The following is a 55,995-nucleotide window of genomic DNA, read 5'->3' on the forward strand; positions in this document are numbered from 1 at the left end:
CCGAGATTTCCGCATAGACGCTCTGCGCGGCGGTATAGGCGGCCTCGAGGATCTCCTGGCTGAAGGGGCGCAGCACCGTGCCTTCGCCGACGAGCTGCTTGACCGCCAGCGGGTTCTTCATGTCGTATTTCGCCATCATGCTGGTATTGGCGAAGGCGCAGGCATCGGAGAGCACGCCCTGATAGGCCTTGGGCAGGCCATTCCATTTTTCCAGGTTGACGAAGGTATGGATGACCGGACCGCCTTCCCAGAAGGCCGGGTAATAATAATACTTGGCGACCTTGTTGAAGCCGAGCTTGTGGTCGTCATAAGGGCCGACCCATTCGGCGGCGTCGATGGTGCCCTTTTCCAGCGCCGGATAGATGTCGCCGCCGGCGATCTGCTGCGGGATGACGCCAAGCTTTTCCACCACCTTGCCGGCGAGGCCGGCGATGCGCATCTTCAAGCCTTTGAGATCGTCGAGCGTGTTGATCTCCTTGCGGAACCAGCCGCCCATCTGCGCGCCGGTATTGCCGGAAATCATGCCATAGAGATTGTGGGTGGCGTAAAATTCGTTGAGCAGCTTGTTGCCGTTGCCTTCGTAGAACCAGGAATTGGTCAGGCGGGCATTGAGGCCGAAGGGGATCGCCGTGCCGATGGCGAAGGTCGGATCCTTGCCGACGTAATAATAGGAGCAGGTGTGGCACATCTCGACCGAGCCTTCGCCGACCGCATCCGCCGCCTGCAGGCCCGGGACGATTTCGCCGGCGGCGAAGACCTGGATGTCGAAATTGCCGTCGGTGGCGTCGGAGACATGCTTGGCCAGATCCACGGCGCCGCCATAGATCGTATCGAGGCTCTTGGGAAATGACGACGTCAGTCGCCAGGTGATCTTCGGGGCCTGCTGCGCGATCGCGGGTGCGGCAAGCACTGCCGCGCCTGCTGCGCCGACACTGGCCACGCCCGCTTTCTTGATGAATGAACGACGATCCATGACTTACCTCCCAGTTGCGCGCCCTCGTCCCTCGCGCTGGCCCGTGGGGCGAGCTAAACACGTTGCCCGCCCGGTTTCAAGCGTTGAAACCATTATTGTTTTTGCCCAAAATTCGAGCATGCGGCAGGCTGCGTCGATCCCGTTTCCCCACCGCCGCCAGCGGCGCCCCGCACGCTTTGCAAAAACGGGCAGTTGACTTGGGCAGCGATCTGGCATCACAACGAACCGGCAATTCGAAAGACCTGCGGAGCAGACATGTCGAGACCCTTCGTGGCCATCCCGGCCGATATTCGCGAATTCGATGCAACGACCTGGCATTCCGTCCAGACCCAGTATGTCAAGGCGGTGGTCAAGGTGGCGGACGTCTCCACCTTCCTCATTCCGGCCCTGGAAACCGGCAACGACACCGACGCGATCCTCGACCGCGTCGACGGCCTGCTGGTCTCGGGCTCGGCGACCAACGTGCATCCGAGCCTCTATGGCGCCGAGGCCCGCGACAGCGACGGCCCTTTCGATCCCGCCCGTGACGCCACCGCCCTGCCGCTGATCCGCCGGGCGCTGGAGCGCGGCATGCCCCTGCTCGCCATCTGCCGCGGTCTGCAGGAACTGAACGTGGCGCTGGGCGGGACGCTGGAAACCGAAATCCAGGACATGCCTGGCCGTTGGGATCATCGCAGGCCGGAAGGCGTTTCGCGCGAAGAAGCCTATGGCATCCGCCAGGGCGTGCGCATCGCCGAGGGTTCCTGCATCGCCCGCTATCTCGGCGCCGGCGAAATCCAGGTGAATTCGCTGCATCGCCAGGCGATCTCGGCCTCCGCCCCGCGCCTGCAGGTCGAGGCAGTCGCCGAGGACGGCACCGTCGAGGCCGTCTCGGTGATCGACGCGAAGGGCTTTGCGCTTGGCGTGCAATGGCATCCGGAATACTGGGCCGAAACCGATACGCCCTCGCGCAAGCTGTTCGAAGCCTTCGGCGACGCCGTGCGCGCCTATGCGGCGGCAAAGGCCATCAAGTCGTAAAAATAAAGCGCCGGGAAGCCGGCGCCATCCATTCCTTATTGAACGGCGCGCAGCATCACCGATGCGCCCTGCGGCTCCATGGTTTCATAGCCCGGGCCGTCGCCCTCGACGATCGTCAGCACCGCCTCGCCGCTGGAATCAGCGAGGATGACGGTGCCGTCCTCGTTCTCCGTCCAGGTTTTTGCCTCGGCCAGTCCCGGCCAGACCGTGTCGCATTCCGCCGTCGCGCTGAACTGGCGGCTGCGATGCGAGACCGGCTGGCCGCGCATGACGCGGCAGGAGGCATTGCCGTTGAGGTTGGTGGCGGTATAGGCCGAGGCGATCGGCGCAATCGAGCCGGACACGAGGGGATCGACAGCCTGAGACCCCTGGTGCAGCAGCACTGCGCCGACACCGCCCAGCATGACGACAGCGGCTGCGAGGACAAAGGCTTTCATCGGCTATTCTCCTGGAATCGATACATGGCCCCACCATGCGCCGGAAAAATTGCCAGAGGGTTAAGAAAGCGTTGCCGATCTAGGTTAACGCATATCAGCCGGAAATGGGCTGCGGCGTCTCCGGAACAGGCGTTCGGGCGCGGCCGATCGAAAACCAGTCGATGATATTGTCGGCGACGAGATCGGCCATGGCGTTGCGGGTCGGCACGCTGGCCGAGGCGACATGCGGCAGCAGGCTGACCTGCTCGAAGCCGAGCAATGCCTCCGGCACACGCGGCTCGTCATAATAGACATCGAGGCCGGCGCCGGCGATGGTGCCGCTTTCCAGCGCCGCGATCAGCGCCGCTTCATCGACGCTCCAGCCGCGCCCGACATTGATCAGCACGCCCTGCGGCCCCAACGCTCCAAGGATATCGGCATCGATGGCCTTGTGCGTCTCCGGCGTCTTCGGCACGATGCAGAGCAGGATATCGACGTCCCCAGCCATCTCCCGCAGCGAGCCGAAATAACGATAGGGCACGTCGGCGCGCGGATTGCGGGTATGGTAGCCGATCTCCAGCTTGAGCGCTTCGAGGCGATGGGCGATTTCCAGCCCGATGCGCCCGAGGCCGTACAGCCCGACCCTGCGCCCGCGCAGCGAAAGCGGCGACAAGGGAAAGCTTTCTCCCCTGCCCCAGCGCCCGGCACGTAAGAACGCCTCCGCCTGCGGCAGGCGGCGCACGGTGTTGATGACCAGTGCCACGGCTGTATCGGCCACCTCGTCATTGAGCACGTCGGGCGTATTGCTGACGACGATGTTTCGCGCTGCGGCACGCGACACGTCCACCCCATCGTAACCGACGCCGAAGCTGGCGATGATTTCGAGATTGGGCAGCGCATCGATCGCCGCCGCCGGGAAGCTGCCGGAGACCGCGACGCCACGAATGCCGGCAAGCGTCGCCGCATCCAGCGTCGCCACATCGGCCCGCACGAGTGTGAACCGGCCTTCGAGCCGCTCGATAACGCGGGTATGGATACGGCCCGGAACGAGCACGGAGATATCGGTCATGAGCTTACCGCCTGTTGATCGGGCCGGTGGACTGGCGGATGCGCATTTCCGGCTTGATGAGATGGATGCCATCCGGCTCGTGACTGCCGAGCAGACGGTCGAGCAGGGCGCGGGCGGCGAGCCGGCCGACTTCGGCCTGCCCGTTCCACACCGTCGTCAGCGCCGGTGTGGCGATCGCCGCTTCCTCCAGGTCGTCATAGCCGGTGACCGAGATGTCGACGCCCGGCACCAGCCCGGCGCGGGCGATGCCGTTCATCAGGCCGATGGCGACGAGGTCGTTCCAGCAGACGGCCGCCGTCGGCTTCTGCGGCAGCGACAGAAAATGCACCGCCGCCTCGAAACCGCCCTGCTTGGAGCGGGGGCCGGGAATGCGCAGGTCCGGATCGACCTCGATGCCGGCCTTGCGCAGCGCATTGACGTAGCCCTGGTAGCGGTCGCGGCCGGTCGAGGTCTGGTCGGTGCCGCCGATCATGGCGATAGTGCGGTGGCCGAGACCGATCAGGTGGTTGGTCGCCAGCGAAATACCATAACTGTCGTCGCCGCGATAGGTGGGCAGGTCGACGCCCTCCATCGAGCGGGCGACGAGGATGGCCGGCATACCGTTCTGCTCGGCAAGCTTGATGTCCTCCATCGGCGTGCCGATGGCCGGCGACATGATGACGCCGTCGCCGCCGAGTTGCAGCAGCGTCTCGATGAAATTGCGCTGCTTCTCGACCGAATCGTAATGGTTGGAAAGAATGAAGGTGTGCTGGCTGCGATCCAGCTCGCTTTCGATGGCTTTCAGGATTTCGCCATAGAACGGGTTCATGATGTCATGCACCACGACGCCGATGATGCCGGAGCGCGAGGTGCGCAGACTGGCGGCGCGGCGATTGTAGATGTAGCCCAGCGCCCTGGCCTGCTCCTTGATCTTGTCGCGTGTGGCCGACGCCACCAGCGGGCTGTCACGTAAGGCAAGGGAGACGGTCGCCGTTGAAATGCCAAGCGTTTCGGCGATCGTCGAGAGCTTTATCTTTTGAGCCACAAAAGTCCTCCGCTTCAGCCCAACGAACAGCCGTCGATTCTCGATCTGTAATTAAATTGTTTAATTAAACGATTTTAGCCTGCTTCGGCAATCGTAAAAATTGCGTTCCGGCGAATGAGCCGTCGGCCTTGCCTATTCCTCCTCGGCGGCGGGCGGCTCGATGCCCTGCAGGTTGAGGTCGACAGCGCGCAGCAGGCGGATCAGCACCCGCCTTTCCTTGTCGGAAAAACCCTTCAGCGCCAGTTCGTCGCAGGCGGCGGCGGCGCGGGAAATCAGTTCGACGCTGCCCTGGCCGGCCTCGGTCAGATGCACCTTCGTCTGGCGCTGGTCCTGCGCATCGGCGTGACGGCGAACGAAGCCCTGCGCCTCCATGCGGCCGATAGTGCGGGTCATGGTGGGGGCCTTGACGCCGAGCCGCTGGGCAAGTGCGCCGGGCGTCATGCCGTCGGCCTCGAAAAGCGCCATGATGACGCTGTCCTGCCCCGCATAGAGCCCGCCGTCGAGCAGGCTTCGCGACAACGCCGTGCGCACCGAACGTGCCGCCTGCGTCACCGCCTGGGCGAAATCCAGCGTCACTTCCTCCCGGTTCTTCTTGCGGGCGCTCTTGTTCTTCTTGCCTTCCTTCTTTTTCCCCATGACGCTTTCTTTTCGTGGCTGGACGAAGGCGGTATGTATGCCTGCCCAATCCTTAACCAATGCGGAAGGCAATCGCCAGATGCCAATACCCCCGGTCCCACCGAAGCCGCGCTTCCAGGACAACGATCCCGCCCTTTCCCCCGAGGCGCGGCGCGACTGGATCGCGGTGCTGCCGCTCGGTGCATACGAGCAGCACGGTCCGCACCTTCCCTTCGAGACCGACAGCCTGATCGCCGCCGGCATCGTGAAGGAAACCATCGCCCGCCTGCCGGAGAACCTGCCGGTCGCCTTCCTGCCGGTCGAGGATACCGGCTATTCCGTCGAGCATATGGATGTGCGCGGCACCCGCACGCTTGCCTATGACGAGGCGATCTCTCGCTGGCTGGCCATCGCCGAGGGGCTGAACCGTCTCGGCATCCGCAAATTCGTGATGCTCAATGCCCATGGCGGCAATGCGCCGCTGATGACCATCGTCGCCACCGAAGCCCGCATGCGCTTCGACATGCTGGCGGTCGCCACCAGTTGGACGCGCTTCGGCCAGCCGGAGGGCTGGATCGACCCGGCCGAGAAGGCAATCGACATCCATGGCGGCGAGATCGAGACGGCGGTCATGCTGGCGCTCTATCCCGACAGGGTGGACATGGCGAAAGCGGAGAGATTTTCCTCGCGCCAGAGCGAGTTTGCGCAGCGTTTCCGGCATCTGCGCGCCTATGGTCCGCATGCCTTCGGCTGGAAGATGTCCGACCTCAATGCGAAAGGTGTCGCCGGCGATGCGAAGAAGGCAACGGCGGAGAAGGGACGCGCCCTGATCGATCATGCCGTGACCGGCATTCTCGAATTGCTGGCCGATGTCGCCGCCTTCGATGTGGACGAGTTTGCGCCGCGACCGCATTCCCGCGCATAAAGGCTTTGAACTGCCCCGATTGCCTCCTTATATGGAGGGCAACGCGTTTCCTTCGAGCGTCAGGCTCCAGACGAGGCTTCCCATGACCGAAACATCCGCTGCCAAGCCCATTCCCGTGACCGTCCTCACCGGCTATCTCGGCGCCGGCAAGACGACGCTGCTCAACCGCATCCTGACCGAAGCTCACGGCAAGAAATATGCCGTCATCGTCAACGAGTTCGGCGAGATCGGCATCGACAACGACCTCATCGTCGAATCCGACGAAGAGATCTACGAAATGAACAATGGCTGCGTCTGCTGCACGGTGCGCGGCGACCTGATCCGCGTCGTCGAGGGCCTGATGCGCCGCCCCGGCCGCTTCGACGGCATCATCGTCGAGACAACCGGCCTGGCCGACCCCGTCCCCGTCGCCCAGACCTTCTTCATGGATGACGACGTGCGCGCCAAGACCGAGCTCGACGCCGTCGTCGCCCTCGTCGACGCCAAGCACCTGCCGCTGCGCCTGAAGGACAGCCGCGAGGCCGAGGACCAGATCGCCTTCGCCGACGTCGTCGTCATCAACAAGACCGATCTCGTCTCGCCAGAGGACGTCGCCCGCATCGAGGATGTCGTGCGCGCCATCAACCCGTCCGCCCGCATCTACAAGACGACCCGCTCCGGCGTCGATCTCGCCCGCGTGCTGGACCAGGGCGCCTTCAACCTCGAACGTGCGCTGGAAAACGATCCGCACTTCCTCGACCATGACGAGCATGACCACGATCATGTCTGCGGCCCGGATTGCGACCACGATCACCACCATCATCATCACGATCATGACCACCATCACGATCACGATCATGCCTGCGGGCCGGACTGCAATCACGAGCATCATCACCACCATGACCACGCGCCCTCGCCGATCCATGACGTGACGGTCAAGTCGGTGTCGTTGCGTGGCGGCGAGATGAACCCGGACCGCTTCTTCCCCTGGATCCAGAAGGTGACGCAGACCGATGGCCCGAACATCCTGCGCCTCAAGGGCATCATCGCCTTCAAGGGCGACGAGGAGCGTTATGTCGTCCAAGGCGTCCACATGATCATCGAGGGCGATCATCAGCGCCCGTGGAAGGAAAACGAACCGCGCGAGACGCGTCTCGTCTTCATCGGCCGCGACCTCGACCGCGAGAAGCTGGAACGCAGCTTCAAGGCCTGTGAGGCGACGGCCGGCTGAATGGCCCGGCTGAAGGACACCGCAGGCGGAGCGCTGTGCATCGGCGACATCCTCCGCCTGCCGGAAAACTACGATCTCGGCCCCGGCTCCGCCCCGGTGGACCTGATGGTCTACGAACCGCAGGACGAGGACTGCGGGCTGGGCCTGCTGGTGATCTCCGGCTATAAGGCAGGGCTGGTCTATGCGCTTTTGCCACGCGAGTCCCTCAAGGACGGCATGCGGGCGCTGGACACCGACTGGCTGACGGAAAACTGGAACCGCTGGTTCTGCTATGAACATGGGGATGGAATGCGCGTGATCGATATAGACGGAGTCAGGGTTCTCGGCTGGGACAAACGGGTCATCGAGGCGCTCGCCTGATGCCGACCGTCGCCCCCCTCGACATATCGGGCCACGTGCTCGCCACCGCCTTCCTCGGTGACATCCCCTTCTTTGCCGCGGCCAGCGGCACGATCCACCGTCTCGATGGCGGCGAAAAGGTCGTCGAGGCCCATTCCGGCCTGCTGACCGCCGTCCGCGATCCGTGGTCGGCCTCGCTGCTGACCGGTGGCGAAGACGGCAAGGTGATGCGCATCGCCGCCGATGGCGCCACCACGCTGCTGGCAGAAGCGCCGCGCAAATGGATTGCGCAGGTCGCCGGCGGCCCGCAAGGCGCGGTCGCCTATGCCCATGGCAAGACCAGCTTCGTGCGGCTTGCCGACGGCACGACGCGCGAATTCCCGGAGACGCGCACCGTCGAAGGCCTCGCCTTCGCGCCGAAAGGTCTGCGCATCGCCGCCGCGCGCTACAATGGCGTGTCGCTGCATTGGGTGGCGACGCCGGGCCAGCCGCTGGATCTGGAATGGAAGGGCGCCCATACCGGCGTCACCTTCTCCCCCGACAACCGCTTCGTCGTCACCACCATGCAGGAAAACGCGCTGCATGGCTGGAAGCTCGACGTCAAGCCGGGCACCGAGGCGCGCCACATGCGCATGTCCGGCTATCCGTCCAAGGTCAAATCGGTCTCTTGGTCGCCGAAGGGAAAGTGGCTCGCCTCCTCCGGTGCCCCGGCGGCGATCGTCTGGCCGTTTTCCGGCAAGGACGGCCCGATGGGCAAGGCGCCCCTGGAACTCGGCACCCGCGCCAACATCATGGTCACCAACGTCACCTTCCATCCCGCCGAAGAGGTGCTGGCCATCGGCTTCGTCGACGGCATGGTTCTCGGCGTGCGGATCGCCGATGGCAAGGAGGCGCTGCTGCGCCGCCCTGGCAAGGGCGCCATCACCTCCATGGCCTGGAGCGGCAACGGCCGCCTTCTCGCCTTCGCCTCCGAAGCCGGCGATTGCGGCGTCATCGACATCAGCGCCTGATTGTTCAGAGCTTCCCGACGCGCTTCAGGGTGCGCCGGATCGCCGCCATCAGCACTTCGGCGTCATAGGGTTTGCGCACCACCGGCACGGTCTCCATGCTCGGCGGCAGGATCGAGGTTTCGCCATAGCCGGTGGCGAACAGGAACGGGATGCCGCGCCGCGCCAGTTCCTCGGCGACCGGCAGCGAGGTTGTCGCGCCAAGATTGAGGTCGAGCACGGCGATATCGGGCATCAGCACGTCGAGGCGATGCAAGGCGTCCATGGCCGATCCCGTCGTCGTCACCCGGCTGATGCCGTGGTCGGCCAGCATGCTTTCGACGTCGAGCGCGATCAGCATCTGGTCCTCGACCAGCAGAAGCTGGATATCGGCAAGCGATTCCGCGTCTCCCGCCGTCACCGCCATCGCCGGCCTGTCGGCGGCCGGAAGGGCGTCGCTTTCGGCGATTTCCGAGACATGGCGGCGCGGCAGCAGGAAATGCGCCCGCAACCCGTCGCGGGCATAGGCGACATCGCTCTCGCCGCCGAGATCGTAGGGTACGCTGCGATCGATCAGCACGGTGCCGAACCCGTGGCGCTTTGGCGGCTCGACCGGCGGGCCGCCGCTTTCGCGCCATTCCAGCCGGCAATCCTTCTCCGCCGTCAGCGCCCAGGCGACGTCGAGCCGCCCGCCGGAGATCGACAGCGCCCCATATTTGGCGGCATTGGTGGAGAGTTCGTGCAGCACCAGCGCCATCACCGAAAAGGCGCGACTGTCGAGCCAGACCGGCGGGCCGCTGAAGGTGATCGCCGCCGACTGATTGCGATAGGGCGTCAGTTCCGCATTGAGCAGGTCGGCGAGCAGTCCGCCGCCGTCGCTGCGCACAACCTGGTCATGGGCAAAGGACAGGGCTTGGATGCGCCCCTTCAGCGACGTGACGTAATCGCTAAGCGCCCGCTGCTCGCTGACGGGATGGCCGACCAGCGACTTGATGACCGAAAGAATGTTCTTGACCCGGTGGTTCAGTTCCTCGTTGAGCATCCGCTGGCGCACGTCGGCCTTGCGGCGCTCGTCGGCGATCATCTCGTTGTGGCGCAGCACGATCTCGACCAGCGCACCGCGGATCGCCTCGGCGATCTCGCGGTCGGCATCCGTCCAGGGCTCGGCGCGCATATGCACCTCCTCCTTCCAGATGGCGAAGCTCTTGCGTGGCGTCAGCCGGTCGCCGAGCGGACCGGTCTCATAGGTCTTGCTGGGATTTCCGGCCCAGTCCAGCGTCTGCACCACCTCGCGGCGGAAGAAGAACAGGTAGTCGCGCGCCATCTGCGACAGCGGCACGATCAGCACGCCGGAGACGTCCTTGTAGTAATCCTCGGCCTGCGAAAGTCGTTGCGACAGGGCGTGCGTTCCCCAGATGCGCCCTTCGGTCACCTCGCCGGCGAAGCGCGCAAGCGCGGGAACCGCCGCCGACGGCGGGGTGACGCCGATGCCGCTCCAGATGCCGTTCATCCACAGCCCGGCGCCGTCGCACGGCACAAGCGCGGCGATATCGGCGATGCGCTCGCGCAGAAGTTCGTCGACCTCGCCGTAATGCGAGGCGAACTGCACGAAACGGTCGAGCGACATCCGCGCCTGCCGAGCGTTTTCCAGCTTGCGCTGCTGCTGCAGGGCATTGAGATGCAGCGAGAAGAATTCGCCGAACATTTCCGCCGCCACCCGCTCGGCCATCGGCAGCACATGCGGCGTATAATGATGGCAGGCGATCAGGCCCCAGAGCGCCCCGTCGATGATGATCGAGATCGACATCGAGGCGGAGACGCCCATGTTGCGCAGATATTCGAGATGGATCGGCGAGACGCTGCGCAGATGCGCATAGGAGAGGTCGAGCGGCTCGCCGGCGCTGTCTTCCTGCGGCTCGATGCGCACCGCCGCCCCCGCGGCATTGGAAATGATGCGGATGGTGTTGCGCAGGTAAAGCGCCCGCGCCTGGCGTGGAATGTCGCTGGCCGGAAAATACTGGCCGAGAAAGCTTTCGAGATCGCCGCGCTTGGCCTCGCTGACCACCTGCCCCGCCCCGTCATGGCCGAAGCGGTAGACCATGACGCGGTCATAGCCGAGCAGCCCGCGCACGAGGCGGGCGCCATCGCGCAGCATGGCGGGTATGTCGGAGGCCCGCGTCAGGCGCCCGATCATCTCGCGCATCAGCGCCAGCGGCTGGCGCGCTTCCGAACCGGCCGGCTCGAACTCGAAGATGACCGTGGAGCGGAAACGATGGGCCGCGACATCGAAATGCGCGCCGTTGGCGAGCGCCAGATTGAACAGCAGCGCGGGACGCTCCGGCACGGAGGCGGTCGCCAGCGCGTTGCGCAAATCATGCGCCGCCTTGTCGCCGATCAGGTCGGACAGCGCCGCCCCATTGATCGCGCCGCCGAGGCCGAGCATGGCCGCGGCATTGAGCGAATGGCGCACGACGGTGCCGCCGCGGTCGTCGCAGGCCAGCATGCAGCCATGCGTCTGGATGCTGCCGGGAATGTGGATGGGTTCGCGATCGCAATTGCTGAGATCGATGGTGCGGTCATGCAGCATGGCGGGCGCCGTCTTCGAAGGCGTGGGCGGCGTGGCGAAAGACATCGCCCGCTGCATCCACCGCGCCGTCCAGGTCGAAATCCGCCATGCCATCGAGAACCGCCAGAAAGCCGCGCCAGTTCTCGAGCCCGTTCGCCTGCCGCGCCAGGTGCCGGGCGCCGAATGTTTCCGACAGCCCGAGCCCCTGCGCCCGCGCGTAGAGCACGCGCGCGCCGAGCGAGGAGCCTTCGAGCACATACAGCGCACCCGCCAGCCGCGAACGATCGGCGAGGTCGAAAACGACGGAAAAGCCGGAGCGCTGGTTGAGGTGCAGGTCATCGAGATCGGCCGCCGCCAGCGACGCGACCGCTTGCGGGCGCCAGCCGCCGAACGTCGATGGCCATGCCATGCCCGTCAGTCCAACCTCCACATCCGCCCGGAAACGGTGAATGCCGCAGAGATAGCGGCCGTAATCCTGTGTCGTCTCGAAGGATCCGACCGCCGCATCGACGGCGGCATGAAGATGGGATGTGCGTTCCCGAAGAGAGAAGCGCCGTTTTGAAACCTGCATGAAAACTCTTGGGCGTTACCGGAACAAGGCCGTGTCACAGGACACGGCCCGACGCATAACACACGAGCTCGCAAAAAGGTTCCCGCCGATCGCAGGTTTTTTTCCATAGGCCACCCGGAGCGGGGTGCGGAGCCGATCAGGCCCGCGCCCCGCTGGCGACGATCACGCCGGCCGCGTCGTCCAGCCAGCCTTCGGTCAGTTCGAGGCCGAGGAAACGGCGGCGCTCGAAGGGGCCGGGCATGACCAGATGCCGCGCCTTGTCCGCGAAGAAGCCGAAACGCTCGTAATATTCGGGATCGCCGACGAGCAGGATCGCGCCATGGCCGCGCTGCTTGGCTTCAGCGATCGCCGCGCGCATCAAGGCGGCGCCGATACCCTGGCCCTCGCGGGCGGAATCGACCGCAAGCGGCCCAAGCAGCAGCGCTGCCACCGGCTGGCCGAGGCGATCGACGCCGGCCTCGACATGCCACAGCCGCACGGTTGCGACGACCTCGCCCCCGACATCGCGGGCGACGAGTGACAGGCCTTCGGCGGCAAGCCGCCCCTTGCGCAACTTTTCCGACGACTTGCGCCGGCGGTTCGGCCCCATGGCCCGGTCGAGCAGGGCTTCCCGCGCCGCGACGTCGTCATGTGTCTCGCGGTCGATCAGATAAGCGGACGGCGCGGACACCGCGCGCACGGAATTGAAAACAGCGGCCATGTCGGCCTCCTGCACCAAGACTGCCGCCACAAGCGGTCATCGGAACTGTCGGGTGGAAAAACCCCGAAAACGAGGCAGCATCGGCATCGCCACCCGTGGGAGGGCGATGCCGGAATGGCCAGAAGCCAGGCCTGTCAGATAACGTAGGCCTTGAGCGGCTCGAAGCCATTGAACGCCACGGCCGAGTAGGTCGTGGTGTAGGCGCCGGTGCCTTCGATCAGGATCTCGTCACCGATGCTGAGCGAGAGCGGCAGCGGGTAGAGGTTCTTTTCGTAGAGCACGTCGGCCGAATCGCAGGTCGGGCCGGCGATGACGCAAGGCTCCATTTCGTCGCCGTCGCGCTTGGTGCGGATCGGGTAACGGATGGCTTCGTCCATGGTTTCGGCGAGGCCGCCGAACTTGCCGATGTCAAGGAAGACCCAGCGCGCGTCGTCGTTGTCGGACTTGCGCGAGATCAGCACGACTTCCGCCTTGATGACGCCGGCATTGCCGACCATGCCGCGGCCCGGCTCGATGATGGTCTTCGGGATGTTGTTGCCGAAGTGCTTGCGCAGCGCAGCGAAGATCGCCTTGCCATAGGCTTCCGCCGCCGGCACGTCACGCAGGTACTTGGTCGGGAAACCGCCGCCCATGTTGACCATCTTCAGGTGGATGCCCTGCTTGGCAAGCTGTGCGAAGACGCGCTTGGCATCGGCGAGCGCCGAATCCCAGGCTTCGACGCGCAGCATCTGCGAACCGACATGGAACGACACACCGTAGGACTCCAGGCCGAGCTGGTGAGCATAGACGAGCACGTCGACGGCCATCTGCGGAACGCAGCCGAACTTGCGCGACAGCGGCCATTCCGCGCCTTCGCCATCGGTCAGGACGCGGCAGAACACGCGCGCACCCGGAGCAGCACGGGAAATCTTCTCGACTTCCTCATGGCTGTCGACGGCGAACAGGTCGACGCCGAGCGCATGCGCACGCGCGACGTCGCGCTCCTTCTTGATGGTGTTGCCGAAGGAGATGCGGTCGGCGGTGGCGCCGGCGTCGAGCGCCATCTGGATTTCGGCGACCGAAGCGCAATCGAAGCTCGAGCCCATGGAGGCGAGCAGCGACAGGATTTCCGGAGCCGGGTTGGCCTTGACGGCATAATAGATGGCGCTGTCCGGCATCGAGTGACGGAAAGCCTGGTAATTGTCGCGCACGACATCCAGATCGACCACGAGGCAGGGGCCTTCCGGACGGCGGGTGTTGATGAAGTCGAGGATGCGGGCGGTGGTCATGGTCTTGATTCCCCAAACGGTTCGAAGCTCCGGAAACCGGAGGACAAAGTGCCGTCAACGCCTCGCGCGGACCCGGCCGATGGAGACCCCGGAATCCTTGCGAGCGCATGAACAGCGCGATGATGAACCAACGCCACACAAGCAGCATGGTTCGGCTTTGTCTGCCATGGATTGGAGGGGATATCCCAACCGCACGTCCGGCAATGAAGGTGTGCCTCTTCAGTAACCCCGGCTGATGGAAAGCCGGCAGACACCAGAAAGGCCCGCACCGTCGTTGCTTCAAGGTGTCCTCGCATTTCCCGGTTGGCCGGAATAGCGACTGGAGCGGTTAGTTCCAGGTACCTTACCGATTTCCTCACCACATCGAGGGTCGGCGGACACCCACAGGCACGTGCGACTTTGGGCAAGCGCGGATGTAAGAATATTCGACGTCATAATCAAGCGGTTTTTTAACCGGATGCGGGAATTTTTTATTGAACGACGCGAGCGGTTTGTTCACTATTCCTTAACCATAGAGGAGAACGACTTTTGGACACGCTGACGCGCATTCGCGCCTTTATCGACGTCGTCGAGGCGGAGGGTTTTTCCGCAGCGGCGCGCAAGGTCGGCCGCTCCAAGGCGCTGCTGTCGAAATATGTGCGCGAGCTGGAGGACGAGCTCGGCGCCCTGCTGCTCAACCGCACCACGCGGCAATTCTCGCTGACCGAGGCCGGCCATACCTATTACCGCACCGCCTCGGATATCCTCAAGGAAATCGACAACCTCGCCGACCTGGTGCGCGAGAACAACACCGACCTCAAGGGCAAGCTGCGTATCTCGGCGCCGCGCACCTATGTCGATGCCGAGATCGGCCAGTCGCTGATCGATTTCGCCATCGCCCACCCGGATCTGTCCCTGGAAATCCTCTCCGAGGACAGATTCGTCGACCTGATCGAGGAGGGTTTCGACGTCGCCATCCGTATCACCCGGCTGGAGGATTCCGGCATGATCGCGCGCAAGCTGTCCGATTTCCGGGTGTTCATCTGCGCCACGGCGGAGTTCGTCGCCGCCCATCCCGGGCTCGATCATCCGGGCGGCCTGGCCGGCGTGCCCTTCATCATCGACACCAACACCCGCTCGCACAACAATATCCGCTTCGCCGAGAAGGACGGAACGATCTTCTCGGTGCCGGTCTCCGGGCCGATCGAGGTCAACAGCCCGCAGGCGACGCTGCGCGCCGCCCGCGCCGGCCTCGGCGTCGCCGCCGTGCCGGATTTCATCGCCAAGCCGCTCATCGACAGCGGCGAGATGGTGTCGCTGTTTGCCGATTACCTGCCGACCGATCGCGGCATCTATGCCGTTTATCCGCACCGGCGTTATCTGCCGGCTAAGGTTCGCACCTTCGTGGATTTCCTCTCGAACTGGTTCCGCAAGCGGGCCTGACGCAATTCCGTCCAAGTCTCGCCCGAGAAAAGGCGACCGATTCTCAAGGCTTCCTCGATGTCGAAACGTTTGGTCCTTCTCGCGCTTCCTATCGCCTTCGGCGCGTCGCAGGCACTCGCACATCCGCATATCTTCGCCGAGGCGCGGCTGGAAGTCGTGGCCGGCGACGACGGCACGATCACCGAGCTGCGCAATGTCTGGCGCTTCGACGAGGTGTTTTCCTCCAGCGTGCTGATGGATTTCGACAAGAACACCAACCTGAAGCTCGACCCCCCGGAACAGGATGCGGTCGGCACGACGGTTCGCGATTCGCTGGCCGACTTCAATTACTACATGTCGATCACCGTCGACGGCAAAACCGTGCCGGTCCAGAAACCCGACATCATCCATGTCGATTACAAGGACGGGCAGTTGCTGATGTTCTTCGCAGTCAAGCCGGCGCAACCGATCCCGCTGAAAGGCAGGCTCGCCTTCGGCGTCTACGACCCGACCTTCTACACCTCGATCGATTTTCCCCATGACGAGGACATGGCGACCATCGGCGATGCGCTGAAAGCCTGCAAGCGCGCCGTCATCCGCCCCGATCCCGATCAGGTGCTGGCCCAGAACCAGACGACCCTGACAGACGCCTTCTTCAACGACCCCACCGGCACCAACATGTCGAAACTCTTCGCCACGAGACTGGAGCTGTCATGCTGAATTCTTCGCGCGACCGCCGCATCGCTGTCCTGCTCGCCCTGGCCGGCCTGGTGCTGATCGCCGGCATCGACCTGGCGCAGGCGCAATCGCCGCTCGGCATCGGCGCGGCCGAACCCGGCATCCAGATCGGCGGTCCCTTTGCCGGCCTGTTCCTCTGGGTCAACCAGCACCAGCAGGCCTTCTACCGGGCGCTGACCGGGGCGCTGAAGGCGATGCGCGAAAACCCCTGGGCGCTGACATCGCTGATCGGTCTCTCTTTCGCCTACGGCATCTTTCACGCCGCCGGCCCCGGCCACGGCAAGGCGGTGATTTCCTCCTACATGATCGCCAACGAGATCCAGCTGCGCCGCGGCGTGCTGATCGCCTTCCTGTCGTCCTTCATGCAAGGCATCGTCGCCATCCTGCTTGTCGCCGCCGCCTATCTGGTGTTGCGCGGCACGACGATTTCGATGACACAGGCGACACAGGCGCTGGAAACCGCGAGCTTCGCCATGATCGCCCTGTTCGGCGCCTGGCTGATCTACAAGAAGCTGCGTTCGCTGCGCCTGACCCTGCCCGAGCCCGCCCCGGCCGAGCTGGCCGCGGCCGGCGTCACCGGCCACCTGTTTTCCGATACCGAGGCGGGTTCGAGCCACGCCTTTTCCGCCGGCAGCCAGACCGCGCGCCACAATCACCATGCCGGCTGCGGCCACGACCATCATGGGGCCGGTCTCGTCTGCGAGACATGCGGCCATGCGCATGCGCCCGACCCGGGCCTGCTGAATGCCGAGCGCTTCGACCTGCGCGAAGCCTGGTCGGCGATCATTGCCGTGGGCCTGCGCCCCTGCTCCGGCGCGCTGCTGGTCATGACCTTTTCGCTGCTGAACGGGCTTTATCTCGGCGGCGCGCTGTCGGTGCTGGCCATGTCCTTCGGCACGGCGATCACCGTCTCGGCGTTGGCGACGCTGGCCGTCACCGCCAAGGGCATGGCGCTGCGCTTTGCCGGAAACGGCGCTGGCGCGGCCTGGATCGGCCACGGCATCGAGCTGCTGGGCGCCGTCTTCGTGTTGTTGATGGGCTTGCTGTTGCTGGGCGCGTCGCTGCAGGGCGGCGGCTTTGCCTAAAGCATTTCCAATCGCCTCGGCGTTGGACAATGCGGCAAAAAGCTATTTGTTGCGCTGGTAGCGGGCGCGCAGCCAGAAGATCAGGAAGAAGGCGAGCACGGCGAGCGTGCCGAACACGGCCGCAAGCCAGGGCGAATAGTCTCCCAGCCACAGCATGATCTTCGGCATCAGGAAAAACAGCAGACCGACCGAGAGCATGATGATGCCGGCGGCCAAGGCCGGCGAGCGGGGCTTCTGCTGGTCGGCACTCATAGATGCTTCTCCCTGATCCATGGTCCGCCGCTGTAAAGCGGCGGACGCGGAAAGGCAAGGTCTCAGCTTGCCGCAGGCCTCAGACCTTGACGCCCGAAACCGTTGCCTCGATATGGTCGACCAGTGTATCCGGCAGGCCGAGGCGGCCGGCAAGCAGATCGAGATAACCCCGCTCGGCGCGGGTATCCGGCTCGATGGCGAGACGCGAGGCGGTGTAGAGCTCGACCTTCTGCTCGTCCGTTTGTGCTGCGGCGACGAGCGCATCGAGATCGGTCGGTGCGGCCAGTTCCTTTTCGAGGAAGGCTTCCGCCTCCGCATCGAGGCCGGAAATCCTCACCTTGTCCATGATGCGGCCGCGCTCCTCGTCGTCGATATGACCGTCGGCCTTGGCGGCGGCGATCATGGCGCGCACCAGCACCAGCACGAAATCGTTGCGCATCACCGAAGGTTCGGTGCTGAAGCCGGAATCGGCCGGCGGCGGCAGAATTTCGATCTGCTGCGGATCAACCGGCGCGGTTTGCGGCTGCGGCGTCGCGCCGTCGCGGTAATTCCTGTAGGCTTGGTAGCCGAGACCGGCGATGGCGGCCAGCCCGCCGATGGTCAGCGCATTGCCGGCGACGTCGCGCCCGGTCTTGGTGCCGAGCAGAACGGCCGCCAGCGCCCCGGTCTTAAGCGGGTTGTCCCTGCCGTATTGGACGGCCTGCTCGGCGCGGTCGCGCACCGTGCCGCCGACCCCGGGGATCTGCGATCCGAGGAATTGATCCAGAAGCTTTCGCGCATCGAACATGTCTGCCGTCTCCCTGTTGGTCATAGCCGCCCAGAGATAGGAAGGCCGGCGCGGTTTCGAAAGGGCTCAGGCGCGGCGTTCATGCCGCCACGCCTCGAAAACATGCCCTCAGCCGCGTAGCGCCGCCGCTTCCGCCGCAAGCCTGGTGATGCCGGCCCAGTCGCCGGCCTGCACCAGCTCTTTCGGCGCAACCCAGGAGCCGCCGACGCAGACCACGTTCGGCAGGCCGAGATAGTCCTTCGCGTTCTTCAGCGAGACGCCGCCGGTCGGGCAGAACAGCGTGCCGGCGAGCGGCGAGCCGAGCGCCTTGAGATAGGCGGCGCCGCCAGCCTGTTCGGCGGGGAAGAACTTCATCACCTGATAGCCTTCCTCGCGCAACGCCATGACCTCGCTGACGGTCGCAGCGCCCGGCAGCAGCGGCACGGCGGAGCCACGCGCGGCGTCCAGCAACTCCTGCGTCGCGCCAGGGCTGACGATGAAGGTCGAGCCGGCCGCGACGGCGGCCTCGAAATGGGCGGGGTTGAGGATCGTGCCGGCGCCGACATGGGCGCCCTCGACCTCCGCCGCCACGGCGCGCACCGCATCGAGAGCGGCGGGCGTGCGCATGGTGATCTCGATCGCCTTCAGGCCGCCGGCAACCAGCGCCCGGGCGAGCGGCACGGCGGATGCCGCATCCTCGACGATCAGCACCGGTACGACCGGCTGCAGTTTCAGGATCGAGAGAAGCTTTTCGGTTTTTTCGCCCATGGCCGAACAGTCCTTAAAACGATTAGAATTGCTTTTCGAATACCCCGCCCCTATGACGATGTCGAGACAAATAAGCCGGAAAATTCCGTCCGCGGCTTTACGCGGGCCTGCCTTATCCGCTAGCCTCTCGCCCTGGCAAGGGCTCTCGCACGGATAACCTATGGCAAAAGAGATCGAGCGCAAGTTTCTGGTTCTCGACGAGCGCTGGCGGGAGACCGCCCGAAACCACACCTCGATGCGACAGGCCTATATCGCCTCGATGGAGGACCGGTCGCTCCGGGTGCGCATTCTCGACGGCATATCCGCCAAGCTGACGATCAAGATCGGCCGCAGCGCCATGACCCGCGACGAGTTCGAATACGACATCCCCCTCGATGACGCCGAGGAAATGCTCGGCAACGCCATCGGCATCGTCCTCGACAAGACCCGCCACGAGGTCGCACATGACGGTTATGTCTGGGAGGTCGACGTCTATCACGGCGCCTATAACGGACTGGTGGTCGCCGAAGTCGAACTCGATTCGGAACACCAGAACCCGCCGCTGCCCGACTGGCTGGGACCGGAGGTCACCGGCGACTCGCGCTATTCCAACCAGTCGCTGGCGACCGAGGATCTGCGCGGCGAAATGGGGTTGCCGCTTCCGACTGCGTCCTGACGCCAGATGCCGCAGGGGGCTACCGTTGCGTGCGCGGCCCGAAAGCGGTATTTCCGGACCATGACCGATCATCTTTTCGACCAAACGAATGCGGACGGCGCGTTTCTCGTCGCCGCGCTCTATCATTTCGTGGCGCTGCCGCGCTTCGAGGCGCTGCGCGCGCCCCTTCAGCGGGTATGCGAGGACAATGGCGTCAAGGGCACGCTGCTTCTGGCGCATGAGGGCATCAACGGCACGATCGCCGGCCCGCCGGACGGCATCGGGGCGGTGCTCGCCTTCCTGCGCGCCCAGCCGGAACTCAAGGGGCTGGAGCACAAGGAAAGTCATGCCTCGGCCATGCCTTTCTTGCGCATGAAGGTGCGGCTGAAGAAGGAAATCGTCACCATGGGCGTCGAGAATATCGACCCAAACCGCGTCGTCGGCACCTATGTCGAGCCGAAGGACTGGAACGCGCTGATTTCCGATCCCGACACCATCGTCATCGATACCCGCAACGATTACGAAACCGCCATCGGCATCTTCCGCGGCGCCGTCGACCCGAAGACCAAGACATTCCGAGAGTTCCCCGGCTGGGTGCGCGACCATCCCGGCCTGCACAACAAGCCGAAGATCGCCATGTATTGCACCGGCGGCATCCGCTGCGAGAAGGCCACCGCCTTCATGAAGGAACAGGGTTTCGACGAGGTCTACCACCTCAAGGGCGGCATCCTGAAATATCTCGAACAGGTGCCGGAGGAGGACAGCCTCTGGGAAGGCGCCTGCTTCGTCTTCGATGACCGCGTCTCCGTCACCCATGGCCTGAAGGAGGGCGAGCATATCCTCTGTCGCGCCTGCCGCCAGCCGCTGACGGCTGAGGACGTCGCCTCGCCGCTCTACGAGGAAGGCGTCACCTGCCCGCATTGCGCCGAGACCCAGAGCGAGACCGACCGCCAGCGTTTTCGCGAACGCCAGCGCCAGATCGCGCTTGCAAAGAAGCGCGGCCAAAAGCACCTCGGAAGTTAGAAGGTTCTCCTCTGGCGCAATTGCCGACGCAGAACCGCTCTACACTTTTGCTGGAATAGCCTACGCCGCGATGACCCGCCCGCCGCGTTCGGAAAGCAGCGCGGCGATCTCGGCGGCCGGGGCGGGCCGGCCGAAATGAAAACCCTGCATCTCGTCGCAGCCGCAGGAGCGCAGTGCGAGCGCCTGACGCTCTTCCTCGATGCCTTCGGCGGTGACGGGAATATCCAGCGCCCGCGCCATGGCGACGGTCGCCTGCAGCAGGTCGCGGGCCTTGACGCTGTCATGCACGGCAGCAACGAGCGAGCGGTCGATCTTCATCCGGTCGAAACCGAACTGCCGCAGGTAACCGACGCTGGAGAAACCGGCGCCGAAATCGTCGAGCGCGATCTTGACGCCGATCGCCTTCAGCCGGTCGATGGTCCACCGGGCACGCGCCGGGTTCTGGATGAAATAACCCTCCGTGACCTCCAGCGTGATCCTTTCGGGATCGACGCCGGTCTGGCGGATGACATCGGCGACATTCACGGTAAAAGCCGGGTTGCGGAATTGCCCGGGCGAAATGTTGATGGCCACATGCAGATCGGGCCATTCGAGGATCTGCAGACAGGCGGTGCGCAGCACGAACATGCCGAGCGCATCGATCAGTCCCGTGGTTTCGGCCACCGGAATGAAACTGTCGGGCGGCACCGGCCCGTGCCCGGCCCGCGTCCAGCGCACCAGCGCCTCGACGCCGACGATGGCGCAGTCGATGGCGCGCACCACCGGCTGGTAGGCCACCGTCAGCTCGCCATTCTCGATGGCGCGGCGCAGGTCGATCTCTATCCGGTTCTTCTCCTCGCGATCGGCATCCATGTCGGGATCGTAGGCGAAGATGCGGCCGCGGCCGTTTTCCTTGGCCTTGTACATGGCGAGGTCGGCGCGGCGCAGCGCCTCGTCGCAATCGACGAGGCCGAGCGGCGACGCGGCAATGCCGATGCTGGCGCCGACGGTCGCGACCCGCTCGCCGATGACCAGCGGCTCGGCGAAGAAGGACAGCACCGCCTCTCCCAGCTTGCGCGCCACCTCCTCCGACTGGCGTGTGGCGATGGCGACGGCGAATTCGTCGCCGCCGATGCGCGCCAGCATGGCGTCGGGCGGCACCAGCACCTGCAAACCCGCGGAGACGCCGCGGATGAGCTGGTCGCCGGTGCCATGTCCATAGGCGTCGTTGACCTCCTTGAAGCCGTCGAGATCGAGATAGAGCAGGAAGACGCTGCATTTCTCGTCGCGGGCGGTGCGGATCAGCTTTTCCAGGCCGGCATAGAAGCCGGAGCGATTGAGCAACCCGCTGAGCCGGTCCTCCATGGCAAGCTTCTGTGCCCTGGTCTCGTCTTCCTTGAGGCGACGCATGGCGACGACGCCGAGCAGCAACAGGCCGAGGAAGAAGCAGCCGACGATGCCGACCGCCACCAGCACCAGCGGCCGCGCCTGCTCGAAGCTGGCATCGCCCGGCACCCGCGAGGTCCATACCAGCTTGGCGAGCAGTTTTCCCGTCGCATCGATGATCGGCGCGAAATAGGGGCTCATCACCTCCGGGCCGACCAGTCGCAGGCCGGGAATGACATAGGTGTCGGAGAGCTTGCGGACCTTGTCCTCGTTCAGGTGACGGGCATAGACGAGATAACGCTGGTCCTTGACCGGCACCGACAGCTCGCCGCTCTTCATGCGCACCAGCGACACGCCTGCCGCCGCGATTCCGTCGCGGGTTTCGACGAATCCGGCCGCCTCCGGCGCGGCGCGCGACTGCGGCGCGCTGGCATTGATGAACAGCGTGGCGATCGCCGGGCTGAAATAGCTGTCCAGCGTCTCCTCCAGTGGCTTGCCATGGCGATAGGCCATGTAGACCTTGCGATCGAGACCGACGACGAAAGCGGTGTCGAACAGGTCGCTGTTGACGGTCATGTCGCCGATATTGCTGATCACCCAGTCCTGCTGGTCGGGCGCATAGACATATTGAGCGGCGTCGTCCCAGGCGGCGTAGTCGTTGAGCGTCGCCTTCAATTGCCAGACGAAGGTCTGCAGGGCGCCATTGGTGGTTTCCTGCGAGCGGCCGTCATCGAGGTCGTTGGCATGGCGCGCGACCTGGCCGATGGCGGCCAGCACGATGGAGGTCACGATGACGACAACCATCGCGAATGCCACCAGAACGGCAAGCACGGCAAGCTGCCGGCGTCCCTCGCTCGTTTCTGGAATAAGCCGCGACAAAAGCTGCATCCCTTGACTCCATACAATCGATACAGCTTAGGGAAAAACCTTCAGAATAGGTTAAACGCGGCGGCGAATACCTGCCTTTGCGCGTGTAGCCGCGATTCGCCTCTGAGGTGTAGTGCTAGCCTGCCTTGTGATTCCCGTGCGGAAACCGGCCGGCGAGAGCGCCATACCATAGGCCGCTCTTCTTGATCGTGCGCACCTGCGTCTCGTAATCCACATGCACGAGGCCGAAGCGCATCCGGTAACCCTCGGCCCATTCGAAGTTGTCCATCAGACTCCAGGCAAAATAGCCGCGCAGCGGATAACCTTCGCCGACCAGATCGGCGCAGACCGAAAGATGCCGCGCATAATAATCGAGGCGCGGCTGGTCGTCGACCGCGCCGTCCTCGATGCCCATGTTGTAGGCCGCGCCGTTTTCGGTGATGTAGAGGTCGGGCAGGTCGTAGCGGGCATAAAGCTCCTCGACCAGCGAGCGCAGCGCCGAGGGACAGATTTCCCAGCCGATGTCGGTCCTGCTCTCCTCGACCGGCGGCGCGGCGACGGTCGCGGGGAAGACCGCACCCTCGGAGGGATCGTCTGCGACGCGCATCGGCGTGTAATAATTCAGGCCCCACCAGTCGAGCGGCCGGTTGATGGTCGCAAGATCGCCCTCGGCGATCTCAGGCATCTGCGTGCCGAGCGCCTCCATAAAGGCCGGCGGGTAATGGCCCTTGAAGACCGGATCGAAGAACACGCCATTGTGGAAATCGAAGGCGCGCAGCATCGCGGCGCGATCCGCGGGCCCATCGCTGCCGGGGAAGATCGAATGGGCATTCAGCACCAGGCCGACCGGAACCGAGGGAGCCGCGTCGCGGATCGCCTCGACGCCGAGGCCATGGGCGAGATTGGTGTGGTGCAAAGCGGCGAGCGCCGCTTCCATGTTGCGCTCACCCGGCGCGTGAATGCCATAGAGATGGCTGAGCCAGACCGAGCACCAGGGCTCGTTGAAGGTCGCGACGCTGTCGAGGCGGTCGCCCAGCCGCTCCATGACGATGCGGGCATAGCGCTGGAAGGCGTAGGCCGTCGAGCGCGCCGTCCAGCCGCCGTCGCCCATCAGCGTCAGCGGCAGATCCCAATGGTATAGCGTCGCAAACGTCTGGATACCGCGCGCCTTGCAGCCGTCGACGAGACGATCGTAGAAATCCAGCCCCTTCTCGTTGATCGGGCCGGTGCCATCGGGCAGGATGCGCGGCCAGGCGATGGAGAAGCGATAGGCTTTCACGCCCATGGACTGGATGAGGTCGAGATCGGCCTCCAGCCGGTTGTAGTGATCGCAGGCGATATCGCCGTTGTCGCGATTATGGACCCGACCGGGCATGTTGGAGAAGGCATCCCAGATCGACGGCTTGCGCCCATCCGCCTTCGACGCCCCTTCGATCTGGAACGCCGCGGTGGCGACGCCGAACAGGAAATCACCGGGAAAGCGCGCGGACAGGTCTTTCGGATCGATCATCTCAAACCGCCTTGTGGATCGGATGTGGGCCGGAGGTGACTAAGGCATTTCCGGCCGAAGCGAGATCGCTTCGGCGCCGGACAATGCGATAAAAACAAAAAGATAGAGCATTTCCGGTGATTTCTTGTTCACCGGAAATGCTCTAATCGAACAGGAGAGTTTTGTACAGTCCGCCCTGCAACGTTGCAGGCTGCTTTCGGGAATTGGGGCTGCACGGCCGCGATGGCGGCGGCAGCCCTGGCCGATATCAGTTTTCCTGTACCGAGATCCCGTTTTCCCCGACCTTGATCTCGACGCCCGAGGGCTTGGTCTCCTGACGATAGACATAGATGCCGAGGCCGACGACCACCACCACGAGCGCCCCGACCAGTGCGTAAAGCCCATTGCGATTCATGCTGCATTCACCCCTTACCGTTGCTTACGGATTGCGTGAGATAGGAGGTGACAGGCAAATGGCAAGGCCGATGTCGCACCCATGCGGGAATCAGGCGCGACATCCAGCCGTCAGTGCCCGCCGCCGCCGCCGGTCGGCGCGGCCTGCGGCTTCTTGATCAGCATGGCAAGCACGATCAGCATCGAGAACAGCGCCGTCAGGATCAGGAACACGTCGATGAAGGACATGATCATCGCCTGCTGCGTCACCATGCCGGAGAGCTTGCGGATGGCGATGGCGGTGCCGTCGAGCCCGTAGGAGCTGTAGTTGCCGGCAATGTTGCGCAGCTTCTCCATCGCCTCCGGATTGCCCCATTGAACATGCTCGGCAAGGCGTGCGTAATGCTCCTGCTCGCGCTGGGTCAGGATGGTGTTGATCGCCGCCAGCCCCACCGCGCCGCCGAGGTTTCGCGTCAGGTTGAACACGCCGGACGCACCGCGGATCTTGGCCGGCGGCAGCGTGCCGAGCGCGACGTTGTTGATCGGCACCATGCACAGCATCAGCCCGACGCCGCGCAGGATCTGCGGCACCAGCAGCTCGTAGAAATCCCAGTCCGCCGTCATCGAGCTCATGATCCAGGTGCCGGAGGCGAAGCTGGCGAAACCGATCATCATCATGACGCGCGGGTCCATCTTGACCGACAACCGCCCGGCGACCGGGGCGGTGAAGAACATCGCCAGGCCCGAGACGAACATGGTCTCGCCGATCATCAGGCTGTCATACCCCCTGATGCGGCCGAGATAGAGCGGATAGAGATAGGTCAGGCCATAAAGCCCGATGCCCATGACGAAGGAGAACAGCGAACCGAAGGCAAAGTTTCGGTTGGTGAAGGCGCGCAGATCGACGACCGGAAAATCCACCGTGAAGGCGCGGTAAAAGAACACCACCGCGCCGATTGCGGAGGCGACCGCGCCGTAGCGGATCAATTCGTCGCTGAACCAGTCGTTGGCGTTACCCTCTTCCAGGACATATTCGAGCGCGCCCAGGAACACCGCCATCGAAATCAGCCCCCACCAGTCGAACTTGCGGAACAGATGCCATTCCGGCTTGTCGAAATCGATGAGGTTCCAGGTGACGACGGTGACGATGATGCCCGGAATGACGTTGATCAGGAACAGCCAATGCCAGGAGAAGGCGTGGCTGAGATAGCCGCCGATGGTCGGGCCGATGGTCGGCGCCAGCGTGGCCACGAGGCCGATCATCGGCGAAACGACGCTACGCTTTGAGGGCGGGAAGATGGTAAAGGCGGCCGCGAAGACCGACGGGATCATGCCGCCGCCGATGAACCCCTGCAGGGCGCGGTAGATGATCATCTGGTCGATGTTCGTGGCGGTGGCCGCCAGCATGCTCGCCAGCGTGAAGCCGGCGGCGGAAACGGAAAACAGGATGCGCGTCGAGACGATGCGCGCAAGCGTCCCCGAGAGCGGGATCATCACCACCTCGGCGATGAGATAGGCCGTCTGCACCCAGGCGACCTCGTCCGAGCCGGCGCTCAGGCCCGCCTGGATTTCCGCAAGCGAGGCGGAGACGATCTGGATGTCGAGGATCGACATGAACATGCCGAAGACCATGGCGAAGAAGGCGATCATCCGCTTCGTATCGACATGGTCCGCGGCCGGCGCCTGGGGCGCCGTCCCGTTCATCGTTGCAGTCGCCATGGCCGTCGGCCTCCGCGCTTTCTTTTTTAGCTATCGCTCTTGTTACTTCTGTTCGGCCGCAATCGCGCCGCCCTGCGGGGCGGTACGGGTGTCGACGTCGACGACGACGCTGAGGCCGGCGCGCAGGTGGCCGCTGTCGAGGGCGTCCTGCGGCAGCGCGATGCGCACCGGCACGCGCTGGATCACCTTGGTGAAGTTGCCGGTGGCATTTTCCGGCGGCAGCATCGAGAAGACCGAGCCGGAGGCCGGCGCGATCGACTGCACCGTGCCGATGACCGGCTTGTCGTCAAAGGCATCGACATGGACGCGCACCTTCTCGCCGGTCTTCAGCTGCGAGATCTGCGTTTCCTTGAAGTTGGCCTCGATATAAAGCTCCTTCACCGGAACCAGCGCGGCAAGCCGCGTGCCGGGCGAGACGAGGTCGCCGACCTGCACCGAGACATTGCCGATGATGCCGTCATAGGGGGCGCGCAGGATCGTGAAGCCGAGGTCGCGGGTCGCCTTGTCGCGGGTCAGCTCCAGCGAGCGCACGGTGCTTTCGGCTTCCTTGCGCTGCGCCTGCAGGAGTGTGATGTTGGAGCCGGCGGCGGTGACGCTCGCCTGTCCGGCAGCGAGATTGGCCTGGGCCTGTTGCAGCGCGATTTCGGCATTGTCGAGCGAGGCGACGGTGCCGACGGACTTTTGCTGCAGTTCGGCGGCGCGTTTGCGATTGATTTCTGCACCGCGCAGCGCCGCCTCCAGCGCGCCCTGCTGGGCCTCGGCCTGCTTCAGCGACGATTGCGCCCCGGCGATCTGGGCATCGATGCGATCCAGCGACAGCTTCTGGGTGGCGATCTGCGCCTTGGCCTGGTCGACGGCGATGGTGTAGTCGCCATCGTCGAGCGTCACCAGGGGATCGCCGGCCTTGACCGTCTGGTTGGCGATCACATGCACCTTGGCCACGTAACCGCTGACCTTGGGGGAAATGGTGGCGATATCGCCATGGATATAGGCATCGTCCGTGGAGACCAGGAAACGCCCGTCGATCCACCAGTTGTAGCCATACCAGCCGCCGGCGCCGAGCGCGGCCAGAACGAAGAGCGGCAGCAGCAGGCTGCGGCGCTTCTTCTTGGGCGCTTCCGGCGCCTTGGTTTCGACCGGCGCGGCGGCGGCGGGCGCCTCGGCCTTGTCGCGCATCTCGGCGGAGACGGCCTCGTTCTCTGCCGCTTCCCCTTCCGAAACGCTCACGACGCGAGCGACATTTGTTTTCTTCGAGCCAGCCATGGCAACACCATCCGCGAAATCTTAAATCGAACCGAACGGTTCAGTTCGATTTGACATAGAGGCTTTTTAAGTGCATATCAAGATCAAATCGAACCGCGCGGTTCAATTAAGTTAACAATTCAGGCATGGCGATGACCGACACCCGAAAGCAGGCGACCGAGGCGGCCGCACCGACGCCACCGATCACCGGCCGTCACGCGGCCGGCGAGGATCCGGCCAAGCGCGAACAGATCCTCGACGGGGCCAAACGCATCTTCATGGGAAAGGGTTTCGATGCGGCGAGCATGAATGACGTCGCCCGCGAGGCCGGCGTCTCCAAGGGCACGATCTACGTTTATTTCCAGAACAAGGAAGACCTGTTCGCCGACCTGATCGAGCGCGAGCGCACCCGCTTCGCGCTGTCGACGCGCGATGCGCTGGAAAAACCCGCCGGCGTCGAGGACGCGCTCTTTCATTTCGGCATGACCTTCTGTCAACACATGATGAACGACGACGTCATCTGTTCGATGCGCAGCGTCATCGGCGTCATCGACCGGATGCCGGGGCTGGCGCGGCGCTTCTTTTCCTCCGAATCCGTCAACGTGCGCAGCGTTCTTCGCGACTATCTCGAAATGCAGCGCATGCAGGGAAAGCTCGCGATCGACGACACCGATCTCGCCGCCCGCCAGCTCATCGACATGTGCAGCGGCAGCTATTTCAAACTCCGCCTGTTTGGCGAAATGAAGAAGCCACCGCCGCGCGAGGAGCTCGACCGCGTGATCGGCAGCGCGGTGCGCGTCTTCATGGCCGCCTACCGCCGCGCCGCCTGACGGGCCTTTCCTCAAGCGCAAGCCCGCCTGTTTACCGATAATCGCCCGCCCGGCGACGAGCGGCGGACTTGCGTCGCCCCGCTTTCGGCCTAGATGCAGGCGTGCTATGCCCTATCGGCAGGCTTCCCCACACAAAAGAGGATCGAATGCAGGAAATCGTCACGCTGGCGCAGGACCCCGCCGCCTGGATCGCGCTGGTTACGCTCGTTGTCATGGAGGTCGTCCTTGGCATCGACAACCTGATTTTCATCTCGATCCTCACCAACAAGCTGCCGGCGGAAAACCGTGAAAAGGCGCGGCGCATCGGCATCGGCCTGGCGCTGATCATGCGCCTCGCCCTGCTCGGCACCATCGCCTGGATCGTGCAGCTCACCCAGCCGGTCTTCGAACTCTTCGGCCACGGCTTCTCCTGGAAGGATCTGATCCTCATCGCCGGCGGCCTGTTCCTGGTCTGGAAAGCGACCAAGGAAATCCACCACAATGTCGATCCGGTCGACCACAAGGAAGACATGGTGGGGGGCGCGGCGATCAACAGCTTCGCCTCCGCCATCGGCCAGATCCTGCTGCTCGACCTCGTCTTCTCCGTCGACAGCATCATCACCGCCGTCGGCATGACGCCGCATCTGCCGGTCATGGTCGTCGCCGTCGTCATCGCCGTCGCCGTCATGCTGCTGGCCGCGACGCCGCTCGCCAATTTCATCGAGCGCAACCCGACCATCGTCATGCTGGCGCTCGCCTTCCTGCTGATGATCGGCACGACGCTGATTGCCGAGGGCATGGGTTTCCATGTGCCGAAAGGCTATGTCTACGCCGCCATGGCCTTCTCCGGCCTTGTCGAGGTTCTGAACATGGTGGCGCGCAACCGCCGCCAACGGTCCGGAAAGCACTGACGCTCCCCATGCAGAAGGCCCGCATCGTCGATGCGGGCCTTTTCCGTAAAGGGCGGGAGCGAGGCGAAGGGTCGGATGGGTTCGAAGCTCGCCTGCCGTTTCGTTGGCCGCGGAAAGAAACCGGAAAAATTTCCGCGTTCTTCCTCTCCATCGCGTCCGGTTGGCACAACCCGTCGCCTCTGGTAATCGAACCGGCCGGCGGGAAAAATGTTCCCCGGAAAATTTCGGCCTGCGTCCGCCTCCGGAACCGCCGGCCCGCCGCAAGCGTTGAAATTGCGCCGTCCGGATGCCTTCATGCAACGTCGGGTCGCGAATCGGCAAGGGGGAACGGGCGCTGCATGACCACTGATCAAATTCTCGCCTTCGCCATGATCGCCGCCATGATGGCCGCCTTCATCGTCGATCGCTTCCGCTACGATCTCGTCGCCTGCTGCGCGCTGGTGATGTCCGTGGCGATCGGCGTCGTGCCGGCCAAGGAAGCCTTTTCCGGCTTCAGCAACGATATCGTCATCATCGTCGGCAGCGCGCTGGTGGTCAGCGCCGGCGTCGCTCGCTCCGGCATCGTCGACGTGGCGATCAAGCGCTTCTTTCCCGATCTGCGCGGCGTCGGCACCCAGCTCGCTTTGTTGCTGGTCGTCGTTGCCGTGCTCTCGGCCTTCATCAAGAATATCGGCGCGCTGGCGATCATGATGCCGGTCGCCATGCAGTTCGCCCGCAAGACCGGCGTGCCGGTATCGCGCTACCTGATGCCGATGGCTTTCGCCGCCCTGCTCGGCGGGCTGATGACTCAGATCGGCACCTCGCCCAACATCGTCGTCTCGCAGATCCGCGAGGAAATGACCGGGCAGAGCTTCACCATGTTCGATTTCACCCCCGTCGGCGGGTTGCTGGCGGTGATCGGCTGTCTGTTCCTGATCTTTTTCCACCGCATCCTGCCCGATCGCGTGCGCCAGACATCCGCGCCGCAGGAGGCCATGGACATTGCCTCCTACGCCTGCGAGGCAACCGTGCCGGCCGACTCGCCGCTGCCCGGCAAGCCCCTGAGCGACCTGGTGAAACCCGGTGACGGTGAGGTGGTGGCGACCACGGTGCTGCGCGGCCACAAGCGCATGGCGCCGTTTCCCGACCTGACGCTCAAAACCGGCGACACCGTGCTGATTACCGGCAATCCTGCCGCGCTCGATCGCGTGGTCTCTCAGGGCAAGCTGAAACTGCCGGGTGCCCAGCTTGCCGAGGACGGCAAGTCGACGAGCGGCATCATGTCGATCGAAGCGGTGGTCTCGCGCGATTCGCGGCTGGCCGGCCTCTCCGCCCGCGACCTGGCGCTATCCTACAACCACGCCGTCAACCTGATCGCGCTCAGCCGCCACGGCCAGCGCATCGGCGAGCGGCTGGGCGAACTGCCGCTGGAAACCGGCGACGTCATCGTGCTGCAGGGCCGCGCCCCGGCCTTGGCCGCCATGGTTCAGGATTTCGGCCTGCTGCCGCTGGCCGAACGCGAGGTGCTGCTCGGCACCCATCGTCGCGCCGCCATCCCGCTCGCCATCCTCGCCGCCGCCATGGCCGCCACCGCCTTCGGCCTTGCGCCGGTCTCGGTCTCTTTCTTTACGGCGGCGCTCGCCATGGTGTTGTTCGGAGCCGTGCCCGCCGGCGACGTCTACAAATCCGTCGACGGGCCGATCCTCGTCATGCTCGCCGCCCTCATACCGGTCAGCGACAGTCTGCGCACCACCGGCGCCAGCGATATCGTCGCCGGCTGGCTCGGCACGGTCGCGACCGGGATGTCGCCCTATGGCGCGCTGGCGCTGATCCTGATCACCGCCATGGCGGTCACTCCTTTTCTCAACAATGCCGCAACCGTGCTGGTCATGGGGCCGATCGCCGCCAGTTTCGCCACCACGCTCGACTTCCGGCCGGAGGCTTTCCTGATGGCGGTGGCGATCGGCGCGGGCTGCGATTTCCTCACTCCCATCGGCCACCAGTGCAACACGCTGGTGATGGGGCCGGGCGGCTATCGCTTTTCCGACTATCCGCGCCTCGGCCTGCCGCTCTCCTTTCTGGTCATTCTCGTCTCGGTGCCGGCGCTGATGATGGTCTGGCCGGTCTCTTGAGGCATGGCCGTTGCGGTTTTCCTTGACGTTGACGGGGGATTGTGGCCTTAAGGCCAGCGAACGGATGACACCCGGAGACCCGCCCGTATCGAGCGGACTTCCGCGCCATCCCCGGCCCCGCATCCCTCCGGCAGCGCATCCACGCCGCCGCGCGGGGTGCATTGCGCATTGTCAGCACAGGCAGAGATTATGACCACTTCCGGCGTCCGCGTACGCATTGCCCCCTCCCCGACCGGCGAGCCGCATGTCGGCACCGCCTATATCGCGCTGTTCAACTATCTTTTTGCCAAGAAGCACGGCGGCACCTTCATCCTGCGCATCGAGGATACCGATGCCACCCGCTCGACGCCCGAATTCGAACAGAAGGTGCTCGACGCGCTGAAATGGTGTGGGCTGGACTGGGCCGAAGGCCCGGATATCGGCGGCCCCTACGGCCCCTATCGCCAGAGCGACCGCAAGAACATCTACAAGCCTTACGTCGACAAGATCGTCGAAAACGGCCACGGCTTCCATTGCTTCTGCACGCCCGAGCGCCTGGAGGAGATGCGCGCCGCCCAGCGCGCCGCCGGCAAGGCCCCGAAATATGACGGCCGCTGTCTGAACCTCACCGCCGAGGAAGTCACGACTCGAATCGCCTCCGGCGAGCCCAACGTCGTGCGCATGAAAATCCCGACCGAGGGTTCCTGCAAGTTCGTCGACGGCGTCTATGGCGAAGTCGAGATTCCGTGGGAAGCCGTCGACATGCAGGTACTGCTGAAGGCAGACGGCATGCCGACCTATCACATGGCCAATGTCGTCGACGACCATCTGATGAAGATCACCCATGTGGCGCGCGGCGAGGAATGGCTGGCCTCGGTGCCGAAGCACATCCTGATCTACCAGTATCTCGGCCTCGAACCGCCGGTCTTCATGCACCTGTCGCTGATGCGCAATGCCGACAAGTCGAAGCTGTCGAAGCGCAAGAACCCGACCTCGATCTCCTATTACACCGCGCTCGGCTACCTGCCGGAAGCGCTGATGAACTTCCTCGGCCTGTTCTTCATCCAGATCGCCGAAGGCGAGGAACTGCTGACCATGCAGGAACTGGCCGAAAAATTCGACCCGGAAAACCTCTCCAAGGCCGGCGCCATCTTCGACATCCAGAAGCTCGACTGGCTGAACGGCCGCTGGATCCGCGAAAAACTCTCCGAAGAGGAATTCGCCGCCCGCGTGCTCGCCTGGGCGATGGAAAACGACCGCCTGAAGGACGGGTTGAAGCTGTCGCAGTCGCGCATTTCCAAGCTCGGCGAATTGCCCGACCTCGCCTCCTTCCTGTTGAAGTCGGACCTCCACCTGGAGCCTGCCGCCTTCGCCAAGGTGAAGCTGAGCCCGGAGGAGATCCTGGAGATTCTCCAGACGGTGCAGCCCGATCTCGAAAAGATCTTCGAGTGGAACACCGCCTCCATCGAAGCGGAACTGCGCGCCATCGCCGACCGCATGGGCAAGAAGCTGAAGAACGTCGTCGCGCCGCTGTTCGTCGCCGTCTCCGGCTCGTCGCGCTCGCTGCCGCTGTTCGATTCCATGGCGATCCTCGGCCGCTCGGTCGTGCGCCAGCGCCTCAAGCTCGCCACGCAGGTGGTGGCTTCGATGGTCGGAAGCAAATAAGCATTCGAGGGGGCACCCCCTCATCCGGCCTGCCGGCCACCTTCTCCCCAAGGGGAGAAGGGAGTTGAGGCACCGACCCCAGGCTCCAGTCCCCTCTCCCCTCGGGGAGAGGGCTAGGGTGAGGGGCGACACAAGAAAATTCAGACAATAACGCGGCCGATACCGTGACAGGAAAAGACCGATGACCGACACCAAGCTCGATACCGCCCTCTCCTCCGACGCCACTGAAGTGCGCGCGCAAAAACTGAAGCTGCTGCGCGAAAAGATCGGCGACGTCTATCCGGCCCATTTCCACCGCACGCTGACAAACGGCGAGCTGGCGGAAAAATACGAGGGGCTGGAAGCCGACGTCGAGACAGGCGATGTGGTGACCGTCGCCGGCCGCGTCTATTCCTCGCGCAATTCCGGCATGTTCATGGATATCCATGACGCCTCGGGCAAGATCCAGATCTTTTCCCATAAGGACACGACGCCGGAAGAAGCGCGCGCCCTGCTGCCGATGATCGACATCGGCGACATCATCGGCGTCACCGGCGTCGTGCGCCGCACCAAGCGCGGCGAGCTGACGATCAACGCCCAAAAGATCGAGATGCTGACCAAGTCGCTGCTGCCGATGCCGGAAAAATGGCACGGCGTCTCCGACATCGAGATCCGCTATCGCAAGCGCCACCTCGACATCATGACCAACGAGGAATCGAAGCTACGCTTCCAGCAGCGTTCGAAGATCGTGTCCGGCATTCGCCGCTTCATGGAAAACGACGGCTTCATGGAAGTCGAGACCCCCATGCTGCATTCCGTCTATGGCGGCGCCACGGCCGAGCCCTTCAAGACGCATCACAATACGCTGAAGCAGGACATGTACCTGCGCATCGCGCCGGAACTGTTTTTGAAGCGCACGCTGGTATCGGGCCTCACCGACAAGGTGTTCGAGATCAACCGCAACTTCCGCAACGAGGGTGTGTCGACCAGGCACAATCCCGAATTCACGATGATGGAATGCTATTGGGCCTATGCCGATTACGAGGACATCATGGACCTCGTGGAGCGGCTGTTCGCCGAGCTGGCGGAAAAAATCCACGGCTCGACCGAATTCGCCTATGGCGACAAGCAGCTCTCCTTCAAGGGCCCGTTCAAGCGCGTGCCGATGCCCGACGCCGTCAGGCAAGTCACCGGCATCGACTTCCTCGCCATCAAGACCGACGATGACGCCCGCGCCGCCGCCAGAGCGGCCGGCTTCGAGGTCGAGAAGGACTGGACCTGGGGCGAATGCCTCGCCTTCATCTTCGAGGAGAAGGTCGAGGGCACACTGATCCAGCCGAGCCACGTCACGCATTTCCCCAAGGATATCTCGCCCTTCGCCAAGGAAGTGCCGGGCGAGCCGCGCCTGGTCGAGCGTTTCGAGACCTATTGCAACGCCTGGGAACTGGGCAACGCCTTCTCCGAGCTGAACGACCCGGAAGAACAGCGCGCCCGCATGGTCGAGCAGCTGGCCCAGGCCCATGCGCGCGGCGAGAAGGACAAGGAGCTGGACGACGAATTCCTCGACGCCATCGACCAGGGCATGCCGCCGGCCGGGGGCCTGGGCATCGGCGTCGACCGCCTGATCATGCTGCTCACCAACGCCCCGTCGATCCGCGACGTCATCCTCTTCCCCGCCCGTCGCGGCAAGGCGGATTGATCGGACGTAAGCATCCGACGCCGGCGATGCGAGATTGCCGGCGCTGAGCGCGATAACCTCCCTTTCGTCATGCCCGCGCGTCTGCCGAGCAAGCGGGCATGCGAAATTTCGTATTTTGCAAGGAAGATGCAGGCGAAACCCATATCCCGGACACATCCGGGCATGGTGTCGTGGTCTGCAACGGATACGAAAAGAGCCGGCATCCCCTTGCCGGCTTTTTCCATGCGCGGTCACTCGCTGCCGGAGACGGACGGCTCGTCGTAAAAATCCTCTGCCGGCTCGGCCTTGGCCTGTTCCGGCTCGGCGGCCGGCTTGGCCTTGCCGTGCTTGGGCTTGGCGGCCTGATTCCCGGATTTTTCGGAAACTTCGTGCTTGGCGGGTTCGGCTTTTTCCGTGACCGGCGGCTTGGCTTCCGGCTGGTTTTCGCTGACGGCGGGTGCGGCATGTTCGGCGGCCGGGGCTGCGGCTTTGCCGCCGGCACGGACCGGACCGGGCGCGGAGGTCTGTTCGCCCGAGACGGCCGGGACATCGGCCACGTCTGGCTCGTCCATCGGTCCGGGCTCGACGGCCGGCGCGGCCGCCTCATGCGTGACCGGGGCGGCCTCAGGCGCGACCGCCTCTTGACTGACGGCGGGTTCGGCAGGGGCCGCGGCCTCTTGCGTTGCGGGAACCTCTGCCGGCGCTTCCGCAACCGGGGTTTCGGCAGACGGGGCTTCGCCTTCGGGCGCGGTCGGCTCGGCCTCACCCGCCTCGGCGGCCTTTTCTTCGCCGCCGCCCTGCTCGCCGCCCTTCTTTTTCTCGTTCGCAGCCCCGGCCTCCGGCGCTGCGGGATCGACGCAATCGGCATGATCGGTCAGCATCGCGACCAGACTGTCGATATGTTCGGGCGGAAGCTGGATCTTCTCGCCATAGAACTGGCCGGTCTCATTGGCCTGGCCGTCTATATATTTCGCAGTATAGACCGGCGTGCCCGCGAGGTCGGGAATATTTTCCGGATGCGGCACGTAGACGACGTCGGCGCCGATGGCGCGACCGCGCATGTCGGCGCGCTGCTCCGGTCCGCGCTCGTCGAGCACCACGACCTGCACGAGGTCGGGCTTGTCGGTGGTGTAGACCGCCTCCGCCACGCGCAGCGCGGTCGCGACCCTCACCAGCCCGTCAGCCGGCGCGGTCTTGATGAATTTCCGGACCCAGTAGCGGTCTTTCTTCTTGATTTTGAAGGTCTTGACCGTGGTGCAGGAGAGCGAGGCGACGGTCTTTCCCTCGTCGCCGCCACCGAGAAAATGATCTTTCGTCATGTAAAGCGCGAACGCGCCCGTAGCCCCACCGAGCAGCAGGGCGCCGCCGATGATGAAAACGGTCTTCCGGGGCAACCGGAGTTTACGCAATTTGGCCGTCAAGCGACAGCTCCGTCATGACTTGCAGGGACTAGAATACCGGCACAGACGTTAGAGGAACGACGTTTCGGAATACTTAAAACGCCGGTTAAACTTCGAACCTTTGCGCGTCTCTCTCCTTGAACGGCAGGGCTTTCCCAGATTTTGCGAATGATTTGCAATAGCGTTTGACAGCCTTCAATTCGTCCTTATATTCAGAATGCAACTCATTTGCATCTGCAACGAGGATGATCGCCCCGCATGTGCCGTATACTGTCTCTCGCAACCGCCCTTTTCGCCCTTGCAGCGCTCGCTGTGCCACAGGCGGCGCTCGCCAAGCCGAAAGTGGTGACGACCTTCACCATCATCGCCGACATGGCCCGCAACGTCGCCGGCGATGCCGCCGACGTCGACAGCATTACCAAGCCGGGCGCGGAAATTCACAATTACCAGCCGACGCCGCGCGACATCCTGAAAGCCCGAAAGGCCGATCTGGTGCTGTGGAACGGGCTGAATCTCGAACGCTGGTTCGAAAAATTCCTCACCAATCTCGCCGGCGTGCCAAGCGTCACCGTCAGCGAGGGCGTCACGCCCCTGTCCATCGGCGGCGGCCCTTACGAAGGCAAGCCCAATCCCCATGCCTGGATGTCGCCCGACAATGCGCTGATCTATGTGGAAAACATCCGCAAGGGCCTGACGCAGGTCGACCCGGCCAATGCCGAGGTTTACGCCGCCAACGCCAAGGCCTACTCGGAAAAAATCAAGGCCGAGATCGCGCCGATGCGCGCCGAATTGGCAAAATTGCCGGAAAACGAGCGCTGGCTGGCGACCAGCGAAGGCGCCTTTTCCTATCTGGCGCGCGATTTCGGCCTGAAGGAACTTTTCCTCTGGCCCGTAAACGCAGACCAGCAGGGGACGCCTCAGCAGGTGCGCCACGTCATCGACGAGGTTCGCGCCAACCATATCAAGGCCGTCTTCAGCGAAAGCACCATTTCCGACAAGCCGGCCCGACAGGTGGCGCAGGAAACGGGCGCGTCCTATGGCGGCGTCCTCTATGTCGATTCGCTCAGCGACGCCGACGGGCCGGTGCCGACCTATCTCGACCTGCTGCGGGTGACTGTCGAGACCATCGTGAAGGGTCTCACACAATGAGGATGAGCAAGAAATCCGGCCAGCCGGGCCTCGAAGTCGAAAACATCACCGTCACCTATCGCAACGGCCACACCGCACTGCGCAACGCCAGCTTTTCCGTGCCGCGCGGCACCATCACCGCGCTGGTCGGCGTCAATGGCAGCGGCAAGTCGACATTGTTCAAGTCGATCATGGGTTTCGTGCCGCTCGCCAGCGGCACGGTGCGCATCCTCGGCGAGCCGGTGAAGACGGCGCTGAAGAAGAACCTCGTCGCCTATGTGCCGCAGGCGGAAGAGGTCGACTGGAACTTCCCGGTGCTGGTCGAGGATGTGGTGATGATGGGCCGCTACGGCCATATGGGTTTCCTGCGCATCCCCTCGCGCCGCGACCGGCAGATGGTCGATGAGGCGCTGGAGCGGGTCAACATGGCCGCTTTCCGCAAGCGCCAGATCGGCGAACTCTCGGGCGGCCAGCGCAAGCGTGTCTTCCTCGCCCGCGCACTCGCGCAGGAAGGCCAGATCATCCTGCTGGACGAACCCTTCACCGGCGTTGACGTCACCACCGAGGAGCAGATCATCACGCTCCTGAAGGCGCTGCGCGCCGAGGGCCGGGTGATGCTGGTCTCGACCCACAATCTCGGCAGCGTTCCGGAATTCTGCGACCGCAGCGTCTTCGTCAAGGGCACGGTGCTGGCCTCCGGTCTGACCTCGGAGGTGTTCAACGAGGAAAACCTGGAGCGCACCTTCGGCGGCGTGCTGCGCCATTTCATCCTCGGCGGCGCCGACCTGCATGACGATGCCGACCCGCGTCATCTCAAGGTGATCAGCGACGACGAGCGGCCCTTCGTCATCTATGGCAATGGTGAGAAAAAGGCGGCTGGCGATGACCACCCTGCTTGAACCCTTCACCTATGACTACATGCTCAACGCCATCTGGGTCAGCGCGCTGGTCGGCGGCGTCTGCGGTTTTCTCTCCTCCTATCTGATGCTGAAAGGCTGGTCGCTGATCGGCGATGCGCTTTCCCATGCCATCGTGCCGGGGGTGGCCGGCGCCTATATGCTCGGCCTGCCCTTTTCCATCGGCGCCTTTCTCTCCGGGATTCTGGCGGCCGGCGGAATGCTGTTCCTCAATCGCCGCACCCGGCTGAAGGAGGATGCGATCATCGGCCTGATCTTCACCTCCTTTTTCGGCCTCGGCCTGTTCATGGTGTCGCTGTCGCCGACCTCGGTGAACATCCAGACTATCGTGCTCGGCAATATTCTGGCGATTTCGCCGGCCGATACGCTGCAGCTGGTGATCATCGGCGGCGTCAGTCTCGCCATCCTCGCCGTCAAATGGAAGGATCTGATGGTGACCTTCTTCGATGAGAGCCATGCGCGCACCATCGGCCTCAACCCCGCCTTCATCAAGGGTCTGTTCTTCACCCTGCTCAGCGCTTCCACGGTCGCGGCCCTGCAGACGGTCGGAGCCTTCCTTGTCGTCGCCATGGTCGTCACCCCCGGCGCGACCGCCTATCTGCTCACCGACCGCTTCGAGCGGGTGATCGGCCTCAGCTTCACCATCGGGGCGCTGACCAGCGGCGTCGGGGCCTATCTCAGCTATTTCCTCGACGGCGCCACCGGCGGCGTCATCGTCGTGTTGCAGACGCTGCTGTTCCTCGCCGCCTTCGTCTTCGCCCCCAAGCACGGGCTCATCGCCAGCCGTCGCCGCGCCCGGCTTGCCACGGAGGACGCAGCATGAACGAGTATCTCGAACTGGCGATCCTGCCTTTCCAGCTTCCCTTCATGCAATATGCTTTCGTCATCTCGGTGATGGTCGCCATTCCCATGGCGCTGCTCTCCTGCCTGCTGGTGCTGAAAGGCTGGTCGCTGATGGGCGATGCGGTCTCCCATGCCGTACTGCCCGGCATCGTCATCGCCTATATCGCCGGCCTGCCGCTGGCGGTCGGGGCGTTCACCGCCGGCATGATCTGCGCGCTGGCGACCGGTTACCTCAAGGAAAACAGCCGCATCAAGGAAGATACGGTGCTCGGAATCGTCTTTTCCGGCATGTTCGGCCTCGGGCTGGTGCTCTATGTAAAGGTGCAGGCCGATGTGCATCTCGACCATATCCTGTTCGGCGACGTGCTCGGCATCGCGCCCTCCGACCTGATCGAGACCGGCATCATCGCCCTCATCGCCACCGCCTTCCTGGTGCTGCTGCGCAAGGACCTGCTGTTGCATGCCTTCGATGCCCAGCACGCCCGCGCCATCGGCCTGCCGGTGCGGCTTTTGCATTACGGCTTGCTGACGGTGCTGTCTCTGACGGTGGTCGGCGCGCTGAAGGCGGTCGGCATCATCCTGTCGGTGTCGCTGCTGGTCGCCCCCGGCGCCATCGCCTTCCTGCTGACCCGCACCTTTCGCGCCATGGCGATCACGGCGGTGGCGATTGCGGTCGGGTCTTCGCTGGCCGGCATCTATGTCAGCTTCTTCCTCGACAGTGCGCCGGCGCCCACCATCGTGCTGATGATGGGCGCCCTGTTCATTCTCGCCTTCATACGCGTGACGCTCGCCGCCCGGCGAACGGCGCGGGCAGCGGGATAACAGTCACTCAGCCGTGCGCGATCATCACATGGCGCACGGCGGTGTAATCCTCCAGCGCATAGATCGACATGTCCTTGCCGTAGCCGGATTGCTTGACGCCGCCATGGGGCATTTCGTTGCAGAGCATGAAATGCGTGTTGATCCAGGTGCAACCATATTGCAGCCGCGCCGCCGTCTTCATCGCCTTTGAAATATCCTTGGTCCAGACGGAAGACGCGAGGCCGTAATCGCTGTCGTTGGCCCAGGTCACCGCCTGTTCCGGCTCGGTGAAGCGGGTGACGGAGACGACCGGGCCGAACACCTCGCGACGGACGATCTCGTCCTCCTGCGTTGCCCCGGCAATCACCGTCGGCTGGAAGAAGAACCCCTTGTCGCCGAGCACGGCGCCGCCGGTGGTCACCTCGATATGCTTGTGCTCGCGTGCCCGGGTGACGAAGCTTTCGACCCGGTCGCGCTGGCGGCGCGAGATCAGCGGGCCGATCTCGTTTTCGGTGTCGTCGGCGCGGTTGAGGCGGATGGTCGAGACGGCGGCGGAGAGATCGGCGACCAGCCGGTCGTAGATCTTCGCATCGGCATAGACGCGGCAGGCGGCGGTGCAATCCTGCCCGGCATTGTAGTAACCGAAGGCGCGGATACCGTCGACCACGGCCGCGATATCGGCGTCGTCATAGACGACGACCGGCGCCTTGCCGCCGAGTTCCAGATGGGTACGCTTCACCGTCTTGGCGGCGGCGGCCAGCACCTTCTTGCCGGTGGCGACGTCACCGGTGATCGACACCATGTTGATCTTCGGATGGTTGATCAGCGCATTGCCGACCGTCTCGCCGCGCCCGAGCACGACATTGACCACGCCTTCCGGCAGGATGTCAGCGAGAATCTTCGCCAGCTTCAGCGCCGTCAGCGGCGTCTGCTCGGAAGGCTTGAAGACGACGGTATTGCCGCCGGCAATCGCCGGCGCCAGCTTCCAGGCCATCATCATCAACGGATAGTTCCACGGCGCGATGGAGCCGACGATGCCGACCGCATCGCGGCGCACCATCGAGGTGTGGCCCGGCAGGTATTCGCCGGCCACCGGCCCCGGCAGCGCCCGGATCGCGCCGGCGAAAAACCGCCAGCAATCGATAACGGCTGGCAGCTCGTCGTTGAGCACGGCATTGATCGGCTTGCCGCAATTCAGCGCTTCCAGCGTCGCGAAGCCTGCGGCCTCGCGCTCGATGGCATCGGCGATCTGCAAGAGATAGGCCGAGCGCTGGCCGGGCGTCGTCTGCGACCAGTCGATAAAGGCCTTTTCGGCTGCCTCGACGGCGGCGTCGATCTGGCCGAGCGAGGCTTCCGGCAGGTCGAGCACCGTCTCGCCGGTCTTGGGGTTCAGGATGGTTTCGTCGGCCTCCGTGCCCGCTTCGAAGCGGGCGCCGATCAGCATCTGCGTGTCCATAACGTTCTCCCTTTATTTCAATAGTTTATTTGCCGCCGCCGGCGATCTGGTCGCCGTCGCGGGTGAGGTAATAGGCGGCCAGGATCGGCAGGAAGGTGACCAGCACCACGACCATGGCGACGACATTGGTGACCGGCCGCTGGCGCGGGCGGATCAGTTCTTCCAGCATCCAGATCGGCAGCGTCGATTGCTGGCCGCCGGTAAACGTGGTGACGATGACTTCATCGAACGAGAGCGCGAAGGCGAGCATGCCGCCGGCCAAGAGTGCGGTGCCGATATTCGGCAGGACTACATGCCGGAACGTCTGGAACCCATCGGCGCCGAGATCCATAGAGGCCTCGATCAACGAGCCGGAGGTGCGCCGGAAGCGCGCCACCGCATTGTTGTAGACCACGACGACGCAGAAGGTGGCGTGGCCGAGCACGATGGTCCAGACCGAGAAGGGAATGTCGAGCAGGCTGAAGGCCGAGCGCAGCGCGATGCCGGTGATAATGCCGGGCAGCGCGATCGGCAGCACGACCAGCAGCGAGATCGCCTCGCGGCCGAAGAAGCGCGTCTGGGAAACGGCAGCCGCACAGAGCGTGCCGAGCGCCAGCGCAATGACCGTGGCGATGCTCGCCACCTTCACCGACAGGCCAAGTGCCGCCCACACATCCGGCCGGTTCCAGGCAATCGCAAACCATTGCGTGGTGAAGCCCGGTGGCGGCCATTGGTAACTCTTCTCCTCCGTCGTGAAGGCATAGACGAAGATCAAGAGGATCGGCAGGTGCAGGAACAGAAGTCCCAGCCCGGCGGCGAGTTTCAGCGAAAAGGATGCGGAGCGATCAGAGCGCATCGAAGGCTCCCTGTCGTTTTGCCAGCCACAGATAGAGGCCCATGATGACGATCGGCACCACCGAGAAGGCGGCGGCGAGCGGAATATTGCCGGCCGTGCCCTGTTGGGTATAGACCGCCTGGCCGATGAACAGCCGCGACGAACCGATGATCTGCGGGATGATGTAATCCCCGAGCGTCAGCGAGAAGGTGAAGATCGAGCCGGCGACGATGCCGGGCAGCGCGAGCGGCAGGATGACCGTTCGGAACGCCTGCGCCGGCGTCGCCCCCAGATCGGAGGAGGCTTCGATGAGATTGCCCGGCACCCGCTCCAGCGCCGCCTGCGTCGGCAGGATCATGTAGGGCAGCCAGATATAGACGAAGACGATGAAGGTGCCGAGATAGCTGACCGACAGCGAATTGCCGCCGACGACCGGCAAAGCGAGGATGCCGTCAAGCAGCCATGTCAGATGCAGTTTCTCGAAGGCCCAGTTCAAAATGCCTTCCTTGGCGAGGATCAGCTTCCAGGCATAGATTTTGACGAGATAGCTGGACCACAGCGGCAGCATGATGCCGAGATAGAACAGCGCCTTCCATTTGCCCTGCGCATAGCGCGCCGCATAGTAGGCGATGGGAAAGGCGACCGCCGCCGAGGCGACGGTCACCGCCGCCGCCATGGTGACGGTGCGCAGGATGATGTCGAAATTCGAGGGGCGCAGCAGTTCGGCATAGGTGGCGAGGGTGAATTCGTAATTCACCATCCCCGAAAATTCGTCGATCGAGAAAAAGCTCTGCAGCAACAGCGCCAGCAGCGAGCCGATATAGATGACGCCGAGCCAGAGCAGCGGCGGCGTCAGCATCAGGAACAAGAGCAGCTTGGGCTTGCGCCAGAAGCTGTCGGAGAGCGCCCCGGCAAAGCCGCCGCGACCGGGCAGGATCGAGGGAGAGGCCGCGACGCTCATGATGCGTCATCCATGTAGTGGATGTCGGATCCGACCCAGCCGAGGCCGATATTCGACCCGATGGCCGGTACCGGCTGATCGGCGGGCAGCATGACATGCAGCCGCGTGCCTTGCGCCTCGACCAGCAGCCGGTTGACGGCGCCGAGGAAGCTGGATTGCTGCACGGTCGCCGCAACGCCTTCGCCGGCCGGGCGCACCCGGATCGCTTCGGGCCGCAGGCTCGCCCAGCGCTTTTCGCCACCGAGACGCGTCATCACGTCGGGCGCGATGACATTCGAGGAGCCGACGAAATCGGCGACGAAACGCTGTTTCGGCCGCTTGTAGATATCCTCCGGCGTGCCTTCCTGAACGATATTGCCGTTGTTGAAGACGGCGACGCGGTCGGCCATCGACAGGGCCTCGCCCTGGTCGTGGGTGACGAAGACGAAGGTGATGCCGAGCGCCCGCTGCAGGCTTTTCAGCTCCTCCTGCATCTGTTCGCGCAATTTCAGGTCGAGCGCGCCGAGCGGCTCGTCGAGCAGCAGCACTTTCGGCTTGTTGACGAGGGCGCGGGCGAGCGCCACGCGCTGGCGCTGGCCGCCGGAAAGCTGGCCGGGACGGCGCGCGCCATAGCCCGGCAGCTTGACCAGTTCCAGCGCCTCTTCTGCCTGCCGCAGCCGGGTCGCCTTGTCGACACCCTTGACCATCAGCCCGTAGGCGACGTTGTCGAGGATGCTCAGATGCGGAAACAGGGCGTAATCCTGGAACACGGTGTTGACGTTGCGGCGATAGGGCGGCACGCCCTCCACCGCATCGCCGAAGATGCGCACCGAGCCGCCGGTCGGCTGCTCGAAGCCGGCGATCAGGCGCAGGCAGGTCGTCTTGCCGGAGCCGGACGGCCCGAGCATGGCGAAGAACTCGCCGGGCGCAATGGCGAGATTGACGCCATCCACCGCGCGGACCTGGCCGAAATGGCGCGAGACGTTTTGAAATTCCACGGCGGCTGTCATCGGGACTCCGTCAGGCTCTTCTGGACATGCAGGGTCGGGCGGAAGCGCTGGCGTTTCCGCAGTCGAGACCTGCTTTTCGGGGACCGGCCCTGAGGGCCGGGCTTATCTTGGGTGGGGGATGCCCCTCATCCGGCTGCCGCTTGCCTATCTACCCGTTCTGACGGGGAGAAGGGATATGCCGCGCCGGTTTCATCAAGCAAAACCCCTCGGCGGGCAAGTCCCCTCTCCCCGCGAGCGGGGAGAGGGTTAGGGTGAGGGGCAAGCCAGAATTCAGCCTCGATCAACGCCCGCCGATCACGCCGATGTAATCCGACACCCAGCGATGATAGGGCACGCATTCGCTCTGGGTTTCGCACTTGGCGCGCGGCGTGCGCCAGAACTTGATCTTGTCGAAGTTCTCGAAGCCGTTGGTGGCGCAACCCTGATCGGTCAGGAGTTCGTTGCCCTTGCAGGCGGCAGGCACCGAGGGGACGGCGCCGAACCAGGCGGCGGCATCGCCCTGGACCTTCGATGACAGCGAATGCTCCATCCACATATAGGCGCAGTTCGGATGTTCGCTATCGGCGTGCAGCATGGTGGTGTCCGACCAGCCGGTGACGCCTTCCTCGGGGAAGGTCGAGGCGATCTTCTGCTTTTCGGATTGCAGCAGGTTCACCTGGAACGGCCAGGAGCCGGAGGCAACGACGCCTTCGTTCTTGAAGTCGTCGATCTGGATCATCGCGTCGTGCCAGTAGCGGCCGACCAGCTTGCGCTGCTCGCGCAGCAGCTCCAGCGCTGCCTTGTACTGGTCTTCGTTGAGCTCGTAGGGATCCTTGATGCCGAGTTCCGACTTGTGGGCCATCAGGTAAAGGGCGGCGTCGGCGATGTAGATCGGGCCGTCATAGGCCTGCACGCGGCCCTTGTTCGACTTGCCGTCGGGCAGCGTCTGCTCCTCGAACACCACCTTCCAGCTGGTCGGCGCCTTGTCCTTGAAGGTGTCGGTATTGTACATCAGCACGTTCGGGCCCCAGAGATAGGGGGTGCCGTAATGCACGCCGTCGACGGTGTGCCAGGGGGCGTTCTGCAAGCGCTCGTCGATGGTCTTCCAGCTCGGGATGAGCGCCGTGTTGATCGGCTGCACGCGCTTGCCGGCGACCAGGCGCAGGGAGGCGTCGCCCGAGGCGGTGACGAGGTCGAAGCCGCCCTCGTTCATCAGCGCCACCATTTCATCCGAGGTGGCGGCGGTCTTGACCGAGACCTTGCAACCGGTTTCCTTCTCGAAGCTGGTGACCCAGTCGTAATTCTTGTCGGTTTCGCCGCGCTCGATATAGCCGGCCCAGGCGACGATGCTGACGGCGCCCTCGCCCTTGCCCAGTTCCTTCAGGGGCTCGGCGGCCAGCACCTGCGTTGCAAAGCTGAGGCTCGCGACGAGCGCGGTACAGGATCGCATCAGTGTCGTCATCGGAAGTCTCCCTGTTGGCCGCCTTTTGCGGCGATTGTTCCCAGGAAGAGACTGGCCCGATTTCAACCTATTCGCAAATTCATTTATCAGAAAACCGATATCGGAATTTCCGATATCGCGGGGGAAAAAGGCTCAGCGCGGCCGGGCCGAGCGCATCGCCTCGGCAATGCCGATGAAATCACGGGCCGATTGCGGCAGGCTGGAGCCCTTGCGCCAGACCATGCCGACCTGCACCACCGGTAGCGAGGCGGAAACATCGCGGCTTTCGATGCGGTCGCCTTCCAGCGACCAGGGGCGATAGACGAGATCGGGCAGCAGCGCGATGCCGGCGCCGGTGGCGACCAGGCTGCGCACCGCCTCGACCGAACGGGTGCGGAAGGCGACCTGCGGCCGGGCGCCCAGCGCCGTCAGAAGCTTGCCGGTGTTTTCCTCGATTTCGTCGACGGTCAGCATGATCAGCGGCTCACGCGCCACATCGGCGACGGTGACGATATCGGCCGCGACAAGCGGATGCCCGATCGGCAGCCACAGCCGATAGGGCGAGGTTTCCAGGATCTCCGCCTGCAACGCCATGCGGTCGCGCAGGTTGGAGATCACCATGACGGCGACATCCAGCTCGCCGCCGATCAGCAGATGTTCGAGATAGCCGCCATTGTCCTCGATGGCGGTGACATCCACCTCGGGACAGGCGCGGCGATAGCGCGCCAAGAGATCCGACAGCACATAGCCGGCGACCAGCGAGGTGACGCCGATATTCAGCTTGCCGCCGGCAACGGCGCGCTCGCCGGTAAAGCTGTTGCGCGCATCCGAGACAGTGGCGAGAATGCGCGTCGCATGGCGCAGGAACTGGTGGCCGTTATGGGTGATCGACAGCCCGCGCGGATGGCGCTCGAACAGCGACACGCCGAGATCGCTTTCCAGCTCCTTCAGCGCCTCGGTGATCGAGGATTGCGAGATCGACAGATTATGCGCCGCCCGCGTCACCGAGCCCTGCTCGGCAACCGCCACGAAATATTGAAGCTGGCGCAGGGTGAAAGCCATGGGCGCGTTAGAACACGCAAGCGTCTCTCAGACAAGCGGCCGGCGTCATTCCGTCGCCGCGCCGGCAAACTGATCGAAGGCGCGCAGCGCATCCGCCGCATACATCAGCGCCGGGCCGCCGCCCATGTAGACGCACATGCCGAGAACCTCTGCCACCTCCTCCCGCGTCGCGCCCATCCGGTGCAGCGCCTTGGCATGAAAGCCAATGCAGCCATCGCAATGCTGCGTGACGCCGATGGCCAGCGCGATCATCTCCTTGGTCCTGGCATCGACCGCGCCATCGGCGCCCGCCGATTTCGACAGGCCGGAAAAGGCCTGCATCGTCTGCGGCACGAGTTGGCGCATCTCGGCGGTATAGGCGGAGATATCGCGGGTGATGGCGGCGTAATCCTTGGTCATGTCGCTTTCCTTCACAATTCATATTTTTATGATATTATCTTCTTATGAATTGTAAAGGAGCAGCCATGAGCTTTCCCACCGACATGACCGGGATGGCGGACAAGGCGGATACGGTCTCGGCCTTCCTCAAGGGGCTCGCCAACGGCCACCGCCTGATGATCCTCTGCCACCTGTCGCAGGGCGAATGCAGCGTCGGCGCGTTGATCGAGGCGACCGGCCTTGCCCAGACCTCGATGTCGCAGCATCTCGCCAAGCTCAAAAGCGAGGGGCTGGTCAACTGCCGCCGCGACCACCGCACCCTCCATTATTTCATCGACCATCCGGCGGTGCTGGAAATCATGACCGTGCTCTACCGCCATTTCTGCGGAAAGGATCAAGACTGATGCCCGATGTGAAAACCATGACGCCCATGGCTGCCGCCAATGCCGTCCGGGCGGGCTCCGCCCTGCTGATCGACGTGCGCGAGCCCGACGAATTCCGCGCCGAGCGTATCCCGCTGGCGGTCTCCGCGCCGTTGTCCTGCCTGCCCGGCCTGCTGGCGGAGATGACGCTGGGCGACGAACGGCCGATCATCTTCCAATGCCAGAAGGGCGGCCGTTCGGCGAGGGCCTGCGCCCTTGCAATAGAGCGGATCGGCGGCAGGCCGATCTACAATCTCGCCGGCGGTATCGAGGACTGGAAGGCCGCAGGCCTGCCGGTCGCCGGCGCTCCATCGAATGCCCCGGCCGGCATCCCGTTCTTCCGGCGGATGCAGATCGTCGTCGGCACGCTGGTGTTTCTCTCGGTCCTCGTCGGCTATGCCGGTTATGGCGCCGGCTTTGCCGTCGCCGGCTTCTTCGGCGCCATGCTCGCCCTTGCCAGCGCCGCCGGCTGATGCGGCCCGGCAATGCCGGTGCGATGCCTGCCCTGCAACCGGTCGCGCCGCCCGGCCGGCCCGAAACTCACCCCGCCAGAAGATCGGCCATGATGGCGATGATCCGGCGATGCTGGCGGGCGTGGCGGGTGCGCAACGAGGTGGCGGCGTAGACGATCTGGGCAATCGGCGGCGCGTCGGCCACCAACCGCGCCGTGCCTTCGGCCTGCAATTCGGCGGCGGTCGCGGCCGTGACATAAGCGGCTCCGCCGAGGCTGCGCAGCAGGCCGGCGATCGCCATGTTCTGGCCGAGCGCCAGCGGCGCCGCCGACAGATGCGGCAGCGCGAGGCGGTGGGCGCGGTCGAAGGCCGGCGAATAGACTGCTTGAATATACTGTTCCGGGCGGATGCCGGCGATGCCGGTCTCCGCGGTCGAAACCAGCAGATACGGCATTTCGCCGATGCGCTCGTAATGCAGGTCCGGCAGGTAATGTGGCGTGTAGAGGATGGCGAGATCGAGATCGCCGGCCCCGAGATCGCGGTTCATCTGGCCGGAATAATCCACCTCCACGTAAAGGGAGATTTCCGGCAGGTCGGCGCGGATGGCGGCGAGCCAGCGACCGGCCAGCCGCTCGGCGACGTCATGCTGCACGCCGATGCGCATCGAGCGCTCATAGGCGCCCGCACTTTCCACCGCCCGCGCCGCCTCGTGCCACTGGTGTTGCAGGGCGCGGGCATGGTCGAGGAAACGCAGGCCCGAGGCGGTGGGCGCCGTGCCGCCCTTGTTGCGGGTGAAAAGCTTGCGGTTGAACGTCGCCTCCAGCGCTTTGATGCGATGCGAGACGGTCGATTGCGTCAGGTTCAGCCGCTCGGCGGTGCGGTTGAAGCTACGCGTCTCCATCAGGTCGAGGAAGGTTTCGATGAGTTCGATCTGCATGTTGCAAAACCCGATACGATAGGCGTTTTTGCCGTGGTCACGGCAATCTAATCGAATTCTTCGATCAATAAAGCCGTTTCCGCCGCTTGATGCGCATCAATTTCATTGCCAAGACTTGTGCGCAAAACAAGGGAACGAATGCATGTCGGAATTGCCCTCCTCCGCCCGGGTCGTCATCATCGGTGGCGGCGCCGTCGGCGCCTCGGCGCTCTATCATCTCGCCAAGGCCGGCTGGACCGATTGCGTGCTGCTGGAAAAGAACGAACTGACCGCCGGCTCCACCTGGCATGCGGCCGGCAACGTGCCGACCTTCTCCGCCTCCTGGTCGATCATGAACATGCAGCGCTATTCCGCCTCGCTGTATCGCGAGCTGGGCGCGCTGGTCGATTACCCCATGAACTATCATATCACCGGCTCGATCCGCCTCGGCCATTCGAAGGAGCGGCTGCAGGAGTTCAAGCGCGTCGTCGGGATGGGGCGTTACCAGGGCATGGATCTCGACATCCTCTCGCCGGAGGAGATCAGGAGCCGCTATCCCTTCCTCGAAACCCACGACCTGACCGGCGCGCTCTACGACCCCTATGACGGCGACATCGATCCCGCGCAGTTGACGCAGGCCTTGGCAAAAGGCGCGCGCGACCTGGGCGCGAAAATCATCCGTTTCTGTCCCGTCACCGCTGCGCGTCGGGAAAACGACGAATGGGTGCTGACGACGCCGAAGGGCGAGATCCGCTGCGAATATGTCGTCAATGCCGCCGGCTATTACGCCCGCGAAGTCGGAAAATTGTTCGGCCGCGACGTGCCGATGATGGTGATGAGCCATCAATACATGCTGTTCGAGGAGATCCCCGAACTCGCCGCCTGGACGAAAGAGGTCGGCCACAAGCTGCCGCTGCTGCGCGACGTCGACAGCTCCTATTACCTGCGGCAGGAAAAATCGGGCATGAATCTCGGCCCCTACGAGAAGAATTGCCGGGCGCATTGGGTGACCGAGGACGACCCGATGCCGGAGGATTTCTCCTTCCAGCTTTTCCCGGACGACCTCGAACGGCTGGAATGGTATCTGAACGATGCGGTCGAGCGCGTGCCGATCCTCGGCACCGCCGGCCTGTCGCGAGTCATCAACGGCCCGATCCCCTACGCGCCCGACGGCAATCCGCTGATCGGCCCGATGCCGGGCGTGCCCAATGCCTTCGAGGCCTGCGTCTTCACCTTCGGCATCTGCCAGGCCGGCGGGGCCGGCAAGGTGTTGGCCGAATGGATCACCGAAGGGCAGACGGAGTGGGACATGTGGTCCTGCGATCCGCGCCGCTACACGGATTTCGCCGCCGACCCGGATTATTGCGTCGCCAAGGGCATGGAAATCTACGGCCATGAATATGCGATGCATTTTCCCAAGCATTACTGGCCGGCCGGTCGCGACAAGAAACTGTCGCCGATCCATGACCGCATCGCCGCCCTCGGCGCGCAGTTCAAGCCTTACAACGGCTGGGAACGGGCCATGTGGTATGCCAAGCCCGGCGACGATACCTCCGAAGAATCCACGCAAACCTGGAACCGCGAGGGGCCGTGGAACCCGCGCATCCGCGAGGAATGCCTCGCCGTACGCGATGCCGCCGGCATTCTCGATCTGCCGGGCTTCTCGCGCTTCCGCGTCAAGGGCGAAGGCGCGACCGAATGGCTGTCGACGCTGACGACCGGCAAACTGCCGAAGCCGGGCCGCATCGGCCTTGCCTATTTCGCCGACGACAAGGGCCGCATCGTCACCGAAATGTCGGTGATGATGCTCGCCGACGATTTCCTCTTCCTGATCACCGCCGCCACGGCGCAATGGCATGACCGCGACTGGCTGCTGAAGCACATGCCGGCCGATGCCAAATTCACGCTCGACGACGTCAGCGACGCCTTCACCTGCCAGATTCTGACAGGCCCGAAATCGCGCGACATCCTCGCCGAAGTCACCGATGCTGATCTCGGTAAGGGATGGCTGACGCATCAGTCGGCGCAGATCGCCGGTATCTGGTGCCAGCTCGTGCGTGTTTCCTTTGCCGGCGAACTCGGCTGGGAGATTCACACCAAGGTCGAGGATACGCCCGCCGTCTTCGATGCCGTCTGGGCGGCCGGGCAAAAACATGGCCTGAAACCCTTCGGCATGGAGGCGCTGGACAGCTTGCGCATCGAAAAGGGCTATCGCGCCTGGAAGGGCGATCTTTCCACCGATTACACCGTGCTGCAGGGTGGGCTTCAGCGTTTTGTCGATTGGGGCAAACCCGATTTCAAGGGCAAGGCGGCGCTGGAGCGCGAAAAGCAGCAGGGCGTGGCGAAACGCTTCGTCACCCTCGTCGTCGCATCAGGCGATTGCGACGCGCCCTACATGTCGACGCTCTGGCATGACGGACAGGTGGTCGGCGAGACGACCTCGGGCAATTGGGGCCACCGCGTCGAAAAATCGATCGCGCTCGGCATGCTGCGCGCCGATCTGGCGGTGCCGGGCACGCGGGTCGAGGTGGAAATTTTCGGGGAGCGTTATCCGGCGGTGGTGCAGGAAGACCAGCCGCTCTGGGATGCGAAAAATGAAAGACTGAGGGCTTGAGGCGATGAAGGCTATTCCCAGCAAAGCAAGGGCCGTCATCATCGGCGGCGGCGTATCGGGCTGTTCGGTGGCCTATCATCTGGCCAAGCTCGGCTGGACCGACGTGGTGCTCTTGGAGCGCAAGCAACTCACCTCAGGCACGACCTGGCATGCGGCCGGCCTGATCGGCCAGCTGCGGGCCTCGCAGAACATGACGAGGCTCGCCAAATATTCCGCCGACCTCTACGTCAAGCTGGAGGCCGAAACCGGCATCGGCACCGGCATGAAGCAGAACGGCTCGATGACCGTGGCGCTGACCGACGAGCGGAAAGAGGAAATCTACCGCCAGGCCTCGCTCGCCCGCGCCTTCGATGTCGATGTGCGCGAGATCTCGGTCGATGAGGTCAAGGCCATGTATCCGCATCTCAACACGGCGGATGTGAAGGCGGCGGTGCATCTGCCGCTCGACGGCCAATGCGATCCGGCCAACATCGCCATGGCCTTGGCAAAAGGCGCGCGCCAGAACGGCGCGACGGTGATCGAGGGCGTCACCGTGCTCTCGGTGCAGCAGAAGGACGGCCGCGTCACCGGCGTCACCTGCGAGCAAGCAGGCGAAATCTACACCATCGAAACCGAAAACGTCGTCAATGCCGGCGGCATGTGGGGCCGCGATCTCGCCGCGCAATCCGGCGTCACCGTGCCCTTGCATGCCTGCGAGCATTTCTACATCGTCACCGAGCCGATCCCCAATCTCAAGCAGCTCCCTGTGCTGCGCGTGCCGGATGAATGCACCTATTACAAGGAGGATGCCGGCAAGATGCTGATCGGCGCCTTCGAGCTGAAGGCCAAGCCGTGGCCGGCCAAGGGCGAAAAGATCCGCGCCGATTTCTGCTTCGATCAGTTGCCGGAGGATTTTGACCACTTCCAGCCGATCCTCGAAAACGCCATCAATCGCATGCCGATGCTGGAGACGGCCGGCATCCACACCTTCTTCAACGGCCCGGAAAGCTTCACCCCCGACGACCGCTATTACCTCGGCGAAGCGCCGGAGCTCAAAGGTTACTGGGTCGCGGCCGGCTATAACTCCATCGGCATCGTCTCCTCCGGCGGCGCCGGTATGGCGCTGGCGCAATGGATGAACGACGGCGAAGCCCCCTTCGACCTCTGGGAAGTCGATATCCGCCGCGCCCAGCCCTTCCAGAAGAACCGCACCTATCTGCGCGAACGCGTCTCGGAAACGCTAGGGCTGCTCTATGCCGACCATTTCCCCTATCGCCAGATGGCGACCGCCCGCGGCGTGCGGCGCACGCCGCTGCATGAGCACCTGAAGGCGCGCGGCGCCGTCTTCGGCGAAGTGGCCGGCTGGGAGCGCGCCAACTGGTTTGCAAAACCCGGCCAGGAACGCGAATACCGCTATAGCTGGCAGCGGCAGAACTGGTTCGAGAACCAGCGCGAGGAACATCTGGCGGTCCGCAACGGCGTCGGCTTCTTCGACATGACCTCCTTCGGCAAGATCCGCGTCGAGGGCCGCGATGCCATGGCTTTTCTCAACCGCATCTGCGCCAACCAGATCGACGTCGAGCCCGGCCGCATCGTCTATACGCCGCTGTTGAACCAACGCGGCGGCATCGAAAGCGACCTGACGGTCACAAGGCTTTCGGAAATGGGTTTCCTGCTGGTCGTGCCCGGCGCAACGCTGCAACGCGATCTTTATTGGCTTCGCAGGCATCTCAACGACGAATTCGTTGTTATCACCGATGTCACATCAGCCGAATCGGTGCTTTGCGTCATGGGGCCGAAGGCGCGCGAGCTGATGAGCCGTGTCAGCCCCGACGATTTCTCCAACGAAGCGCATCCCTTCGGCACGGCGCGCGAGATCGAGATCGGCATGGGCCTCGCCCGCGCCCATCGCGTCACCTATGTCGGCGAGCTCGGCTGGGAACTTTACGTTTCCTCCGACCAGACCGCCCATGTCTTTGAGACGCTGGAAGAGGCGGGAAGCGATCTGGGCTTAAAACTCTGCGGCATCCATACGCTGGATAGCTGCCGCATCGAAAAGGCCTTCCGCCATTTCGGCCATGACATCACTGACGAGGACCATGTGCTGGAAGCTGGCCTCGGCTTTGCGGTGAAGACGGCCAAGGGCGACTTCATCGGCCGCGACGCCGTGCTGCGCAAGAAGGAGGCGGGGCTGAAGCGCCGGCTGGTGCAGTTCAAGCTCACCGATCCGCAGCCGCTGCTGTTCCACAACGAGGCGCTGGTGCGCGACGGAAAAATCGTCTCGACCATCACCTCGGGCAATTACGGTCATTATCTCGGCGGCGCCATCGGCCTCGGCTACGTGCCCTGCGAAGGCGAAAGCGCCGATCAGGTGCTCGCCTCGTCCTACGAGATCGAAATCGCCGGCACGCGCGTCAAGACCGAGGCCTCGCTGGCGCCGATGTACGATCCGAAGTCGGAGCGAGTCAGGATGTAGGTCAAGGCTGGCGCAGGCTCCCTCATCCGGCCTGCCGGCCACCTTCTCCCCGTTGGGGAGAAGGGAGATATAGGAACCGCAGCATTCCCTCTCCGCATAGGAAGGGCCAGTGACATTCCCGTCTCTTCATCGCCCCAGAGACGGGAAGCCTTCGCCACATCCCCTTCTCCCCTCGGGGAGAAGGTGGCCGACAGGCCGGTTAAGGGCTTGGCACAATGCATCGATACCCGCGCGCCGGAACGCGACACCATTCCGGCCTGTTCTTCCAAGGAGACAACCCATGCTCGCGCCGGAAAGCTTTTATCACAGTGCCTCGCAGGATCGCATCGACCGGCTGGTGGCGGCGCATAAGCCCGGCCATGCGCTGGAACGCCCCTTCTACATGGACCCGGACATTTACGAGCGCGATCTCGAACGCGTCTTCTATCGCCATTGGCACTGTCTGGCGCATGAAAGCGTCATTCCCAATCCCGGCGATTTCGAAGTCTTCAAGCTTGCCTCGGAAGCCGTCATCCTGTCGCGCGCCAAGGATGGAAGCATCCATGCCATGCTGAACCTCTGTCGCCATCGCGGCGCCGAGGTTTGCACCAAACCGAAAGGCAACGCCAAGGCCTTCGTCTGCCCCTATCACGCCTGGACCTACGGCAATGACGGCGCGCTTAGGGCGGCACGGCTGATGCCCAAGGATTTCAGGCGCGAGGAGCATGGGCTGAAGAAGCTCCATGTCCGCACCGTCGAGGGCCTCGTCTTCATTTCCTTCGCGAAACAGCCGCTGGATTTTTCCGAGGTGGAAAACCTGCTGCATGCCACCGCCGGCCAGTATGGCTGGGGCCAGGCGAAGGTGGCGCATCGCGAGATGTATTCGATTAACGCCAACTGGAAGCTGGCGGTCGAAAACTATGTCGAATGCTACCATTGCGGCCCGGCCCATCCCGAATATTCGCAGACCCATGCGCTGGAACAGCCGCTGCACATGATCGAGGAGCTGAACGCCAGGATGGAGGCGCGCACCTGCGCGCTCGGCATCGATATCGGCGCCGGCGACCACTGGCAGACCTCGAAGAACGGCAGGGAAGCGATCCATGCCTTCCGCTATGCGCTTTATGACGGCGTCAAGACCGGCAGCAAGGACGGTTCGGCGCTCTCGACGCTGATGGGCCGTTTCAGCGATTTCGACGGCGGCGTCACCTCCGTCCATCTCGGCGGCACAACCTTCCTCGTCTGCTATGCCGACCACGGCATGATCTACCGCTTCATTCCCCGCAGCGTCGATGTCTGCGAGATGGAGCTGATCTGGCTGGTGGACGCCAAGGCTGACGAAGGCCGCGACTACGACCTCGAAAAACTCACCTGGCTGTGGAAGGTGACCACGGACGAGGACAAGGCGATCATCGAACATACCGCCCGCGGCGTGCGCTCGCACTTTTATGAGCCCGGCCCGATCGCGCCGATGGAGCAGAACGAGTTGCGCTATATCAACTGGTATCTCGATGAGGTTTCGCGCCCCTGATCGGCTCTACAGGAGAGGACGGCATGGAAAAATATGCATTCCGGATGCGACTGCATCCCGGCAAGGCGGCGGAATACAAGGCGCGCCACGATGCCATCTGGCCGGAACTGGTCACGCTGTTGAAGGAGGCCGGCGTTTCCGATTACTCCATCCATCTCGACGAGGAGACCGGCCTGCTGTTCGGCGTCCTCTGGCGCAGGGACGATCACGGCATGGCCGCCCTGCCGGCGCATCCGGTCATGCGGCGCTGGTGGGCGCATATGGCCGATATCATGGAAACGAAGCCGGACAACGAGCCGGTTGCCGTCCCGCTGCCCACCCTGTTCCACATGGACTGACGTTCCCCGGGGAACAGCCGCCCCAGCCGCTTTCCGGATAATTCTCGCCTCAGACGATGCTGGCGCCGACATTGACGGCAAGGGCGAGGATGGTGGTGTTGAAGAAGAACGAAACGGCCGAATGCAACAAGACGAGGCGCCGCATCGGCATGGAGGTGACGGAAACGTCCGCCGTCTGCGCCGCCACGCCGATGGTGAAGGAAAAATACAGGAAATCCCAGAAAACCGGCTCCTGTGGATTGTCGGGAAATTTCAGCCCGCCGCCACCATCCTGCCCGGCATAATAGCCATGGGCATAGTGAACCGTGAACAGCGTATGCAGGAACAGCCATGAGATCAGGATCGTCGCCGCAGCAAGCCCTCCACGCCACAGTGCTTCGCTTGCACCCGCATCCTTCAGTCCGTGCAGTTCCACCGCGATACCGCCCATGCTGGCCAGCGTTGCGCCGCTCGCCAGAATGAGCAGCACGACATCGGAGGAATCGAGATCGGCGGCGCGATGGCGGATGCGGGTAACGCTCGCCGTCAGCATCCGCCGCCAGGTGAGCACGACATAGACGACGGCG

At 64.0% G+C, this 55,995-nt stretch carries 52 protein-coding genes (2 of these 52 only partly in view); 25 read left to right on the forward strand and 27 right to left on the reverse strand.

Features of this window, described 5'->3' with window-relative positions:
* Positions 1 to 973, reverse strand: the 5' portion of a protein-coding gene (locus P7F60_RS20745) for a TRAP transporter substrate-binding protein (RefSeq protein WP_277919596.1). 134 nt of this gene lie to the left of the window's left edge; 973 of the gene's 1,107 nt are visible here — the first part of the coding sequence; the start codon lies at positions 971 to 973; the stop codon falls past the left edge of the window.
* A 255-nt stretch (positions 974 to 1,228) separates the two neighbouring features.
* Between P7F60_RS20745 and P7F60_RS20750 the strand changes: the two genes are divergently transcribed.
* Positions 1,229 to 1,990, forward strand: coding sequence for a gamma-glutamyl-gamma-aminobutyrate hydrolase family protein (locus P7F60_RS20750; RefSeq protein WP_277919597.1), 762 nt, complete (start codon positions 1,229 to 1,231; stop codon positions 1,988 to 1,990).
* Positions 1,991 to 2,025: 35 nt separating this feature from the next.
* Here the strand turns inward: P7F60_RS20750 and P7F60_RS20755 are convergent, their stop codons facing one another.
* From P7F60_RS20755 to P7F60_RS20770, 4 genes are all read right to left on the reverse strand, one after another.
* Positions 2,026 to 2,427 (reverse strand): AprI/Inh family metalloprotease inhibitor, encoded by a 402-nt coding sequence (locus P7F60_RS20755; protein WP_277919598.1) that lies wholly within the window; start codon positions 2,425 to 2,427, stop codon positions 2,026 to 2,028.
* Between the two features lie 94 nt (positions 2,428 to 2,521).
* Positions 2,522 to 3,475 carry a 2-hydroxyacid dehydrogenase gene (locus tag P7F60_RS20760; RefSeq protein ID WP_277919599.1) on the reverse strand — a complete coding sequence of 318 codons (954 nt, stop codon included), beginning with the start codon at positions 3,473 to 3,475 and terminating at the stop codon, positions 2,522 to 2,524.
* A gap of 4 nt (positions 3,476 to 3,479) precedes the next feature.
* Entirely contained in the window at positions 3,480 to 4,499 is a 1,020-nt protein-coding gene (locus tag P7F60_RS20765) for a LacI family DNA-binding transcriptional regulator (protein ID WP_277919600.1), read from the reverse strand.
* A gap of 132 nt (positions 4,500 to 4,631) precedes the next feature.
* Entirely contained in the window at positions 4,632 to 5,135 is a 504-nt protein-coding gene (locus P7F60_RS20770; RefSeq protein ID WP_277919601.1) for a MarR family transcriptional regulator, read from the reverse strand.
* A 79-nt stretch (positions 5,136 to 5,214) separates the two neighbouring features.
* Here P7F60_RS20770 and P7F60_RS20775 point away from each other — a divergent pair, with 79 nt between their 5' ends.
* The 4 genes from P7F60_RS20775 (at position 5,215) to P7F60_RS20790 (ending at position 8,598) form a co-directional block, all read left to right on the forward strand.
* Positions 5,215 to 6,039 (forward strand): creatininase family protein, encoded by an 825-nt coding sequence (locus P7F60_RS20775; RefSeq protein ID WP_277919602.1) that lies wholly within the window; start codon positions 5,215 to 5,217, stop codon positions 6,037 to 6,039.
* A gap of 82 nt (positions 6,040 to 6,121) precedes the next feature.
* Positions 6,122 to 7,249, forward strand: a complete 1,128-nt coding sequence (locus P7F60_RS20780) for a GTP-binding protein (RefSeq protein ID WP_277919603.1) — start codon at positions 6,122 to 6,124, stop codon at positions 7,247 to 7,249.
* Positions 7,250 to 7,609 carry an Imm45 family immunity protein gene (imm45, locus tag P7F60_RS20785; RefSeq protein WP_277919604.1) on the forward strand — a complete coding sequence of 120 codons (360 nt, stop codon included), beginning with the start codon at positions 7,250 to 7,252 and terminating at the stop codon, positions 7,607 to 7,609.
* Positions 7,609 to 8,598, forward strand: coding sequence for a WD40 repeat domain-containing protein (locus P7F60_RS20790; protein WP_277919605.1), 990 nt, complete (start codon positions 7,609 to 7,611; stop codon positions 8,596 to 8,598). The genes imm45 and P7F60_RS20790 overlap by 1 nt, the downstream gene beginning before the upstream one ends.
* A gap of 4 nt (positions 8,599 to 8,602) precedes the next feature.
* Here P7F60_RS20790 and P7F60_RS20795 read toward each other — a convergent pair whose 3' ends face one another.
* The 4 genes from P7F60_RS20795 to odc2 form a co-directional block, all read right to left on the reverse strand.
* Complete coding sequence (locus P7F60_RS20795; RefSeq protein WP_277919744.1) at positions 8,603 to 11,161, reverse strand: HWE histidine kinase domain-containing protein; 2,559 nt, start codon at positions 11,159 to 11,161, stop codon at positions 8,603 to 8,605.
* A complete protein-coding gene (locus P7F60_RS20800; RefSeq protein WP_277919606.1) occupies positions 11,151 to 11,711 on the reverse strand; it encodes a biliverdin-producing heme oxygenase in 561 nt (186 codons plus the stop codon). Before P7F60_RS20800 ends, P7F60_RS20795 begins: the two co-directional genes overlap by 11 nt.
* Before the next feature lie 136 nt (positions 11,712 to 11,847).
* The gene (locus tag P7F60_RS20805) at positions 11,848 to 12,411 is read right to left on the reverse strand and encodes an N-acetyltransferase (RefSeq protein WP_277919607.1); all 564 of its coding nucleotides are present in this window, start codon (positions 12,409 to 12,411) and stop codon (positions 11,848 to 11,850) included.
* A gap of 134 nt (positions 12,412 to 12,545) precedes the next feature.
* A complete protein-coding gene (gene odc2, locus P7F60_RS20810; protein WP_277919608.1) occupies positions 12,546 to 13,679 on the reverse strand; it encodes an ornithine/lysine decarboxylase in 1,134 nt (377 codons plus the stop codon).
* A gap of 528 nt (positions 13,680 to 14,207) precedes the next feature.
* Here odc2 and P7F60_RS20815 point away from each other — a divergent pair.
* Genes P7F60_RS20815 through P7F60_RS20825 form a run of 3 tightly spaced genes read left to right on the forward strand, consistent with a single transcriptional unit; the run spans position 14,208 to position 16,903 of the window.
* Positions 14,208 to 15,101: a LysR family transcriptional regulator gene (locus tag P7F60_RS20815; protein ID WP_277919609.1), complete on the forward strand. Its 894-nt coding sequence runs from the start codon at positions 14,208 to 14,210 to the stop codon at positions 15,099 to 15,101.
* Between the two features lie 57 nt (positions 15,102 to 15,158).
* A complete protein-coding gene (locus P7F60_RS20820) occupies positions 15,159 to 15,800 on the forward strand; it encodes a DUF1007 family protein (RefSeq protein WP_277919610.1) in 642 nt (213 codons plus the stop codon).
* On the forward strand, positions 15,794 to 16,903 hold the full coding sequence (locus P7F60_RS20825; RefSeq protein WP_277919611.1) for a nickel/cobalt transporter: 1,110 nt from the start codon (positions 15,794 to 15,796) through the stop codon (positions 16,901 to 16,903). Before P7F60_RS20820 ends, P7F60_RS20825 begins: the two co-directional genes overlap by 7 nt.
* Before the next feature lie 42 nt (positions 16,904 to 16,945).
* On the opposite strand, the gene P7F60_RS20830 is transcribed toward P7F60_RS20825, so the two are convergent.
* The 3 genes from P7F60_RS20830 to P7F60_RS20840 form a co-directional block, all read right to left on the reverse strand.
* The gene (locus tag P7F60_RS20830) at positions 16,946 to 17,155 is read right to left on the reverse strand and encodes a hypothetical protein (protein WP_277919612.1); all 210 of its coding nucleotides are present in this window, start codon (positions 17,153 to 17,155) and stop codon (positions 16,946 to 16,948) included.
* Between the two features lie 79 nt (positions 17,156 to 17,234).
* On the reverse strand, positions 17,235 to 17,942 hold the full coding sequence (locus P7F60_RS20835; protein WP_277919613.1) for a tellurite resistance TerB family protein: 708 nt from the start codon (positions 17,940 to 17,942) through the stop codon (positions 17,235 to 17,237).
* Between the two features lie 108 nt (positions 17,943 to 18,050).
* Positions 18,051 to 18,689: a 2-dehydro-3-deoxy-phosphogluconate aldolase gene (locus tag P7F60_RS20840; RefSeq protein WP_277919614.1), complete on the reverse strand. Its 639-nt coding sequence runs from the start codon at positions 18,687 to 18,689 to the stop codon at positions 18,051 to 18,053.
* 160 nt (positions 18,690 to 18,849) lie between these two features.
* Here P7F60_RS20840 and P7F60_RS20845 point away from each other — a divergent pair, with 160 nt between their 5' ends.
* Positions 18,850 to 19,344: a CYTH domain-containing protein gene (locus P7F60_RS20845; RefSeq protein WP_277919615.1), complete on the forward strand. Its 495-nt coding sequence runs from the start codon at positions 18,850 to 18,852 to the stop codon at positions 19,342 to 19,344.
* 60 nt (positions 19,345 to 19,404) lie between these two features.
* Entirely contained in the window at positions 19,405 to 20,346 is a 942-nt protein-coding gene (locus P7F60_RS20850; RefSeq protein WP_277919617.1) for a rhodanese-related sulfurtransferase, read from the forward strand.
* A 60-nt stretch (positions 20,347 to 20,406) separates the two neighbouring features.
* Here the strand turns inward: P7F60_RS20850 and P7F60_RS20855 are convergent, their stop codons facing one another.
* The 5 genes from P7F60_RS20855 to P7F60_RS20875 all read right to left on the reverse strand — a co-directional run bounded on the left by P7F60_RS20855 (position 20,407) and on the right by P7F60_RS20875 (position 27,442).
* Positions 20,407 to 22,599: an EAL domain-containing protein gene (locus P7F60_RS20855; RefSeq protein ID WP_277919618.1), complete on the reverse strand. Its 2,193-nt coding sequence runs from the start codon at positions 22,597 to 22,599 to the stop codon at positions 20,407 to 20,409.
* Positions 22,600 to 22,714: 115 nt separating this feature from the next.
* On the reverse strand, positions 22,715 to 24,088 hold the full coding sequence (locus tag P7F60_RS20860; RefSeq protein WP_277919619.1) for a GH1 family beta-glucosidase: 1,374 nt from the start codon (positions 24,086 to 24,088) through the stop codon (positions 22,715 to 22,717).
* A 247-nt stretch (positions 24,089 to 24,335) separates the two neighbouring features.
* Positions 24,336 to 24,482 (reverse strand): hypothetical protein, encoded by a 147-nt coding sequence (locus tag P7F60_RS20865; RefSeq protein WP_277919620.1) that lies wholly within the window; start codon positions 24,480 to 24,482, stop codon positions 24,336 to 24,338.
* Between the two features lie 110 nt (positions 24,483 to 24,592).
* Entirely contained in the window at positions 24,593 to 26,179 is a 1,587-nt protein-coding gene (locus P7F60_RS20870) for a DHA2 family efflux MFS transporter permease subunit (RefSeq protein WP_277919621.1), read from the reverse strand.
* A gap of 42 nt (positions 26,180 to 26,221) precedes the next feature.
* On the reverse strand, positions 26,222 to 27,442 hold the full coding sequence (locus P7F60_RS20875; RefSeq protein ID WP_277919622.1) for an HlyD family secretion protein: 1,221 nt from the start codon (positions 27,440 to 27,442) through the stop codon (positions 26,222 to 26,224).
* Between the two features lie 131 nt (positions 27,443 to 27,573).
* On the opposite strand from P7F60_RS20875, the gene P7F60_RS20880 reads away from it, so the two are divergent.
* The 5 genes from P7F60_RS20880 to lysS all read left to right on the forward strand — a co-directional run bounded on the left by P7F60_RS20880 (position 27,574) and on the right by lysS (position 34,574).
* Positions 27,574 to 28,251: a TetR/AcrR family transcriptional regulator gene (locus tag P7F60_RS20880; RefSeq protein WP_277919623.1), complete on the forward strand. Its 678-nt coding sequence runs from the start codon at positions 27,574 to 27,576 to the stop codon at positions 28,249 to 28,251.
* Positions 28,252 to 28,397: 146 nt separating this feature from the next.
* Positions 28,398 to 29,141 carry a TerC family protein gene (locus P7F60_RS20885; protein WP_277919624.1) on the forward strand — a complete coding sequence of 248 codons (744 nt, stop codon included), beginning with the start codon at positions 28,398 to 28,400 and terminating at the stop codon, positions 29,139 to 29,141.
* A gap of 338 nt (positions 29,142 to 29,479) precedes the next feature.
* Positions 29,480 to 31,252 carry an SLC13 family permease gene (locus tag P7F60_RS20890; protein WP_277919625.1) on the forward strand — a complete coding sequence of 591 codons (1,773 nt, stop codon included), beginning with the start codon at positions 29,480 to 29,482 and terminating at the stop codon, positions 31,250 to 31,252.
* Between the two features lie 189 nt (positions 31,253 to 31,441).
* A complete protein-coding gene (gene gltX, locus P7F60_RS20895; RefSeq protein ID WP_277919626.1) occupies positions 31,442 to 32,896 on the forward strand; it encodes a glutamate--tRNA ligase in 1,455 nt (484 codons plus the stop codon).
* Positions 32,897 to 33,077: 181 nt separating this feature from the next.
* Positions 33,078 to 34,574 carry a lysine--tRNA ligase gene (gene lysS, locus P7F60_RS20900; protein ID WP_277919627.1) on the forward strand — a complete coding sequence of 499 codons (1,497 nt, stop codon included), beginning with the start codon at positions 33,078 to 33,080 and terminating at the stop codon, positions 34,572 to 34,574.
* A gap of 230 nt (positions 34,575 to 34,804) precedes the next feature.
* Here lysS and P7F60_RS20905 read toward each other — a convergent pair whose 3' ends face one another.
* Positions 34,805 to 35,974 carry a hypothetical protein gene (locus P7F60_RS20905; protein ID WP_277919628.1) on the reverse strand — a complete coding sequence of 390 codons (1,170 nt, stop codon included), beginning with the start codon at positions 35,972 to 35,974 and terminating at the stop codon, positions 34,805 to 34,807.
* 237 nt (positions 35,975 to 36,211) lie between these two features.
* Between P7F60_RS20905 and P7F60_RS20910 the strand changes: the two genes are divergently transcribed.
* The 4 genes from P7F60_RS20910 to P7F60_RS20925 are packed head-to-tail and all read left to right on the forward strand — an operon-like array spanning position 36,212 to position 39,663.
* Positions 36,212 to 37,102, forward strand: coding sequence for a metal ABC transporter substrate-binding protein (locus P7F60_RS20910; protein WP_277919629.1), 891 nt, complete (start codon positions 36,212 to 36,214; stop codon positions 37,100 to 37,102).
* Between the two features lie 2 nt (positions 37,103 to 37,104).
* The gene (locus P7F60_RS20915) at positions 37,105 to 37,980 is read left to right on the forward strand and encodes a manganese/iron ABC transporter ATP-binding protein (RefSeq protein WP_277919630.1); all 876 of its coding nucleotides are present in this window, start codon (positions 37,105 to 37,107) and stop codon (positions 37,978 to 37,980) included.
* Positions 37,964 to 38,821, forward strand: coding sequence for a metal ABC transporter permease (locus tag P7F60_RS20920; protein ID WP_277919631.1), 858 nt, complete (start codon positions 37,964 to 37,966; stop codon positions 38,819 to 38,821). The genes P7F60_RS20915 and P7F60_RS20920 overlap by 17 nt, the downstream gene beginning before the upstream one ends.
* Positions 38,818 to 39,663 (forward strand): metal ABC transporter permease, encoded by an 846-nt coding sequence (locus tag P7F60_RS20925; RefSeq protein WP_277919632.1) that lies wholly within the window; start codon positions 38,818 to 38,820, stop codon positions 39,661 to 39,663. The genes P7F60_RS20920 and P7F60_RS20925 overlap by 4 nt, the downstream gene beginning before the upstream one ends.
* Positions 39,664 to 39,670: 7 nt before the next feature.
* On the opposite strand, the gene P7F60_RS20930 is transcribed toward P7F60_RS20925, so the two are convergent.
* From P7F60_RS20930 to P7F60_RS20960, 7 genes are all read right to left on the reverse strand, one after another.
* Entirely contained in the window at positions 39,671 to 41,098 is a 1,428-nt protein-coding gene (locus P7F60_RS20930) for a gamma-aminobutyraldehyde dehydrogenase (RefSeq protein WP_277919633.1), read from the reverse strand.
* A gap of 25 nt (positions 41,099 to 41,123) precedes the next feature.
* A complete protein-coding gene (locus tag P7F60_RS20935; RefSeq protein ID WP_277919634.1) occupies positions 41,124 to 41,933 on the reverse strand; it encodes an ABC transporter permease in 810 nt (269 codons plus the stop codon).
* Positions 41,923 to 42,873 (reverse strand): ABC transporter permease, encoded by a 951-nt coding sequence (locus P7F60_RS20940; protein ID WP_277919635.1) that lies wholly within the window; start codon positions 42,871 to 42,873, stop codon positions 41,923 to 41,925. The genes P7F60_RS20935 and P7F60_RS20940 overlap by 11 nt, the downstream gene beginning before the upstream one ends.
* Positions 42,870 to 43,862, reverse strand: a complete 993-nt coding sequence (locus P7F60_RS20945) for an ABC transporter ATP-binding protein (RefSeq protein WP_277919636.1) — start codon at positions 43,860 to 43,862, stop codon at positions 42,870 to 42,872. Before P7F60_RS20945 ends, P7F60_RS20940 begins: the two co-directional genes overlap by 4 nt.
* 280 nt (positions 43,863 to 44,142) lie before the next feature.
* Complete coding sequence (locus tag P7F60_RS20950) at positions 44,143 to 45,303, reverse strand: ABC transporter substrate-binding protein (protein WP_277919637.1); 1,161 nt, start codon at positions 45,301 to 45,303, stop codon at positions 44,143 to 44,145.
* A gap of 132 nt (positions 45,304 to 45,435) precedes the next feature.
* A complete protein-coding gene (locus P7F60_RS20955; RefSeq protein WP_277919638.1) occupies positions 45,436 to 46,344 on the reverse strand; it encodes a LysR family transcriptional regulator in 909 nt (302 codons plus the stop codon).
* A gap of 45 nt (positions 46,345 to 46,389) precedes the next feature.
* Positions 46,390 to 46,743: a carboxymuconolactone decarboxylase family protein gene (locus P7F60_RS20960; protein WP_277919639.1), complete on the reverse strand. Its 354-nt coding sequence runs from the start codon at positions 46,741 to 46,743 to the stop codon at positions 46,390 to 46,392.
* A gap of 65 nt (positions 46,744 to 46,808) precedes the next feature.
* On the opposite strand from P7F60_RS20960, the gene P7F60_RS20965 reads away from it, so the two are divergent.
* Both P7F60_RS20965 and P7F60_RS20970 read left to right on the forward strand, forming a co-directional pair.
* Positions 46,809 to 47,126, forward strand: coding sequence for a metalloregulator ArsR/SmtB family transcription factor (locus tag P7F60_RS20965; RefSeq protein WP_277919640.1), 318 nt, complete (start codon positions 46,809 to 46,811; stop codon positions 47,124 to 47,126).
* Positions 47,126 to 47,617, forward strand: coding sequence for a rhodanese-like domain-containing protein (locus tag P7F60_RS20970; protein ID WP_277919641.1), 492 nt, complete (start codon positions 47,126 to 47,128; stop codon positions 47,615 to 47,617). Before P7F60_RS20965 ends, P7F60_RS20970 begins: the two co-directional genes overlap by 1 nt.
* Before the next feature lie 67 nt (positions 47,618 to 47,684).
* On the opposite strand, the gene P7F60_RS20975 is transcribed toward P7F60_RS20970, so the two are convergent.
* Positions 47,685 to 48,533 carry a LysR family transcriptional regulator gene (locus tag P7F60_RS20975; RefSeq protein ID WP_277919642.1) on the reverse strand — a complete coding sequence of 283 codons (849 nt, stop codon included), beginning with the start codon at positions 48,531 to 48,533 and terminating at the stop codon, positions 47,685 to 47,687.
* A gap of 142 nt (positions 48,534 to 48,675) precedes the next feature.
* On the opposite strand from P7F60_RS20975, the gene P7F60_RS20980 reads away from it, so the two are divergent.
* The 4 genes from P7F60_RS20980 (at position 48,676) to rhaM (ending at position 55,429) form a co-directional block, all read left to right on the forward strand.
* On the forward strand, positions 48,676 to 51,126 hold the full coding sequence (locus P7F60_RS20980) for an FAD-dependent oxidoreductase (RefSeq protein WP_277919643.1): 2,451 nt from the start codon (positions 48,676 to 48,678) through the stop codon (positions 51,124 to 51,126).
* A 4-nt stretch (positions 51,127 to 51,130) separates the two neighbouring features.
* Positions 51,131 to 53,581 (forward strand): FAD-dependent oxidoreductase, encoded by a 2,451-nt coding sequence (locus P7F60_RS20985; protein ID WP_277919644.1) that lies wholly within the window; start codon positions 51,131 to 51,133, stop codon positions 53,579 to 53,581.
* A gap of 280 nt (positions 53,582 to 53,861) precedes the next feature.
* Positions 53,862 to 55,091, forward strand: a complete 1,230-nt coding sequence (locus P7F60_RS20990) for an aromatic ring-hydroxylating dioxygenase subunit alpha (protein WP_277919645.1) — start codon at positions 53,862 to 53,864, stop codon at positions 55,089 to 55,091.
* Positions 55,092 to 55,114: 23 nt separating this feature from the next.
* Positions 55,115 to 55,429 (forward strand): L-rhamnose mutarotase, encoded by a 315-nt coding sequence (gene rhaM / locus P7F60_RS20995; protein WP_277919646.1) that lies wholly within the window; start codon positions 55,115 to 55,117, stop codon positions 55,427 to 55,429.
* A 49-nt stretch (positions 55,430 to 55,478) separates the two neighbouring features.
* Here rhaM and P7F60_RS21000 read toward each other — a convergent pair whose 3' ends face one another.
* Positions 55,479 to 55,995: the 3' portion of a DUF1345 domain-containing protein gene (locus P7F60_RS21000; protein WP_277919647.1), read on the reverse strand. It continues 161 nt past the right edge of the window; the window shows 517 of its 678 coding nt (coding positions 162-678); the start codon falls outside the window, past its right edge; it ends in the stop codon at positions 55,479 to 55,481.

Source organism: Rhizobium sp. YJ-22, assembly GCF_029601685.1.
Lineage (GTDB): Bacteria > Pseudomonadota > Alphaproteobacteria > Rhizobiales > Rhizobiaceae > Metarhizobium.

Excerpts from the sequence above, each read along its gene's own strand:
- P7F60_RS20750 (WP_277919597.1), top strand. The coding sequence starts at position 1,229 with ATGTCGAGACCCTTCGTGGCCATCCCGGCCGATATTCGCGAATTCGAT.
- P7F60_RS20755 (WP_277919598.1), bottom strand. The coding sequence starts at position 2,427 with ATGAAAGCCTTTGTCCTCGCAGCCGCTGTCGTCATGCTGGGCGGTGTC.
- P7F60_RS20760 (WP_277919599.1), bottom strand. The coding sequence starts at position 3,475 with ATGACCGATATCTCCGTGCTCGTTCCGGGCCGTATCCATACCCGCGTT.
- P7F60_RS20770 (WP_277919601.1), bottom strand. The coding sequence starts at position 5,135 with ATGGGGAAAAAGAAGGAAGGCAAGAAGAACAAGAGCGCCCGCAAGAAG.
- P7F60_RS20775 (WP_277919602.1), top strand. The coding sequence starts at position 5,215 with ATGCCAATACCCCCGGTCCCACCGAAGCCGCGCTTCCAGGACAACGAT.
- P7F60_RS20780 (WP_277919603.1), top strand. The coding sequence starts at position 6,122 with ATGACCGAAACATCCGCTGCCAAGCCCATTCCCGTGACCGTCCTCACC.
- imm45 (WP_277919604.1), top strand. The coding sequence starts at position 7,250 with ATGGCCCGGCTGAAGGACACCGCAGGCGGAGCGCTGTGCATCGGCGAC.
- P7F60_RS20790 (WP_277919605.1), top strand. The coding sequence starts at position 7,609 with ATGCCGACCGTCGCCCCCCTCGACATATCGGGCCACGTGCTCGCCACC.
- P7F60_RS20795 (WP_277919744.1), bottom strand. The coding sequence starts at position 11,161 with ATGCTGCATGACCGCACCATCGATCTCAGCAATTGCGATCGCGAACCC.
- P7F60_RS20800 (WP_277919606.1), bottom strand. The coding sequence starts at position 11,711 with ATGCAGGTTTCAAAACGGCGCTTCTCTCTTCGGGAACGCACATCCCAT.
- P7F60_RS20805 (WP_277919607.1), bottom strand. The coding sequence starts at position 12,411 with ATGGCCGCTGTTTTCAATTCCGTGCGCGCGGTGTCCGCGCCGTCCGCT.
- odc2 (WP_277919608.1), bottom strand. The coding sequence starts at position 13,679 with ATGACCACCGCCCGCATCCTCGACTTCATCAACACCCGCCGTCCGGAA.
- P7F60_RS20820 (WP_277919610.1), top strand. The coding sequence starts at position 15,159 with ATGTCGAAACGTTTGGTCCTTCTCGCGCTTCCTATCGCCTTCGGCGCG.
- P7F60_RS20825 (WP_277919611.1), top strand. The coding sequence starts at position 15,794 with ATGCTGAATTCTTCGCGCGACCGCCGCATCGCTGTCCTGCTCGCCCTG.
- P7F60_RS20830 (WP_277919612.1), bottom strand. The coding sequence starts at position 17,155 with ATGAGTGCCGACCAGCAGAAGCCCCGCTCGCCGGCCTTGGCCGCCGGC.
- P7F60_RS20835 (WP_277919613.1), bottom strand. The coding sequence starts at position 17,942 with ATGTTCGATGCGCGAAAGCTTCTGGATCAATTCCTCGGATCGCAGATC.
- P7F60_RS20840 (WP_277919614.1), bottom strand. The coding sequence starts at position 18,689 with ATGGGCGAAAAAACCGAAAAGCTTCTCTCGATCCTGAAACTGCAGCCG.
- P7F60_RS20845 (WP_277919615.1), top strand. The coding sequence starts at position 18,850 with ATGGCAAAAGAGATCGAGCGCAAGTTTCTGGTTCTCGACGAGCGCTGG.
- P7F60_RS20850 (WP_277919617.1), top strand. The coding sequence starts at position 19,405 with ATGACCGATCATCTTTTCGACCAAACGAATGCGGACGGCGCGTTTCTC.
- P7F60_RS20855 (WP_277919618.1), bottom strand. The coding sequence starts at position 22,599 with ATGCAGCTTTTGTCGCGGCTTATTCCAGAAACGAGCGAGGGACGCCGG.
- P7F60_RS20860 (WP_277919619.1), bottom strand. The coding sequence starts at position 24,088 with ATGATCGATCCGAAAGACCTGTCCGCGCGCTTTCCCGGTGATTTCCTG.
- P7F60_RS20865 (WP_277919620.1), bottom strand. The coding sequence starts at position 24,482 with ATGAATCGCAATGGGCTTTACGCACTGGTCGGGGCGCTCGTGGTGGTG.
- P7F60_RS20870 (WP_277919621.1), bottom strand. The coding sequence starts at position 26,179 with ATGGCGACTGCAACGATGAACGGGACGGCGCCCCAGGCGCCGGCCGCG.
- P7F60_RS20875 (WP_277919622.1), bottom strand. The coding sequence starts at position 27,442 with ATGGCTGGCTCGAAGAAAACAAATGTCGCTCGCGTCGTGAGCGTTTCG.
- P7F60_RS20880 (WP_277919623.1), top strand. The coding sequence starts at position 27,574 with ATGACCGACACCCGAAAGCAGGCGACCGAGGCGGCCGCACCGACGCCA.
- P7F60_RS20885 (WP_277919624.1), top strand. The coding sequence starts at position 28,398 with ATGCAGGAAATCGTCACGCTGGCGCAGGACCCCGCCGCCTGGATCGCG.
- P7F60_RS20890 (WP_277919625.1), top strand. The coding sequence starts at position 29,480 with ATGACCACTGATCAAATTCTCGCCTTCGCCATGATCGCCGCCATGATG.
- gltX (WP_277919626.1), top strand. The coding sequence starts at position 31,442 with ATGACCACTTCCGGCGTCCGCGTACGCATTGCCCCCTCCCCGACCGGC.
- lysS (WP_277919627.1), top strand. The coding sequence starts at position 33,078 with ATGACCGACACCAAGCTCGATACCGCCCTCTCCTCCGACGCCACTGAA.
- P7F60_RS20910 (WP_277919629.1), top strand. The coding sequence starts at position 36,212 with ATGTGCCGTATACTGTCTCTCGCAACCGCCCTTTTCGCCCTTGCAGCG.
- P7F60_RS20915 (WP_277919630.1), top strand. The coding sequence starts at position 37,105 with ATGAGCAAGAAATCCGGCCAGCCGGGCCTCGAAGTCGAAAACATCACC.
- P7F60_RS20920 (WP_277919631.1), top strand. The coding sequence starts at position 37,964 with ATGACCACCCTGCTTGAACCCTTCACCTATGACTACATGCTCAACGCC.
- P7F60_RS20925 (WP_277919632.1), top strand. The coding sequence starts at position 38,818 with ATGAACGAGTATCTCGAACTGGCGATCCTGCCTTTCCAGCTTCCCTTC.
- P7F60_RS20930 (WP_277919633.1), bottom strand. The coding sequence starts at position 41,098 with ATGGACACGCAGATGCTGATCGGCGCCCGCTTCGAAGCGGGCACGGAG.
- P7F60_RS20935 (WP_277919634.1), bottom strand. The coding sequence starts at position 41,933 with ATGCGCTCTGATCGCTCCGCATCCTTTTCGCTGAAACTCGCCGCCGGG.
- P7F60_RS20940 (WP_277919635.1), bottom strand. The coding sequence starts at position 42,873 with ATGAGCGTCGCGGCCTCTCCCTCGATCCTGCCCGGTCGCGGCGGCTTT.
- P7F60_RS20945 (WP_277919636.1), bottom strand. The coding sequence starts at position 43,862 with ATGACAGCCGCCGTGGAATTTCAAAACGTCTCGCGCCATTTCGGCCAG.
- P7F60_RS20950 (WP_277919637.1), bottom strand. The coding sequence starts at position 45,303 with ATGACGACACTGATGCGATCCTGTACCGCGCTCGTCGCGAGCCTCAGC.
- P7F60_RS20955 (WP_277919638.1), bottom strand. The coding sequence starts at position 46,344 with ATGGCTTTCACCCTGCGCCAGCTTCAATATTTCGTGGCGGTTGCCGAG.
- P7F60_RS20960 (WP_277919639.1), bottom strand. The coding sequence starts at position 46,743 with ATGACCAAGGATTACGCCGCCATCACCCGCGATATCTCCGCCTATACC.
- P7F60_RS20965 (WP_277919640.1), top strand. The coding sequence starts at position 46,809 with ATGAGCTTTCCCACCGACATGACCGGGATGGCGGACAAGGCGGATACG.
- P7F60_RS20970 (WP_277919641.1), top strand. The coding sequence starts at position 47,126 with ATGCCCGATGTGAAAACCATGACGCCCATGGCTGCCGCCAATGCCGTC.
- P7F60_RS20975 (WP_277919642.1), bottom strand. The coding sequence starts at position 48,533 with ATGCAGATCGAACTCATCGAAACCTTCCTCGACCTGATGGAGACGCGT.
- P7F60_RS20980 (WP_277919643.1), top strand. The coding sequence starts at position 48,676 with ATGTCGGAATTGCCCTCCTCCGCCCGGGTCGTCATCATCGGTGGCGGC.
- P7F60_RS20985 (WP_277919644.1), top strand. The coding sequence starts at position 51,131 with ATGAAGGCTATTCCCAGCAAAGCAAGGGCCGTCATCATCGGCGGCGGC.
- P7F60_RS20990 (WP_277919645.1), top strand. The coding sequence starts at position 53,862 with ATGCTCGCGCCGGAAAGCTTTTATCACAGTGCCTCGCAGGATCGCATC.
- rhaM (WP_277919646.1), top strand. The coding sequence starts at position 55,115 with ATGGAAAAATATGCATTCCGGATGCGACTGCATCCCGGCAAGGCGGCG.